Source organism: Longimicrobium sp., assembly GCA_036389135.1.
Taxonomy (GTDB): Bacteria; Gemmatimonadota; Gemmatimonadetes; order Longimicrobiales; family Longimicrobiaceae; genus Longimicrobium.
Genome location: DASVQP010000018.1, coordinates 1 through 55,203, shown reverse-complemented (window position 1 = coordinate 55,203; position 55,203 = coordinate 1). Strand labels below are relative to the sequence as shown.

Annotated in this window: 57 protein-coding genes (1 of these 57 only partly in view); 39 read left to right on the top strand and 18 right to left on the bottom strand. The window is 70.4% G+C overall.

Features of this window, described 5'->3' with window-relative positions; genetic code table 11:
* Positions 1-251, top strand: the end of a protein-coding gene (locus VF584_03300) for a type II secretion system protein GspK (protein ID HEX8209189.1). The gene continues 664 nt to the left of window position 1, outside the view; only the last 251 of its 915 coding nucleotides appear in the window; its start codon lies beyond the left edge, outside the window; the stop codon is at positions 249-251.
* A gap of 344 nt (positions 252-595) precedes the next feature.
* Positions 596-1,309, top strand: a complete 714-nt coding sequence (locus VF584_03295) for a hypothetical protein (protein ID HEX8209188.1) — start codon at positions 596-598, stop codon at positions 1,307-1,309.
* Positions 1,310-1,578: 269 nt separating this feature from the next.
* Here VF584_03295 and VF584_03290 read toward each other — a convergent pair whose 3' ends face one another.
* Positions 1,579-2,094 carry a hypothetical protein gene (locus VF584_03290; protein HEX8209187.1) on the bottom strand — a complete coding sequence of 172 codons (516 nt, stop codon included), beginning with the start codon at positions 2,092-2,094 and terminating at the stop codon, positions 1,579-1,581.
* 189 nt (positions 2,095-2,283) lie between these two features.
* Here VF584_03290 and uvrA point away from each other — a divergent pair, with 189 nt between their 5' ends.
* The 10 genes from uvrA (at position 2,284) to VF584_03240 (ending at position 12,098) form a co-directional block, all read left to right on the top strand.
* Positions 2,284-5,187 (top strand): excinuclease ABC subunit UvrA, encoded by a 2,904-nt coding sequence (gene uvrA, locus VF584_03285; protein ID HEX8209186.1) that lies wholly within the window; start codon positions 2,284-2,286, stop codon positions 5,185-5,187.
* A 556-nt stretch (positions 5,188-5,743) separates the two neighbouring features.
* Positions 5,744-6,472 (top strand): phospholipase D-like domain-containing protein, encoded by a 729-nt coding sequence (locus tag VF584_03280; GenBank protein ID HEX8209185.1) that lies wholly within the window; start codon positions 5,744-5,746, stop codon positions 6,470-6,472.
* A gap of 30 nt (positions 6,473-6,502) precedes the next feature.
* Complete coding sequence (locus VF584_03275) at positions 6,503-7,357, top strand: alpha/beta fold hydrolase (GenBank protein ID HEX8209184.1); 855 nt, start codon at positions 6,503-6,505, stop codon at positions 7,355-7,357.
* 1 nt (position 7,358) lies between these two features.
* Complete coding sequence (locus VF584_03270; protein HEX8209183.1) at positions 7,359-8,108, top strand: energy transducer TonB; 750 nt, start codon at positions 7,359-7,361, stop codon at positions 8,106-8,108.
* A 100-nt stretch (positions 8,109-8,208) separates the two neighbouring features.
* A complete protein-coding gene (locus tag VF584_03265) occupies positions 8,209-8,751 on the top strand; it encodes a DUF2939 domain-containing protein (GenBank protein HEX8209182.1) in 543 nt (180 codons plus the stop codon).
* 87 nt (positions 8,752-8,838) lie between these two features.
* A complete protein-coding gene (gene sdaAB, locus VF584_03260) occupies positions 8,839-9,504 on the top strand; it encodes an L-serine ammonia-lyase, iron-sulfur-dependent subunit beta (GenBank protein HEX8209181.1) in 666 nt (221 codons plus the stop codon).
* Between the two features lie 140 nt (positions 9,505-9,644).
* A complete protein-coding gene (gene sdaAA, locus VF584_03255) occupies positions 9,645-10,529 on the top strand; it encodes an L-serine ammonia-lyase, iron-sulfur-dependent, subunit alpha (protein HEX8209180.1) in 885 nt (294 codons plus the stop codon).
* A gap of 34 nt (positions 10,530-10,563) precedes the next feature.
* Complete coding sequence (locus tag VF584_03250) at positions 10,564-10,815, top strand: hypothetical protein (protein HEX8209179.1); 252 nt, start codon at positions 10,564-10,566, stop codon at positions 10,813-10,815.
* Entirely contained in the window at positions 10,815-11,201 is a 387-nt protein-coding gene (locus VF584_03245) for a YbjN domain-containing protein (protein ID HEX8209178.1), read from the top strand. The genes VF584_03250 and VF584_03245 overlap by 1 nt, the downstream gene beginning before the upstream one ends.
* A gap of 24 nt (positions 11,202-11,225) precedes the next feature.
* On the top strand, positions 11,226-12,098 hold the full coding sequence (locus tag VF584_03240; GenBank protein HEX8209177.1) for a PspA/IM30 family protein: 873 nt from the start codon (positions 11,226-11,228) through the stop codon (positions 12,096-12,098).
* A gap of 174 nt (positions 12,099-12,272) precedes the next feature.
* Here VF584_03240 and VF584_03235 read toward each other — a convergent pair whose 3' ends face one another.
* Together VF584_03235 and VF584_03230 are read right to left on the bottom strand one after the other, a co-directional pair.
* Entirely contained in the window at positions 12,273-13,628 is a 1,356-nt protein-coding gene (locus VF584_03235; GenBank protein HEX8209176.1) for a TldD/PmbA family protein, read from the bottom strand.
* A 3-nt stretch (positions 13,629-13,631) separates the two neighbouring features.
* Positions 13,632-15,236, bottom strand: coding sequence for a TldD/PmbA family protein (locus VF584_03230; GenBank protein HEX8209175.1), 1,605 nt, complete (start codon positions 15,234-15,236; stop codon positions 13,632-13,634).
* A 141-nt stretch (positions 15,237-15,377) separates the two neighbouring features.
* On the opposite strand from VF584_03230, the gene VF584_03225 reads away from it, so the two are divergent.
* The 4 genes from VF584_03225 to VF584_03210 all read left to right on the top strand — a co-directional run bounded on the left by VF584_03225 (position 15,378) and on the right by VF584_03210 (position 19,527).
* Complete coding sequence (locus VF584_03225) at positions 15,378-16,706, top strand: FAD-dependent oxidoreductase (GenBank protein HEX8209174.1); 1,329 nt, start codon at positions 15,378-15,380, stop codon at positions 16,704-16,706.
* 181 nt (positions 16,707-16,887) lie between these two features.
* Positions 16,888-17,583: a hypothetical protein gene (locus tag VF584_03220; GenBank protein ID HEX8209173.1), complete on the top strand. Its 696-nt coding sequence runs from the start codon at positions 16,888-16,890 to the stop codon at positions 17,581-17,583.
* 218 nt (positions 17,584-17,801) lie between these two features.
* The gene (gene tnpA / locus VF584_03215; GenBank protein HEX8209172.1) at positions 17,802-18,224 is read left to right on the top strand and encodes an IS200/IS605 family transposase; all 423 of its coding nucleotides are present in this window, start codon (positions 17,802-17,804) and stop codon (positions 18,222-18,224) included.
* A 118-nt stretch (positions 18,225-18,342) separates the two neighbouring features.
* Entirely contained in the window at positions 18,343-19,527 is a 1,185-nt protein-coding gene (locus tag VF584_03210) for a threonine synthase (GenBank protein ID HEX8209171.1), read from the top strand.
* 93 nt (positions 19,528-19,620) lie between these two features.
* Here VF584_03210 and VF584_03205 read toward each other — a convergent pair whose 3' ends face one another.
* Positions 19,621-20,097 carry a hypothetical protein gene (locus VF584_03205; protein HEX8209170.1) on the bottom strand — a complete coding sequence of 159 codons (477 nt, stop codon included), beginning with the start codon at positions 20,095-20,097 and terminating at the stop codon, positions 19,621-19,623.
* Positions 20,098-20,301: 204 nt separating this feature from the next.
* Here VF584_03205 and argF point away from each other — a divergent pair, with 204 nt between their 5' ends.
* The 3 genes from argF to VF584_03190 all read left to right on the top strand — a co-directional run bounded on the left by argF (position 20,302) and on the right by VF584_03190 (position 22,796).
* Positions 20,302-21,222: an ornithine carbamoyltransferase gene (gene argF, locus VF584_03200; protein HEX8209169.1), complete on the top strand. Its 921-nt coding sequence runs from the start codon at positions 20,302-20,304 to the stop codon at positions 21,220-21,222.
* Between the two features lie 77 nt (positions 21,223-21,299).
* Positions 21,300-21,725, top strand: coding sequence for an OsmC family peroxiredoxin (locus VF584_03195; protein ID HEX8209168.1), 426 nt, complete (start codon positions 21,300-21,302; stop codon positions 21,723-21,725).
* Positions 21,726-21,938: 213 nt separating this feature from the next.
* Positions 21,939-22,796, top strand: a complete 858-nt coding sequence (locus VF584_03190; GenBank protein HEX8209167.1) for a pentapeptide repeat-containing protein — start codon at positions 21,939-21,941, stop codon at positions 22,794-22,796.
* Between the two features lie 108 nt (positions 22,797-22,904).
* On the opposite strand, the gene apaG is transcribed toward VF584_03190, so the two are convergent.
* Positions 22,905-23,285 carry a Co2+/Mg2+ efflux protein ApaG gene (gene apaG, locus VF584_03185; GenBank protein ID HEX8209166.1) on the bottom strand — a complete coding sequence of 127 codons (381 nt, stop codon included), beginning with the start codon at positions 23,283-23,285 and terminating at the stop codon, positions 22,905-22,907.
* A gap of 119 nt (positions 23,286-23,404) precedes the next feature.
* Between apaG and VF584_03180 the strand changes: the two genes are divergently transcribed.
* Both VF584_03180 and VF584_03175 read left to right on the top strand, forming a co-directional pair.
* Positions 23,405-23,947 (top strand): adenine phosphoribosyltransferase, encoded by a 543-nt coding sequence (locus VF584_03180; protein ID HEX8209165.1) that lies wholly within the window; start codon positions 23,405-23,407, stop codon positions 23,945-23,947.
* Positions 23,948-24,197: 250 nt separating this feature from the next.
* Positions 24,198-24,788 carry a L,D-transpeptidase gene (locus VF584_03175; GenBank protein HEX8209164.1) on the top strand — a complete coding sequence of 197 codons (591 nt, stop codon included), beginning with the start codon at positions 24,198-24,200 and terminating at the stop codon, positions 24,786-24,788.
* A gap of 75 nt (positions 24,789-24,863) precedes the next feature.
* Here the strand turns inward: VF584_03175 and VF584_03170 are convergent, their stop codons facing one another.
* Together VF584_03170 and VF584_03165 are read right to left on the bottom strand one after the other, a co-directional pair.
* Positions 24,864-25,703, bottom strand: a complete 840-nt coding sequence (locus VF584_03170; GenBank protein ID HEX8209163.1) for a DUF4394 domain-containing protein — start codon at positions 25,701-25,703, stop codon at positions 24,864-24,866.
* A 121-nt stretch (positions 25,704-25,824) separates the two neighbouring features.
* The gene (locus tag VF584_03165) at positions 25,825-26,637 is read right to left on the bottom strand and encodes a DUF4394 domain-containing protein (protein ID HEX8209162.1); all 813 of its coding nucleotides are present in this window, start codon (positions 26,635-26,637) and stop codon (positions 25,825-25,827) included.
* A gap of 102 nt (positions 26,638-26,739) precedes the next feature.
* Between VF584_03165 and VF584_03160 the strand changes: the two genes are divergently transcribed.
* Positions 26,740-27,048 (top strand): hypothetical protein, encoded by a 309-nt coding sequence (locus VF584_03160; GenBank protein HEX8209161.1) that lies wholly within the window; start codon positions 26,740-26,742, stop codon positions 27,046-27,048.
* Positions 27,049-27,270: 222 nt separating this feature from the next.
* Here VF584_03160 and VF584_03155 read toward each other — a convergent pair whose 3' ends face one another.
* The 5 genes from VF584_03155 to VF584_03135 all read right to left on the bottom strand — a co-directional run bounded on the left by VF584_03155 (position 27,271) and on the right by VF584_03135 (position 30,841).
* A complete protein-coding gene (locus VF584_03155; protein HEX8209160.1) occupies positions 27,271-27,483 on the bottom strand; it encodes a cold-shock protein in 213 nt (70 codons plus the stop codon).
* Positions 27,484-27,558: 75 nt separating this feature from the next.
* Positions 27,559-27,765 (bottom strand): 30S ribosomal protein S21, encoded by a 207-nt coding sequence (gene rpsU, locus VF584_03150; protein HEX8209159.1) that lies wholly within the window; start codon positions 27,763-27,765, stop codon positions 27,559-27,561.
* A gap of 155 nt (positions 27,766-27,920) precedes the next feature.
* Positions 27,921-29,015, bottom strand: coding sequence for an AI-2E family transporter (locus VF584_03145; protein ID HEX8209158.1), 1,095 nt, complete (start codon positions 29,013-29,015; stop codon positions 27,921-27,923).
* A gap of 87 nt (positions 29,016-29,102) precedes the next feature.
* Positions 29,103-29,765: an HU family DNA-binding protein gene (locus VF584_03140; protein ID HEX8209157.1), complete on the bottom strand. Its 663-nt coding sequence runs from the start codon at positions 29,763-29,765 to the stop codon at positions 29,103-29,105.
* Between the two features lie 107 nt (positions 29,766-29,872).
* Positions 29,873-30,841, bottom strand: coding sequence for a M48 family metallopeptidase (locus VF584_03135; protein HEX8209156.1), 969 nt, complete (start codon positions 30,839-30,841; stop codon positions 29,873-29,875).
* Between the two features lie 268 nt (positions 30,842-31,109).
* Here VF584_03135 and VF584_03130 point away from each other — a divergent pair, with 268 nt between their 5' ends.
* Complete coding sequence (locus VF584_03130; protein HEX8209155.1) at positions 31,110-31,661, top strand: hypothetical protein; 552 nt, start codon at positions 31,110-31,112, stop codon at positions 31,659-31,661.
* Between the two features lie 152 nt (positions 31,662-31,813).
* On the opposite strand, the gene VF584_03125 is transcribed toward VF584_03130, so the two are convergent.
* The 3 genes from VF584_03125 to VF584_03115 all read right to left on the bottom strand — a co-directional run bounded on the left by VF584_03125 (position 31,814) and on the right by VF584_03115 (position 33,880).
* Positions 31,814-32,572: a PIG-L family deacetylase gene (locus VF584_03125; GenBank protein ID HEX8209154.1), complete on the bottom strand. Its 759-nt coding sequence runs from the start codon at positions 32,570-32,572 to the stop codon at positions 31,814-31,816.
* 130 nt (positions 32,573-32,702) lie between these two features.
* On the bottom strand, positions 32,703-33,491 hold the full coding sequence (locus VF584_03120) for a hypothetical protein (protein ID HEX8209153.1): 789 nt from the start codon (positions 33,489-33,491) through the stop codon (positions 32,703-32,705).
* A gap of 2 nt (positions 33,492-33,493) precedes the next feature.
* Entirely contained in the window at positions 33,494-33,880 is a 387-nt protein-coding gene (locus tag VF584_03115; protein ID HEX8209152.1) for a hypothetical protein, read from the bottom strand.
* A gap of 174 nt (positions 33,881-34,054) precedes the next feature.
* On the opposite strand from VF584_03115, the gene VF584_03110 reads away from it, so the two are divergent.
* From VF584_03110 to VF584_03100, 3 genes are all read left to right on the top strand, one after another.
* Positions 34,055-34,444 carry a DUF433 domain-containing protein gene (locus tag VF584_03110; protein HEX8209151.1) on the top strand — a complete coding sequence of 130 codons (390 nt, stop codon included), beginning with the start codon at positions 34,055-34,057 and terminating at the stop codon, positions 34,442-34,444.
* A gap of 111 nt (positions 34,445-34,555) precedes the next feature.
* Positions 34,556-35,980, top strand: coding sequence for an amidase family protein (locus tag VF584_03105; protein HEX8209150.1), 1,425 nt, complete (start codon positions 34,556-34,558; stop codon positions 35,978-35,980).
* Positions 35,977-36,279 carry a hypothetical protein gene (locus VF584_03100; GenBank protein ID HEX8209149.1) on the top strand — a complete coding sequence of 101 codons (303 nt, stop codon included), beginning with the start codon at positions 35,977-35,979 and terminating at the stop codon, positions 36,277-36,279. The genes VF584_03105 and VF584_03100 overlap by 4 nt, the downstream gene beginning before the upstream one ends.
* A 267-nt stretch (positions 36,280-36,546) precedes the next feature.
* Here VF584_03100 and VF584_03095 read toward each other — a convergent pair whose 3' ends face one another.
* A complete protein-coding gene (locus tag VF584_03095) occupies positions 36,547-38,040 on the bottom strand; it encodes an acyl-CoA synthetase (GenBank protein ID HEX8209148.1) in 1,494 nt (497 codons plus the stop codon).
* Between the two features lie 207 nt (positions 38,041-38,247).
* On the opposite strand from VF584_03095, the gene VF584_03090 reads away from it, so the two are divergent.
* The 7 genes from VF584_03090 to VF584_03060 are packed head-to-tail and all read left to right on the top strand — an operon-like array spanning position 38,248 to position 44,901.
* On the top strand, positions 38,248-38,730 hold the full coding sequence (locus VF584_03090; protein ID HEX8209147.1) for a (2Fe-2S)-binding protein: 483 nt from the start codon (positions 38,248-38,250) through the stop codon (positions 38,728-38,730).
* Complete coding sequence (locus VF584_03085; GenBank protein ID HEX8209146.1) at positions 38,727-41,096, top strand: xanthine dehydrogenase family protein molybdopterin-binding subunit; 2,370 nt, start codon at positions 38,727-38,729, stop codon at positions 41,094-41,096. Before VF584_03090 ends, VF584_03085 begins: the two co-directional genes overlap by 4 nt.
* On the top strand, positions 41,096-42,412 hold the full coding sequence (locus VF584_03080) for a serine hydrolase (protein HEX8209145.1): 1,317 nt from the start codon (positions 41,096-41,098) through the stop codon (positions 42,410-42,412). The genes VF584_03085 and VF584_03080 overlap by 1 nt, the downstream gene beginning before the upstream one ends.
* Positions 42,413-42,457: 45 nt before the next feature.
* Entirely contained in the window at positions 42,458-42,922 is a 465-nt protein-coding gene (locus VF584_03075) for a carbon monoxide dehydrogenase subunit G (GenBank protein HEX8209144.1), read from the top strand.
* A 17-nt stretch (positions 42,923-42,939) separates the two neighbouring features.
* Entirely contained in the window at positions 42,940-43,176 is a 237-nt protein-coding gene (locus tag VF584_03070) for a hypothetical protein (protein ID HEX8209143.1), read from the top strand.
* The gene (locus VF584_03065; protein HEX8209142.1) at positions 43,173-44,054 is read left to right on the top strand and encodes a xanthine dehydrogenase family protein subunit M; all 882 of its coding nucleotides are present in this window, start codon (positions 43,173-43,175) and stop codon (positions 44,052-44,054) included. Before VF584_03070 ends, VF584_03065 begins: the two co-directional genes overlap by 4 nt.
* A 43-nt stretch (positions 44,055-44,097) precedes the next feature.
* Positions 44,098-44,901: a cyclase family protein gene (locus tag VF584_03060; GenBank protein ID HEX8209141.1), complete on the top strand. Its 804-nt coding sequence runs from the start codon at positions 44,098-44,100 to the stop codon at positions 44,899-44,901.
* A gap of 210 nt (positions 44,902-45,111) precedes the next feature.
* Here VF584_03060 and VF584_03055 read toward each other — a convergent pair whose 3' ends face one another.
* Positions 45,112-46,128 carry a radical SAM protein gene (locus tag VF584_03055; protein ID HEX8209140.1) on the bottom strand — a complete coding sequence of 339 codons (1,017 nt, stop codon included), beginning with the start codon at positions 46,126-46,128 and terminating at the stop codon, positions 45,112-45,114.
* A 147-nt stretch (positions 46,129-46,275) separates the two neighbouring features.
* Here VF584_03055 and VF584_03050 point away from each other — a divergent pair, with 147 nt between their 5' ends.
* The 5 genes from VF584_03050 to VF584_03030 all read left to right on the top strand — a co-directional run bounded on the left by VF584_03050 (position 46,276) and on the right by VF584_03030 (position 52,396).
* Positions 46,276-46,734, top strand: coding sequence for an SRPBCC family protein (locus tag VF584_03050; GenBank protein ID HEX8209139.1), 459 nt, complete (start codon positions 46,276-46,278; stop codon positions 46,732-46,734).
* Positions 46,735-46,742: 8 nt separating this feature from the next.
* On the top strand, positions 46,743-47,879 hold the full coding sequence (locus tag VF584_03045; GenBank protein HEX8209138.1) for a PrsW family intramembrane metalloprotease: 1,137 nt from the start codon (positions 46,743-46,745) through the stop codon (positions 47,877-47,879).
* Positions 47,880-47,987: 108 nt separating this feature from the next.
* Positions 47,988-48,935 (top strand): Ig-like domain-containing protein, encoded by a 948-nt coding sequence (locus VF584_03040; GenBank protein ID HEX8209137.1) that lies wholly within the window; start codon positions 47,988-47,990, stop codon positions 48,933-48,935.
* Positions 48,932-49,432, top strand: coding sequence for a hypothetical protein (locus VF584_03035; GenBank protein HEX8209136.1), 501 nt, complete (start codon positions 48,932-48,934; stop codon positions 49,430-49,432). Before VF584_03040 ends, VF584_03035 begins: the two co-directional genes overlap by 4 nt.
* A gap of 327 nt (positions 49,433-49,759) precedes the next feature.
* Complete coding sequence (locus VF584_03030) at positions 49,760-52,396, top strand: LysM peptidoglycan-binding domain-containing protein (protein ID HEX8209135.1); 2,637 nt, start codon at positions 49,760-49,762, stop codon at positions 52,394-52,396.
* Between the two features lie 102 nt (positions 52,397-52,498).
* Here the strand turns inward: VF584_03030 and VF584_03025 are convergent, their stop codons facing one another.
* Positions 52,499-54,013 (bottom strand): S8 family serine peptidase, encoded by a 1,515-nt coding sequence (locus tag VF584_03025; GenBank protein HEX8209134.1) that lies wholly within the window; start codon positions 54,011-54,013, stop codon positions 52,499-52,501.
* A 486-nt stretch (positions 54,014-54,499) separates the two neighbouring features.
* Here VF584_03025 and VF584_03020 point away from each other — a divergent pair, with 486 nt between their 5' ends.
* Positions 54,500-54,853, top strand: coding sequence for a VOC family protein (locus tag VF584_03020; protein HEX8209133.1), 354 nt, complete (start codon positions 54,500-54,502; stop codon positions 54,851-54,853).
* Positions 54,854-55,203: the final 350 nt, after the last annotated feature.

The window sequence follows — 55,203 nt, the reverse complement described above, 5'->3', positions numbered from 1 at the left end:
TGGTGGCGCGGAGGAAGGCGGGGCCGATGCTCTCGTCCTTCGAGCTGCTGGGCGCCCTTCCGCCCGCGTCGCGGTTCGCGGCGCAGGAGCGGCTCACCGAGCTGCGCGAGCGCGCGGCGTTCCTCCCCCGCGCCGCCGAGGTGGAGGTGATCGCCGCCCCGGACGGATCTCCCCTGCGCGCCCGCCTCCGCGCCGTCGCCGTGCTGGCGGGCCGGAAGCGGGCGGCGATCGTCGCGGTGACTGAGCGCTGACGGGCGCCCCCTCGCCCGCCTGCGGGGGCGCAGGGCCGGGGAGGGGGAGAACTCCGCGCCAGTGCGCACACATCTGGTAGGGGCGCGATTCATCGCGCCCGTGTCTGGCGTCCGCGCCGGACCCAATGATCGTGCTGTGCCGCGGCCCGACGGCACCCGCCCCGCCACGCCAACCGTGCGCGTCGGCTCCGAGAACCGCACGCCATCCGTCGCTTTTCACCACGCTAGGAGAATCGCCCTCCCGCGCGCACTATTACGCGGTTGCTGGCACCCTCCGGCGTCCCCGCGCCGCCGCTCCACCCTCTGCCCAAAGGCCCCACATGCGCCATCGACTTTCCCCGCTGTTGATGATCCTTGCCCTCGCGGCATGCGGCGGCGCGTCCGCCGGCGGCGGTGCGGATGGTCCGCCGGCCGCCGAGATCGTGGGTGGCAAGCCGGTGGGGCTCTTCTTCATGACGCGTTTCTGGAGCTACACCAACTCGCTGGAGAAAGCCGTGTGGTACTTCGCGCCCGACGGCCGGGTCTACCACAACCTCGCCTCCGGCTTCTCGGCCGCGGAGCTGCAGGCGCACAAGGGCAATCAGGGGACGTACGAGGTGGCGGATGGCAAGCTCAAGGTGACCTGGGCCGACAACAAGGTGACCGAGGGCAGCTTCGCGCCGGATGGCGGCGCGTTCAACTGGGATGGCGGCATCTTCACCGCGGTCAAGCCCTTCGAGGAAGGCAAGTCGCTCGCGGGCACCTACGAGGGCGGGGAGTCGTTCAGCACCGGCGCCGGCAACGGCGCCTCCGCCTCCAACACCATCGAGTTGCGCCCCGACGGAACCTTTCGGCGCGTGGGCGTCGCGTCCATCCAGAGCACCACCAGCGAGTCCGTGGTCGACGCGGGGGCCCAGGGCGGCTCCGACGGCAAGTGGCAGATCGACGGCTACTCGCTCGTGCTGACCGGAGCGGACGGGAATGCGCAGCGCGCCATCGCCTTCCCGTACGACGACAAGGAAACCCCGGTGTACCCGGACCGCATGTACTTCGCCGGCACCATGTACAAGCGCCAGTAGGGGCGCGATTCATCGCGCCCGTGCCCGAAGCCGCTCCACCGAACAACGGAGAAAAGCCTCACACAGAGGCCACAGAAGGAACTGAAAGGTCACAGAGAAAACCTTTTGCGGTTCTCTCCGTGGCCTCTGTGTCTCTGTGTGAGCCATGCAGTTGCAGTTCTATCCCGCGTCTCTGCGCCTCTGCGTGAGATACACGGAGAGGAGGGGGGCGGGATCTGAGCGCTGGGATCCCGCCCCCGCACCATTTTCCTGAGCTGACCGGATCCGTGCTACGGGGCACGGAGGGCGTCGAACGCGCCCTCCAGCCGGATGCGGGTGGAGGGATCGCGCGGGTCCGCGCTCCCTTCCCACCAGAAGGTGCCCGCCACGCGCCGGTCGGTGGCTTCGGTCACGCGCAGCGTTCCGCGAAGAGCGAAATAGGGCCGCGCCTGGCTGTCAGGGTCATCCGAGAACATCGTGAACACGTCCGTGAGGAGCCCCAGCGCATGCTCGCCCCTCCGGAAGCGGAACGGCTGGAAGCTCGTTATCGTCTGGAAGCCCCCGCCGGCGAAAACGATCATCCGCTGCGTTCCCGCATCCCGGAGCTCTACCTCCATGCTCTCGCCGAGCGGCAGGAGGAGCTCCGCGTCTCCTTCCAGCGTCCCCCTCACCGCGCCGGTCGCTTCCGCGCGGAAGCGACCGCTGGCCACCTCCGCCACCGCGGCCGGGTTCCCGTCCCGGCACCCCAGCGCCAGCACGCCAGCCAGCGCGGTCCCCACCACACGCCGCAGAGCCGACCTGCACATTGCGCCTCCTCTCGCTGTGAGGAATGAAAAATGGCGGCGTCCGCCGGGGCGCGTGCCCGAACCCAACCGCCGGTTAACGCGACGCTAAATGAGTGTCGCCCGGCGCGCAAGACCGGCGTATTGGCGGGGTGCCCCGGCGCGTCGCGCGCGGGTGTTGAAAGTAGCGCCGGGGTGCGGTAAATTTTCGGGATGAACGAAGAATACCTGATCGTACGCGGCGCACGCGAGCACAACCTCAAGAACATCGACGTCCGCATTCCGCGCGACAAGCTGACCGTGGTCACGGGCTTGAGCGGGAGCGGCAAGTCGTCGCTGGCCTTCGACACCATCTACGCCGAGGGGCAGCGGCGCTACGTGGAGTCGCTCTCGGCGTACGCCCGGCAGTTCCTGGGGATGATGGAGAAGCCGGACGTCGACTCCATCGAGGGGCTCTCGCCGGCCATCTCCATCGAGCAGAAGACGGCGGGGCGCAACCCGCGCTCCACCGTCGGCACGGTCACGGAGGTGTACGACTACCTCCGCCTGCTGTGGGCGCGCGCGGGCACGCCGCACTGCCCCAACTGCGGCCGTCCGGTGCAGCGGCAGAGCGCCACGCAGATCGTCGACCGCATCATGGAGTCGCCCGCGGGCACCTGGGTGGAGGTGCTGGCCCCGGTGGTGCGCGGCCGAAAGGGCGAGTTCCGCGAGCTGTACGAGGAGCTGCGCAAGAAGGGCTTCAGCCACGCCCGCACCGACGGCGAAGTCCACCGCATGGAGGAGCCTCCCAAGCTCGCCCGGCGATCCAACCACGACATCTCCATCTACGTGGAGCGCAAGCTGGTGGTGCGCGAGGACAACCGGCAGCGCATCGCCGACTCGGTGGAGACGGCGCTCCGCGCGGCCGACGGCGTGGTGGAGGTGGTGGCGCACGCGGACGGCGCCGAGCCCGTCACCCACCTGCTTTCCGAGCACTACGCCTGCGCGTTGTGCGGCATCAACATCCCGGAGCTGGAGCCGCGGCAGTTCTCGTTCAACTCGCCGTACGGCGCGTGCACCGGGTGCGGCGGGCTTGGAACGCGCAGGGAGCCCAACCCCGAGCTGATCCTGGCGGACCACTCGCTCTCCATCCTGGAAGGCGTGGTGCTGCCGTGGGGCGTGCCGCGCGGTCACCTGCGCGGCACCATCCTGCAGGGGCTGGCCGATGCGCTGGAGTTCGACCTCAACACCCCCTGGGCGGATCTCCCCGAGAACGTGCGCGACCTGCTGCTCTTCGGCGCGTCGGTGAAGAACGGGGGGAAGAAGATGAAGTGGGCCGGCATCGTGGCCGACGTGGCGCAGCGCTACCAGGACTCCTCCAGCGACTCGCTTCGTGAGACGCTGGAGGAGTACATGAGTACCCTGCCGTGCAACACGTGCGGCGGCACGCGGCTCAAGCCCGAGTCGCTGGCGGTGACCGTCGGCGGGCGCTCCATCGGCTCGGTGGTGGCGCTGCCGGTAAGCGAGGCGCACGACTTCTTCCAGGGACTCAAGGACGACCCGCGCCTCTCGGCCGAGATCGCGCTCCCCATCCTCAAGGAGGTCACGGAGCGGCTCGGCTTCCTGGTGAACGTGGGCCTCGAGTACCTCACGCTGGGCCGCTCCGCAGAGACGCTCTCCGGCGGCGAGGCGCAGCGCATCCGCCTGGCCACGCAGATCGGCTCGCGGCTGGTGGGCGTCCTCTACATCCTGGACGAGCCCTCCATCGGCCTTCACCAGCGCGACAACCTGCGCCTGCTGGAGACGCTCCAGCAGCTGCGCGACCTGGGGAACACCGTGCTGGTGGTGGAGCACGACGAGGACACCATCCGCGCCGCCGACTACGTGCTGGACCTGGGCCCGCGCGCCGGCCGCCACGGCGGCGAGGTGGTGGCCGAGGGGACGGTGGACGACATCCTGGCGGCCGAGCGCTCGCTGACGGGCGCGTACCTGCGCGGCGAGCAGCGCATCGAGATCCCGCCCCAGCGCCGCGCTCCGCAGCCGGGGCGCGAGATCGTCATCCACAACGCGCGCGAGCACAACCTGCGCAACGTGGACGCCCGCATCCCGCTGGGGTGCTTCGTGGCGGTCACAGGCGTCTCGGGTTCCGGCAAGTCCACGCTGGTCAACGACATCCTGTGGAACGCGATGGGGCGCAAGTTCTACCGCGCCAAGAGCGTCCCCGGGGTGCACGACCGCATCACGGGGCTGGATCTGCTGGACAAGGTGGTGGACATCGACCAGTCCCCCATCGGCCGCACGCCGCGCTCCAATCCCGCCACCTACACCGGCCTCTTCACCGTCATCCGCGACCTCTTCGCCGAGCTGCCGGAGAGCAAGATGCGCGGCTACACGCCGGGCCGCTTCTCCTTCAACGTCAAGGGCGGGCGCTGCGAGGCATGCCAGGGCGACGGCCTGGTGAAGATCGAGATGCACTTCCTGCCGGACGTGTACGTGCCGTGCGAGGTGTGCCGCGGGAAGCGCTACAACCGCGAGACGCTGGAGGTGTTCTACAAGGGCCACTCCATCGCCGACGTGCTGGAGGCCACGGTGGACGACGCGCTGGAGCTGTTCGAGGCCGTCCCACGCCTCCGCCGCCACCTGCAGACGCTCTCCGACGTGGGGCTCGGCTACATCCACCTCGGCCAGTCCGCCACCACGCTCTCGGGCGGCGAGGCGCAGCGGGTGAAGCTGGCGACGGAGCTCTCAAAGGTTGCGACCGGCCAGACTTTTTACATCCTGGACGAGCCCACCACCGGCCTGCACTTCGAGGACGTGCGCATGCTGCTGGAGGTGCTGCACCGGCTGGTGGAGCGCGGCAACACGGTACTGGTGATCGAGCACAACCTGGACGTCATCAAGACCGCCGACTGGATCATCGACCTGGGCCCCGAAGGCGGCCCCCGTGGTGGGGAGATCGTTGCGGCGGGGACGCCGGAGGCTGTGGCGCGGGTGCCGCGGTCGTACACGGGGCAGTTCCTGGCGGGGATGCTGGGGGGGCGTGGGGTGTCCGGGCATGCGCCGGAGGTCGTGGCAGAGGCGGAGACCACGGCGCCGCCTAAGAAGCGGGGGCGGAAGGCGAAGGTGGTGCAGGGGTGAGGGCTGAGGCCGCTACCGGCAGTTGAAACCGCTGCAACAACGGCGGGAAGCCTGCCTTCGCAGGCTCCGATGGGCGGGGGCGGTGCGGGACGCCGTTATAGGCCGCCGCGGAACACCGGGATGCATCCGGCGCCCGAACCGGGGGCTGAAGCCCCCGGCTGGAACCACGGGAAGACGGCTGAAGCCGTCTCGCTGCGGCGGGGTGCGCAGCAGTCCCCCGTTTTTTGTCATCCTGAGTGACGCGCCTCTCCGTCATCTTCGTTGCACCGTCGTTTGGCGCGTAGCGAAGAGAACGGGCTCTACCCGTGAGGTGCGGCCGATCCCATGTTCCGTACCCAGCGCATGGCCGTCGAGTTTAGCGGCGCCAACGTCCCGCAGAGGCGACGTGCCAGGACTTCGCGCCGGCCCCACGTCCTGTCGCCCATGGACGCCCTCGGAACTCAGCCATTTCCTGGCGGCCACCCTGGAGGTGGCGATACGTTCATCGACCTTTTAACCCGCCAGGGAGGTGCTCCTCTCGTCGGGTTCTCTAAATCCCACCTATAAAGCTCCCATCGTGCCTGAATTTCTAACGGCGAAGCGGGCCATTGCTGAGATTGAAGAGGTAATCACCGAGGCCCGTAGCCGCCTCATCCTCGTGTCCGCGTATTTCAAGGTTTCCGACACCTTCATGAACCGGCTTCGCGGTGCCGTGCGGCAGAATGTCGAGATCACGTTTCTCGCCAGGGAGGGGGCCGCGACGCCGGCAGAAATCGAGAAACTCCTTGCGATCCCGAACCTGTCCTTCTTCACTCTCGAACATCTGCACGCAAAGTGCTATCTGAATGAGAACCGCCTAGTCATCACGTCTCTAAACCTGTACGAGGCTTCCGAGAAGAACTGGGAGATGGGCGTTTCTTTCACGGCGGATGAGCCGATCTACGGCAAAGCTGTCGCAGAGGTGAGCAACATGCTTAGCGAGGCAAAGCAGGTGTATGCCGCGCCGCGAGTCGCTTTACCCGTCTCCGCTCCGCCCGCGAGGCCCGCGTCTGCCTCCAAAGTTGCACCTGCCTCGGCGCATTCGCGCAAAGGTGCTTCGCCAAATGGTAAGGGCAGTTGTATCCGATGTGCGGATGAGATCCGCCTCAACCCCGAAGTTCCGCTCTGCCGCAGATGCTTTAGTAAGTGGGCGGAGTACAAGAACACCGAATTCACCGAGAAATATTGCCACGACTGCGGGAAGGAAGCGCGCACGAGTTTGAGCCGTCCGCTCTGTCGATCCTGCTTCGCCGGGGCGCGCGCATGATCGGTTGGAGTATGTTCATTTCCGCAGCCAGTGCACGCCCGGCGGCGCGCTGAGGGGGTGGCGGTGCCGGGGTGGGGGGCGGTGCTGCTGTACATGGCGGGCGTCCTCGTGGGGGTCTACCTCCTGCTGGGGGCGCTGGTGTGGTGGTATGCGGAGCGGCTGATCTTTCAGCCGCAGACGCCGCGATACACCGCGTCGGCCGGCGCTACGCTCGTGCCGGTGGGGGACGGGGACTCCATCGCGGTGGTGTGGCTGCCGAACCCGCGGGCGCGGTACACCATCCTGTTCAGCCACGGCAACGCCGAGGACCTGGGCGACCTGCGCTACTTCCTTCCGGACCTGCGCGATGCGGGGTTCTCGGTGCTGGCGTACGACTACCGCGGCTACGGGCTCAGTGGACGGCGCGCGCCCAGCGAGCGCAGCGCGTACCAGGACCTCGCCGCCGCGTACAAGCACCTCACCGGTGCCCTGGGCGTCCCGCCGGAGCGCGTGATCCTGCACGGAAGGTCCCTGGGGGGCGGGATCGCGTCGGAGCTGGCGAGCCGGCAACCGGTGGCGGGGCTCGTGCTGGAGAGCACCTTCGTGAGCGCCTTCCAGGTGGCCGTTCCGCGGCGGATCTTCCCGTTCGACCGCTTCGGCACGGAGCGCAGGCTGGGGGAGATCCGCGCGCCCGTGCTGGTGATCCATGGCACGCGCGACGAGGTCATCCCCTTCTGGCACGGCGCGCGGTTGCTGGAACGGGCGAATGCGCCCAAGCAGCACTTCTGGGTGGAGGGCGCAGGCCACAACGACCTGCAAATGGTCGCCGGGGAACGCTACTGGCGCGCGCTGGGCAGATTTGCGACACTTTTGGAAGAAAATGGGCGGGAACCCTCCAGCCGGTGAGATGATGATACGAACCCTCTCTTTCCTCGCACTTCTCTCGGTGCTGGGCGCGTGCGCCTCGACCGCACCGAGCGCCCGCCGGGCTCCCGCGGAGAAAGTGGTGCTGGTGCCAAGGCTTCCCGTGTCGGCGTTCATCGACTCGGCAGCGCTTCACCAGGCGCTGCTCGCCGCGCCTCCCGCACCTGCCGGGTTCCGGCTGAGGCCGCTTTTCAGGGTGGCGTACGACAGCACGGGGGCGCTGAAGGAGGTGGAGACGATCTCGCGGACTCACTTCCCGCAGGAGTACGGGCAGCAGATGGTGGAGCTGCTGCGGGCCCACGTCCGGCCGCGGATCACGACCGGCAAGGAAGAGTGGAACACGGTCTGGCTCCAGAGCGGGCGCTCACCGAAGATCGTGGCGATTCCCGCCGTTGTAACGGTGAGGCCGAGGGTCGCGAACACCGCCGTGGTCACGCGCGAGCTGACACGCGTGTCTCAGCGGCTTCAGCAGCTCAACTCCACACTGGCGGGACGGCAGTTCACGGCGGGAGTGTCGATGCTCGTTTCCGAAGAGGGGGTTCCAGAGGAGCCGAGGATCGAGCGGAGCACCGGAGACGTGCAGATCGACCGTGAGATCCTCAACGTCGCCCGGATGATGCGCTTCACGCCGGGGATGGTCGAGGAGTACCCGGTGAAGATCACCGTCCAGATCCCGATCAGCCTGGTCTTCCCGCTTCCGAGCGTGGCACCCAACGGTACGCCGCGGCCCTGAGGCCGGGTACCGCCACGAGCCGCGCGGTGCTAACTTTCCGGTCGCAAGTGCAGCAACCTCAGAGGCTTGCGGCCGTTCTTCCCTCCTGAACCGTCTCCCCATGCGCAAGAGCAGCTACTTCCGCCCCTTCGCCCTGCTGGCGCTGTGCGCCGCGGCGGTATGGCTTTACTTCACGCCGCACCTGGCGGTCAGGCGGCTGCAGCAAGCGGCCGAGGCCGGCGACCGCGAGGCATTGGCGCAGCTGGTGGACTTCCCCTCCGTCCGCGCGAGCGTCAAGGAAGAGGTGCGCCAGGCGATGGCAGAGCGGATCGACAAAGAGGCGGACGACAACCCGTTCGCGCGCTTCGGGGCGGCGCTGGCGGGGATGATGGTGGACCCGCTGGTGGACTCGTTCGTGACGCCCGGCGGCATCGCGGCGGCGGTGCGCGGCGAGAGGCCGTCGGTGGGGAAGGAGGGGCGCGACCGCGCGGAGAAGGCGGCGCGCGACGTGGAGGTGACGCGCGGGTACGAAGGGGTGGACACCTTTGTCCTCCGCTTCCGCGACAGGGACGGCGGCAAGGAGCGGATGGCGCTGGTGATGCACCGCGAGGGGCTGGCCGATTGGAAGCTCTCCGCCATCCGCCTCCCCGACGGGGCGGAGTAGAGCCGCCACGAGCGCCGCGCCCACAGCGCGGCGCTCGCCGCATTCGGGATGGTGGCCCGTCCGCCGCGCGCACCGTAGATTGGGCACATGGTCTCTCTCTTCGACATCCTGGGGCCCACCATGGTCGGCCCATCGTCATCGCACACCGCGGGCGCGTGCCGGCTGGGGCTGCTGGCGCGCGCCATCTTGGGCGGCACCCCGCAGCGGGCGCAGATCCAGCTCCACGGCTCCTTCGCCGCCACCGGCGAGGGGCACGGGACGCAGCGCGCCATCGTCGGCGGGCTGGCGGGGCTCGCGCCAGACGACCTGCGCCTGCGCCAGGCGTACGACGAGGGCGCGGCGGCGGGGATGGAGTGGAGCTTCGACACCATCGACCTGGGCGAGGACGCGCACCCCAACACCGCCGTCTTCCGCGTGGAGCGCGACGGCGAGACGGTGCAGCTGCGCGGCGCATCGCTGGGCGGCGGCCGCGTGGAAGTCACCGAGATCGACGGGTTCCCGGTCGCGCTCGGCGGCGACTACCACACGCTGGTGCTGCTGGCCCACGACGAGCCTGGCACCATCGCCGCGGTGGCCACGGTGCTGGCGGGGCACCACATCAACCTGGCCACCATGCGCGTGGACCGCACCGGCCGCCACAAGGACGCGCTGATGACCATCGAAGCGGATGAGCCCGTGGGCGAGGCCACGCTGGGCGCCATCCGTTCGTTCCCGTGGCTGCGCTGGGCCCGGGCGATACCGAAAATTTCTTAGGGATGGGGGATGGGGGATGGGGGATGGGGGAATGGGGGATGGGGGGCGAATCGGGACGGGAGCTCCGCCGCTTCCAGAGGTCCCGTAGTTGCAAGCGGTTACCCATTCCCGATTCCCGATTCCCCATTCCCCGCAGTTCCATGCACAAGTCCATCGAATCCCTGATCCGCGAGGCCGACGAGACCGGCCGCACCCTCGCCCAGGTGGTGCTCGACACCGAATCGGCGGAGAGCGGCAGGGCTCCCGAGGAGATCCGCGGACGGATCGCGAAGACGCTGCGGGTGATGCGCGGCGCCATTGACGAGGGGCTCAAGGGCGAGGTGCGCTCCGCCAGCGGCCTCACGGGAGGGCGCGCGCGGCGGCTGATGGAGAACGGGCCGCGGCTGCTGGGGGCCCGCCTCACCGAGACGCTCGCCCGCGCCATCTCCACTCTGGAGGTCAACGCGGCGATGGGGCTGATCGTGGCGGCGCCCACGGCCGGCGCGGCGGGCGTGCTCCCCGCCGTGCTCATCAGCATGGACGAGTTCCAGGAGCTGGGCGAGGAGCGGCTGATCGACGCCATGCTGGTGGCCGGCGGCGTGGGCGGGGTCATCGCCCACCGCGCGTCGCTCGCCGGCGCGGAGGGCGGGTGCCAGGCGGAGACGGGGACCGCGGCCGCCATGAGCAGCGCCGCCGTTTCGTACCTGCACGGGGGGACGCACGAGCAGATCTCCACCGCCGTCGCGCTCACGCTGCAGGGGATGCTGGGGCTGATCTGCGACCCCATCGGCGGGCTGGTGGAGATCCCCTGCATCTACCGCAACGCCTCCGCCGCCATGCAGGCCATCGCCGGCGCGGAGATGGCGCTGGCGGGGCTCGACTTCCCCGTCTCCGCCGACGAGGTGATCGACGTGATGGGCGATGTGGGGCGCCGCATGCCCCGCGCCTTCCGCGAGACGGCGGAAGGGGGGCTCGCCACCACCCCATCCGCGCGCAAGCTGGTGCAGCTGCGGCCCCGGGCGGGCGCCGTGGGGTCGGGGAACTGAAACTCCTTCCCACGGGCCGGCGTAGGCGCATACCATGTTCAGCGTACTCATCTTCATCGTAGTGCTCTCCATCGTGGGACGCTGGGTACACGGCTGGTCCACCGCCGGCCCGGCGCTCGCGCCGCACTACGAGGCCGAGATCGCGCGGCTTCGCGGCGAGGTGGACGAGCTGAACGCCCAGGTGGTGCGCCTGACCGACGAACAGCAGTTCATGATGCGGCTCCTGACGAGCGGCGAGAACCGCCCGGCCCCGGAGCTTCCCCCCGCCAACGAGGAGACGGCCTGATGGTGACGCGAGAGGATGTGGAGCGGTACCTGCTCAACTCGGAGCTGACCCACGAGGAAGTGCAGGATGGGATGTGGGTGGCCCACGCGGAAGGCGGGCCTTCGCTGGTGATCCATCACTCGCCGCCGGTGCTGGTCTTCCGCCTCAAGGTGATGGACGTGCCCAGCGACCAGACCCGCTGCGCCGATCTGTACAAGAGGCTCCTCCGCTTCAACGCGACGGACCTGGTGCACGCCGCGTACGGGCTGGAGGAGGAGGACGTGGTCCTCACCGAGACGCTGGAGCTGGAGAACCTCGACCAGAACGAATTCCAGGCGGTGATCGACTCGTTCCAGATGGCGATGGCGTCGCACCTGGAGCAGCTCGCGCCCTTTCGCGACTGCTGACCGCCCCGAACCGACTGATGCCCAATGGGACTCTTCGATAAGCTGTCACTGCTGATCCGGTCGAACATGAACGACCTGATCGCCCGGGCCGAAAACCCGGAAAAGATGCTGAACCAGGTCATCGACGACATGCGCAACCAGCTCGCGCGAGCGAGGCAGGAGGTTGCCCATGCGATGGCCGACGCGGCGAAGCTCAAGAAGCAGGTGGAGGACGAGCAGAAGCAGGCGCAGGAGTGGGAGCAGCGCGCCATGCTCGCCGTGCGCCAGGACCGCGACGACCTGGCCCGCCAGGCCCTGATGCGCCAGCAGGAGCACGCCTCCCGCGCGCAGCAGTACTACGACACCTGGGAGAAGCACGAGGCGGACACGCAGCGCCTGCGCGACGCACTGCGGCAGCTGAGCGACAAGATCCAGGAGGCGACGCGCAAGAAGAACCTCCTGATCGCGCAGCAGAAGCGCGCAGAGGCGCAGAAGCGCATCCACGAGACGATGTCCGGCCTGTCGGATGCGTCTGCCTTCGACGCCTTCGACCGGATGGCGGCGAAGATCGAGGACAACGAGCGCCAGGCCCTGGCCGCCGCAGCGGTGAGCGACGACCTGAGCGGCGACTCGCTGGAGCGCGAGTTCAAGGCGCTGCAGGCCGCGGGTGGCGACAGCGTGGACTTCAAGCTGCTGGAGATGAAGCAGCAGATGGGCCTTCTCCCCTCTGCCCCGGCCGCTTCGTCGACGCCGGCGCCCGCGCTCACCAACGGGCAGGCCTCGCTCCAGCTCGGCACCGGCGACCCTGCCGCCGCCGCCGCGCCCGCCTCCCCCGCCGCCGCGCAGGACAACGTCAGCGACGCCGAGCTCGTGGACGAGTTCGACGCGCTGGAAGCGAAGGAGCGGGGGACGGTGTAGGGCAGGGAACGGCAGCCTCACACAGAGAACACAGAGGTGACGACAAGACGCAGAGGAACGGAACCGAACCTCTTCTGTTCTTGTCGGTCCCCTCTGTGGCTCTGTGTGAGGCTTCAACGAAACGGGGCACCCAGCGCTATGCCGGGTGCCCCGTTCCGCGTCAGCCAGCCAGCGCTACACCGCGTCGGAGAGCGACGTGAAGGTGAAGTCGCGGGCTTTGATGGCGGGGACGGTGACCGCCGAGCCCGCCTCGCCCGACTCCGAGGCGCTCACACGCACCGGGGCAGACATCGCCTCGATGTTGTTGAGCATGAAGATCGGCGACTCGTTCCAGCGCAGGTTCTTGACCGCGCTGGTGATGCGGCCGTTCTCCACCAGAAAGGTGCCGTCGCGGGTGAGGCCCGTGTACAGGATCGTGCGCGGGTCCACCGGGCGGATGTACCACAGGCGCGTAACCAGCAGCCCGCGCTCCGTGGAGGCGATCATCTGGTCGATGGTCGCGTTGCCGCCCGACATGTAGAAGCCGTCCGCGAAGCCCGTCGGCTCGCGCCCCTGCTTCTGCGCCCAGAAGCGGCTGTACTGCAGGTTCCGCAGGACGCCGCTCTCCACCCACTGCATGCGGCGGTTGGGAAGCCCCTGGCCGTTGAACGCCGAGCTGAAGATCTGCGGGTCCGACGGGTCCGAGTAGATGGAGACGCGTGGGTCCAGGAACTTCTCCCCGATCTTGTTGCCTCCCCCCTGCTTCGAGAAGAAGGAGCGCCCCTCGTCCGCCGAGCGCGCGTCCATGGCGAACGTCATGAGCTGCACCAGGTTGGCGACGGCGGTCGGCTCCAGGATCACCGTCCACTTGCCGGGCTCAACCGCCTTGGCGTTCCTGGACAGCTCGGCCTTGCGGATCGCGCGGTCCGCGAGCTGCGCCGGGTCCACCTTGCTCCAGTCGTTCTGCCCTACGCCCGCCCAGCCTGACCCCGTGCCGTCCGGCGTGCGCACGGTGGTGGTCAGGTTCGTCTCCGTGCCGGCCTGGTAGGCGAAGAGCCCCTTCTTGGTGGCCACCGCCTGCGACCCCACCACCATGTCCAGGAAGCCGGTCGCCACCAGGTTGCGCGTCGCGGCCGGGCGCGTGATCGCGTTGACCGCGGCGGCGCGAGCCTCAGGGGTCAGGTTGGCGGTCGACTGGAAGAAGGGGGTGGCGTTCGGGTACTGCTGCGGCCCCAGCTCGCCCAGGTACTCCGGGTCCTCGGGCACCAGCCGCGCCAGCCGCTCACTGGTCTGCACCACCGCGCGCAGCGACTCGTCGTCGAAGCGGTTGGTGGTGGCGCTGGCCACCTTTTTACCAAAGGCGCTGGTGAAGGTCAGCGTGGCGTCGTAGACGTCGCCGCCGGTGGAGATCTGGTTCACGGCGAAGCGGGTGTTGCCGCGCACCCCGCTCTGGATGTTGACGCGCGCCTCGTCGGCCGTGGAGAAGCCCAGCGCCCGCTGCGCCAGGCGCTGCATCTCTTCGCGCGAGAAGTATTTGCTCTGCTGCGCCATGGCTTAGGCCTTCCGTCCGGTGTTGATCACGTTGACCTTGCGGAACCGAGCCGCGGGGGAGCCGTGCGACACGGCGTTGGACTGCGAGGGCTGCCCCTTGCCGTCGTTGAAGGCGCCGCCCAGGAAGTAGGTGCTGCGCCCGCCGATGGCGTCCATCCCGTTCCAGAACTCGGGGGTCCTCATCTGGTACGCCACGTCCTTGAGCGGGCCCGTGATCCTCCCGTTCTTGATCTCCTGGAAGGTCTGCCCGCCGAACTGCGCGTTGTAGCGCTGCTGGTCGATGGAGAACGAGCCGTCGCCGTCGATCAGGATGCCGTCCTGGATCCCCGACACCAGCTCCTCCACCGAGGTGTCCTTGACCGTGTCCGGCAGCAGGTTGACGTTGGGCATGCGCTGGAACTGCACGTCCGCCCAGCTCTGCGAGTACGAGTTGCCGTGGCTGCGCACCGGCTTCCCCTGCTGGCGGTACCAGTCGGCCAGCATCGGCGCCTGCTCGCGCGTGGTCTGCAGGTCGTTGATCACCCCGTTCTTGATGATCAGGTACTCGTCCGGCCGTATCCCCTCGTCGTCGTACGCCACCGTCGACAGCCCGCCCGGCGTGGAGCGCTCGCCCTGCACGTTCATGAACTCCGGCCCGTAGCGGAACTTGCCCAGGAAGTCCCGGATCGGGTAGATGAACGAGGTGCCGGCGTAGTTCGCCTCGAACCCCATGATGCGGTCCAGCTCGGTGGGGTGCGCGATCGACTCGTGGATCGTCAGCCAGAGGTGCGTGGGAAGGAGCACCAGGTCGTAGCGCCCCGGCTGCACCGCCTTGGCCGTGAGCTTCTTGACCGCGTCCTCGGCCCAGCGCGGCGCGTTCTCCACCAGGCGCGAGTTGCGCACGTGCTCGTAGCCCAGCCCCATGGGCGCGATGTCGCTGGAGCGCCGGCTCTGGAAGTCAGACATGTCGGGCGACACCGCCGTCACGTTCAGCTGCGGGAACGAGCGGTAGATCGTCTGCGCGATGTACGAGCCGTCCGTGTTGGCGAACGTCTTCTCTTCCTTGAGGAAGAACATCGACGAGTTCACGAAGCGGGCGCCCTGCACCTTGAGCGCGGCCTCGTTGGCGGCCAGCAGCAGCGCCACCTTTTCCTCGATGGGTACGTTGAACGGGTCGGTCTGCACCGGCGATGTCCAGGTGGCGTCCGGGTACCGCTCGCCCGGGGCCAGCTCCACCGGCCGCCGCTGGGCCGCGGCGCTGGCGCGCGCCTGCGACACGGCCTGCCGGGCGACGCGCTCCACCTCGTCCGCCGTCAGGTCGCGCGACGCGGCGAAGCCCCACGAGCCGTTGGCCAGCACGCGCACGCCGAACCCGTAGGTCTCGCCGTCGTTGAAGAAGGTGATCTGCCGCTCGCGGGTGCCCACGGCCTGCGTGCGGTTGCGGGAGATGCGCACGTCCGCGTAGCTGGCGCCGGCGCGGCGGGCGGCATCCACCGCGCGCATCGCCAGCTCCTTCACCTGCGGATCGTCCATCTCCAGCACCGGCGCATGCGCCCTGGCCAGCCCCGGCAGCAGGACCGAGCCCGCGGCCAGCGCGGTGCCCTGCACGAGGAAGTCTCTGCGTTTCATCAGAGTTCGCTTTGGGAGGTGTGTGGTAAGATCTTAGCAATATGGATCGGGCGTTCGAACGGAGCAAGTGTGCATGGGAAGTGCGTTCGTGCGTGAGTGCGTCAGTGCGTTTTTGGATGCGGCACTCCAACTTTCCGGGCGATGAAGATTGCGGTGATCGGTGGCGGCCCCGCCGGGATGTGCGCGGCGTGGCGGCTGGTGCGGGATGGGGCGTCGGTGGAGCTCTTTGAGGCGGAGGGTCGCATCGGGGGGCGCACCCGCACCGAGGTGGTGGACGGGTACCGCATCGACACGGGGGCGCAGCTGTTCGGCACCCTCTACCGCCGCGTCCTCGCGGTGCTCGCGGAGGTGGGGGCGGGGGAGCGGATGGTGCGCGCGCCGGGGCGGGACGCGCTCTGGCGCAAGGGGCGCGCACACGAGGTGGTGTACGGCTCGCCCACCAGCATGCTGGCGTCCGGGGCATTGCCGGTCGCGCTGAAGCTGCGGCTGGGCGCGCAGTACCTCCCCTTCCTCCAGCGCCACGGCCCCTCGCTCGACCTCGACGCCCTGGAGCGCGCCGCCGGTGTCGGGCTGGACGGCGAATCCGCGTCGGCCTGGGGCGCGCGCGAGCTGGGGCGCGACTTCGTGGATCTCCTCGTCCACCCCCTCCTCGCAACCCTCTACGGCACCGGGTCGGAGGAGGCGAGCGCCGGCTTCTACCACGCGCTTTCCAGGCAGGGGCTCACGCTGCAGGTGCTCGCCATGCGCGGCGGTGCGGGCGGCTTCTGCGATGCGGTTGCGGCGGCGGTGGAGCGGGGCGGGGGAGTGCTCCACACCGGCCGCGCCGTCCACTCCGTCGCGCGCGCGGGCGCGGGCGTGGAGCTGAGCGGCGATGGGTGGACCGACCGCTTCGATGCCGCCGTCGTAGCCGTCCCCGCGCCGGCCGCGCTGCGTCTGCTGGGCGATGCGCTTCCGAGGGCGGCGGAGTGGCTGGCCCGCGTGCGCGTGCGCCCGACGGCTACGGTGGCGCTCCTCCTGGACCGGCCGGTACCGGGGCGCTTCTTCGGCCTCTCCTTTCCGCGTGGCGAGACGCGCGTGGTCGCCGCCGCCTGCGCGGAGGAGAACAAGGGCGCGGACGTGGTGCCGGCCGGGCGCGGGCTCCTCCTGGTGATCCCCACCCCCGCCGCCGGCGAGGCGCTGCGCGGCGCAGCCCCCGAAGACGCCCTCCGCGCCGTCCTTCCCGAGCTGGAGGGGGCACTGCCCGGCCTGGCCCGCACCGTCCGCGACGCACGCGTCTACCCGTGGGAGCACGGGTGGACGCTCTTCTATCCCGGCTACCTCGCCCACCTCCGATCCGCCCGCGGCGGCGCGCTCGAGGAAAACGCCCCCATCGCCCTCGCCGGCGACTACCTGTACGCCCCCAACGTCGAGGGCGCCGTCGCCGCCGGCCTGGAAGCCGCCGAGCGTCTGCTGCGCCGCATTTCGCCGTAGGGGCGCGATCCATCGCGCCCACCCTCCCCCCCACCTTGACCCCCGCGCCCCGCAGAGGCACAGGCAGGGGCAGTTCCACGTGGCTGCCCGTGCCCTGGTCATGCGCCGTCGTTGGCGGGAAGTCCCGGCGCGGGATACATTTGCGCGCTCGATCCACCCACGCGCAACCGCCCGACTGACGATGTCGTATCCCGAGCTCCTCGATCCCGACCTCTGGTGCCCGCTCACCCCCGCGGAGCGCCGCGAGCTGCTGGCCGGCGCCCTCTTCGACGCGCTCCAGGACGCGCCGGGAGTGCAGGGAGCGCGCATCGAGATCGGGCCGGTGGACCGCCCCTTCGACTACACCGCCGTCGTCGAGACCGACGTCGGCGACCTGAAGACCGCCCTCTGGTCGCACGCCCGCTCCACCATCTTTTGCGACCCCTCGATCCACCCCGCCAATCGCCGCCAGCTCGCCCCCGGCCCCGAAGTGGAGCGCGCCGCCGAGCGGCTCCGGCGGCGGCTCTCGGCGTCGTACACCCTGGAAACGCGCGGCCTCACGATGAAGATGGAGCCCGAGCCGCAGGTGGAGCGCACCTGGACGGCGGAGCGCGCCCGCTTCCGCAACCGCACCGCCGTCACGCGCGAGGACGTGATCACCAACGCCGCGGAAGTGGACGTGCGCGACCTGCTTGCGCACTTCTACACCGGCCCCTCCCTGCGCGCAGTGGGCGAGGACGGCACCGCCTTCCTCCTCCCCGCCGCCACGGAAGAAGAGGGCCGCCTGGTCACGCTCTGCGCCGCCTGCTCCCGCTGGGAAGAGGGCTCCCACGACCGCTGCACCACCTGCGGCGGCCCGGCAGAATCGGTCCTGGCGTCGAGGCCCGCGCGGCGGTGAAGCGCCTGGAGCCGAACGTGTGGGAGCGAAGGTGGCGGTGTTGTGGCGATCGGGAGATGGGGGGCCGGAGGCGGGGTATTCGGGAGTGAGGCGGAGCAGCCGGGGGTGCCCCGGCTGCTGGGGCGAGTGAACTCGCGGCAACAACAGCACGAAGTCCGCCTTCGCGGACTCGGGGGAGAGATCCTCGCGAGCCGCGAAACCCGAGCCGGGAGGGGATCGTGAGGGCGCCGTATACGCAGCTTTACCTGCATCTGGTTTGGGCCACGTGGGACCGCCTACCGATGCTGACGCCGGTGGTGATGCCGCAGGTCTACGATTGCCTGCAGGCGGAGTGCACCCGCCTCCGGGTGGACCTGCTCGCCATTGGCGGCGTCGAGGACCACGTCCACCTTCTGGTGAGGACGCCGCCGACGATCTCGGTCTCGTACCTCGTCCAGCAGCTCAAGGGTGTGTCGTCTCACATGGCGAACCACGCGATCCCGAAGGACTTCGTGTTCAAGTGGCAGGGAGCGTACGGCGCCTTCGCGGTATCCAAGCGCCTCGTCCCGCAAGCGCGCGACTACATCGCCAACCAGGAACAGCGGCACCGCGCCGGCCAGGTACACCAAACCCTTGAGCTGGGCTCTAGCCAAGGCCCCTAACGCGAATCTCGAAGCCGAGTCCGCGCAGGCGGACTTTGTGCTGTTGTTGCCGCGAGTTCACTCGCCCGGGTCCAGGTGCCCAAGTTGCCTAACCAGCCTTCACCCCGAAACAACCCGCATGACCACCAACACCATCCCCGCCGGCGGCGCCACGCACCTGGAATGCACCCGCTGCGGCGCCGAGTACGCCAGCGAGGCGCACCACCGTCTCTCGCAATGCTGCGAGAAGCCGCTCTACCCGCGCTACGACCTGGAGGCGATCGGGGCGCGGCTGAAGCGCGAGGATCTGCGCGGCCGCCCCGCCGACCTGTGGCGCTACGCCGAGCTACTCCCCGTGCGCGACCCCGCCAACGCCGTGCGCCTCGGCGAGGGGTGGACCCCGCTCATCGAGACGCCGCGGCTGGCGGAGCGGCTGGGCGTGGGGCGCGTGTGGGTCAAGGACGAGGGCCAGAACCCCACCGCGTCGTTCAAGGCGCGCGGCCTGTGCATGGCCATATCGCGCGCCAGGGAGCTGGGGATCCGCGAAGTGGCGCTTCCCTCGGCGGGCAACGCGGGTAGCGCCACCGCCGCCTACGCCGCCGCCGCGGGGATGCGCGCCCACATCGTGGTGCCCCGCGACACGCCCGTCCCCATCATCCAGGAGATCCGCGCCCTGGGCGCCGACCTGGAGCTGCTGGACGGGCTCATCACCGACTGCGGCGTGCGCGTGGCGGAGGGCGCGCGGGAGCACGGCTGGTTCGACCTCTCGACCCTCAAGGAGCCGTACCGGGTGGAGGGGAAGAAGACGATGGGCTACGAGATCGCCGAGCAGTTCGGGTGGACGCTGCCGGACGTGATCGTCTACCCCACCGGCGGCGGCACCGGGCTGGTGGGGATGTGGAAGGCGTTCGACGAGATGGAGCGGCTCGGCTGGATCGGCTCGCACCGCCCGCGGATGATCACGGTGCAGGCCAGCGGCTGCGCACCCATCATCCGCGCATGGGAGGAGGGCGCCGCCCACGCCGAGCCCTGGCAGGGCGCGCACACCTACGCCTCGGGCCTGCGGGTGCCGCGCGCGGTGGGCGACTTCCTGATCCTGGACGCGGTCCGAGCCTCCGGCGGCGCGGGCGTCGCCGTTCCCGACGAGGAGATGCGCGAGTGGACGCCCATCATGGGCGCCCTCACCGGCATCTTTGCCGCGCCCGAGGGCGCCGCTACCGCCGCCGCCGTCGCGCGCCTCCGCCAGGACGGCACGCTCAGCGGCGACGAGAGCGTGGTGCTGTTCAACACCGGCAGCGGCCTCAAGTACGTCGACCTCGACTGAAAAGCATCACACAGAGGGCACAGAGAGGACAGCAAGGGCACAGAGAACCCCTTCAGCTTTTCTTTCGGTACACTCTGTGTCTCTGTGTGAGATTCAGTTTCGGACCACCCCGTACGTCTGCACGGTGACGGAGCCGGGGCCCTGCACCCAGACCTTCATGCCGGGGCGGAAGGCGGCGGGGGCGCCCTGCAGCCGAACGTTGCCGTTGCGGGTGCGGAGCTGGAGGGTGCCGTCGGTGGCGCGCTCCACCACGCCCATGAACACGGGGCGGCCGTTTACCGAGAGGACGTCGTAGTCGCTCGCCACCAGCGTGCGGTCTGCGGCGCGGCGGCCGCGCACCTCCACCCGGGCGCCGGAGAGGGAGCGGATCTCGGCGGCGAGCGGGCCGGTGACGTGCACGCTCTCCCCGCCCTCGGCGGCGACGACGGTGCGCACGTTCATCGGCGCCGAGCCCACCGACGCCGGGACTCCGATCACCCGCTCCTCCTGTGCAGCGCCATTCGCGGGTGGAACGGAGGCGGGACGAGTGCACCCCGCGAGCACGACGGCCATCAGCACGAGAGTACGCATCAGCGGGTCCTCAAAAGATGGTTGCGGAATGGTGCCGGGATCTCGTCCCGGGACCCGGTCGTACCCGCGCCGGGCGCTACTTGGTCCTCGTCAGGCAGAAGCCCCCCGCTGTGGTCGCCCTGGCGCGGGGGTGCTATCTTGCCGCTCCGACGCCCCCGGTGCGTTCCGCCGCGGCTCCGCATCCGTCTCAACGCCCCGCGCCCAATGACCGCTCCGGCAGCGCGCCACTTCCTCGCCATCCCCGACTTCACGCGCGAGGAGATCCTCCGCACGCTCGACCTTGCCGCGGAGATGAAGCGCGGCGAGTACCGCGAGCGGCCGCTGGCGGGAAAGACGCTCGCCATGATCTTCACCAAGAGCTCCACCCGCACCCGGGTGTCGTTCGAGGTGGGGACGTACCAGCTCGGCGGGCACGCGCTCTTCCTCTCATCGCGCGACATCCAGCTCGGCCGCGGCGAGCCGATCCGCGACACGGCGCGCGTCCTGTCGCGCTTCGTGGACGGAATCATGATCCGCACCTTCGACCACGGCGACCCGGAGGAGCTGGCGCGCTACGGCTCCGTTCCGGTCATCAACGGCCTCACCGACCTCCTTCACCCCTGCCAGATCATGGCGGACCTGATGACCGTCCGCGAGAACCTGGGCGACGACGTGTCCGGGCTCAAGGTGGCGTGGGTGGGCGATGGCAACAACATGGCGAACTCCTGGATCAACGCCGCGTACCGCCTGGGCTTCGAGCTGCGCCTCGCCTACCCGCCGGGATACGCGCCGGACACCTACATCCTGGACCGCGCGCGCGGCACCGCACGCATCATCGTGACCCACGACCCGCGCGAGGCGGTCGAAGGGGCGGACGTGGTGAACACGGACGTGTGGGCTTCGATGGGGCAGGAGGAGGAGTCCGCCCGGCGCGAGCGCGACTTCGCCGGCTTCCGGGTGGACGAGGCGCTGATGGAGTCCGCGTCCGAGCGCTCCATCTTCCTCCACTGCCTCCCCGCCCACCGCGGCGAAGAGGTCACCGAGGAGGTGCTGGAGGGCCCGCGCTCGCGCGTGTGGGACGAAGCCGAGAACCGCATGCACGTACAGAAGGCGATCATGGCCCGGCTGATGGGCGGCGTGGAGTAGCCGCTGGCGCCGAAAATGCTCAGCGGGCGCCGGTCCGCACGGGAGCGGAGCCGATCACGCAACGAGGAGAAGACTGGATGCCTACGAGGAAAGCGAACGCCACCTGGGAAGGCGGGCTGCAGAGCGGAAAGGGGAGCTTCGAGGGGGAGAGCGGCGCCATCAAGGGGAGCTACTCCTTCGGCTCCCGCTTCGGAGACACGGGCGGCACCAACCCCGAGGAGCTCCTGGCGGCAGCCGAGGCGGCGTGCTTCAGCATGGCGCTGGCAGGGGGGCTGGAGCAGAACGGGACCCCCGCCACGCGCGTGCACACCGACGCGTCGTGCACCATCACCAAGGAAGCGGAGGGCTTCCGCATCACCACGATGATGCTCCGCTGCCGCGCGCAGGTGCCCAACGTCGATGCGGACACCTTTGCGGGCATCGCCGCGGCCACCAAGGCGGGGTGCCCGGTGAGCAAGGCGCTCGCGGGGGTCGACATCCAGCTCGACGCCGCGCTCGAATAGCGCGCTCTTTTTGCGGCAGCATCGGCGGGCCGGCTTCCCAGACGGGGAGCCGGCCCGCCACGCGTTTCCGAGAACCGTGCGTGTGTTCCCCTACAGCTCTGTGGGGGATTGCCTTACGGCAGGAATCCTGCGTCGCTGTGCCACGACTGCCGAGTCCCACCGGCCGCCAGTGGAGCGGCCATCGGCCCTGCACTTCAGCCGCCGGAGGCTAGCATGGGGATCGTCAAGCGTGCTCTCGGATTCGTAAGCGGGTTGGGCTCCGGACGCGATGCGAACCTCCCCGCGAGCTGGCCTCCCGGCCACCAGCGGGACGAGGTGGAGCGCAGGCTGGCCTCGGGCGAGCGCTCCCTTTCGCGCCTGGACCTGACCGGGGCCGACCTCACGGGGCTGGACCTGGCCGGCGTGGACCTGAGCCACTCCAACCTGCGCGACGTGAAGCTGGCCGGATGCAACCTGGCCGGCGCGGACCTCACCGAGTGCTGCCTCTGCAACACGGACTTCACGGGCGCCAACCTGCGCGTCACCGTGCTGCGCGATGCCAGCTCCCTGCGCACGGGCGCCATGCGGCCCGTCGTGCTGGAGCGCGCCGACCTCAGCGGGGCGGACGCGCGCGGCATCGACCTGTCGCGCGGGCGGCTGGCGGGCGCCATCTTCGAGGGCGCGAACCTCACCGAGGCCTCGCTGCACAAGGCCGACCTGAGCGGCGCGCGGATGGCCAACGCCACCCTCAGCGGCGCGAACCTCCGCCACGCGCAGCTCGGCGACGCGGACCTGAGCGGCGCGATCCTGGAAGCCGCGGACATGGCCGGCGTCCGTGCACACGGCGCGCGCCTGACCGGTGCCCGCTGCCGCCGCGCCAACCTGGGTGATGCCATCCTCGAAGCCGCCGACCTCACCGCCGCGGACCTCTCGGACGCGGATCTGGGTGGCGCAAACCTGCGCGGGAGCCGCCTCCGTGGCGCTACCCTGCGCGGCGCCGACCTGGACAGCGTCATATTCGAAGCGGCCGAGCTGGACGGCGCGGACTTCTCTGGCGCCCATAACCACGTCGTCGTGGCGATCGCCCACTAAAAAGCTTCACACAGAGCCGCAGAGGGGCACGAAAAGGACACAGAGGCGTTTCGCGCCCCCCTCTTCCTTTCTTTCCGTTTCCTCTGCGGCTCTGTGTGAAACAGCAGTTCAAGCCTCGTATACCCGCAGCGAAAACCGGGGAATGGTAGCACGGAACTTCGTCCCCGCGGGCCGCTCGAACTCGTAGTACCCCTCCATGTGCCCCTCCGGGCCCTTGAGCACGCAGAAGCTCTGGTACTCGTGCACCCCGCCCGGCGGGATCAACGGCTGCTCGCCGATCACCCCCTCGCCCTCCACCTCGCTGTCGCCGGCGCCCTCGTCGTGGATGTACCAGTGGCGCCAGCGGAGCTGTGCCGGCTCGGTGCCCACGTTCTCGATGCGCATCTGGTAGGCGAAGACGTAGCGCGGCTCCTGCGGGTCCGAGTGGTCCGGGAGGAAGAAGGGCTGCGCGGTGATGCGGATCCCCTCGGTTATCGCATAGTAGAACATCGGTCTCCGCGGGCCTCGTGAATGGATCGGCGGTCAGGATAACCCGCGCTCCGATCCGGGTCAACGCGGCGCTGTCGCACCCCACGCTGGCGCCATAGATTCGCCCGCCTCACGCCTGCATGCGATCCATCCTCCTCCCGCGTTGTCCTGTGGAGCACCTCAAGCAGCTCATTCGCGACATCCCGGACTTCCCGCAGCCCGGCATCCTCTTCCGCGACATCACCCCCCTCCTCCGCCACCCCGCCGCCTTTCGCGAGGTGGTCGCCGCCTTCGCGGGGCGCTTCCGCGGCCGGGTGGACGCCGTCGCGGGGATCGAGTCGCGCGGCTTCATCTTCGGCGCCCCCCTGGCGCTGGAGCTGGACGTGCCGTTCGTCCCCATCCGCAAGGTCGGCAAGCTTCCGGGCGAGAAGCTCGCGCGGGAGTACGCGCTGGAGTACGGCACCGCCATCCTCGAGATCCACACCGACGCAGTCGGCGCGGGCCAGCGGGTCCTGGTGATCGACGACCTTCTCGCCACCGGCGGCACCGCTCGCGCCGCCGCCGGGCTCGTCGAGGCGGTCGGCGGCACGGTGGTGGGCATCGCGGTCGTGATCGAGCTCCTGTTCCTCGATGGTCGTCGGGCGTTGGAGGGGTACGAGGTGGATTCGCTGGTGCAGTACTGAGGGGTGGCGGCGCGGGGGCAGGCACGGGCGGCCACACGGGGCCGCCCCTACCACATCCGTACGGGTGGCGGGGGGCGAGGTGGGGCAGAGGACGGCAGACATGCAGGTCGCGTTTCGTGCTGTTCTCCCCCTCCCCCCACGCTCCCCCGCGTGCGGGGGAGGGGGCCGGGGGGTGGGGGCGCGGCGTGGCACGATGTTCGCTCTGGCAAACGAGCGTATCCAGAGCTAACCCGTTGCCTGAGGCTGGTTTATGAAATCAATGCTGGTGCGGTGGACTGCGGCGGCGGCCATTCTGGTGGGGGCTGCGGTACCCGCGGTGGCCGGTTCGGGGGACGGTGCGTCCGCCCGCGAGGACGCGGCGGCCTTCTCCCTCGCCATCGACCTTTCCGACCGCAAGCTGTACGTGATGGAAGGCGACGAGGTGGTGGACAGCTATTCGGTGGCGGTGGGGCAGCCGAGGCACCCCACGCCGCGCGGCACGTTCACGGCGCGCCGCATCGTCTGGAACCCGCGCTGGGTTCCGCCCAACGAGCGCTGGGCCCGCAACAAGCGCCCGCGTGCTCCCGGCGACCCGCGCAACCCCATGGGGCGTGTGAAGATCTTCTTCAGCGACCCGGACTACTACATCCACGGCACGCGCGACGTGGACTCGCTGGGCGAGGCGGAGTCGCACGGCTGCGTGCGGATGCGCAATTCGGAGGTCATCGCGCTGGCGAAGCGGGTGATGGAGCACGGCGGCGCGCGGCGCGATCCGGGCTGGTTCCGGCGCGTCCTCAACCGGGTCACCTCCACCCAGGAAGTGCGCCTCTCCACTCCGGTCACGGTGCGCGTCCGCGCCTGACCGGGGGAACGGGATGATGAACGGGGGCGCCGCGCGGTCTGCGCGGCGCCCCCGTTCTCTCTGCGGCCCCCGGTCTCACGGAGCGACGGCGATGCCCCGGATCGGGCTCGAAGTCCCGATCTGTCCCACGCGCGTCGCGGCGCCGGTCGTCAGGTTGATGGTGTACAGCTCGGAGCGCGATCCCACCGTCAGCGTGGCGTACACCTCCCGCGCCGCATCCGCGCCGAAGATGTCGAAGCCGACGTCGTCGCCCGTGTTCACGCCCAGCGCGCCGACCGTCGTCATCCGCCCGCCGTTGGGCGCGCCCACCAGCACCAGCACGTCGCGGTTGCTGTCGATGCCGAAGAGCTGCGTCGTGGTCGCGCCGGTCACGCTGTTGGTGTACGCCGTGCCCACGATGCGCGGCACGGTGCCGGCGCCGGGATCGCCCGCCAGGTAGGTGAGCGCCGTGTCGGTGGCGGCCACCGTCCCCAGGTCGGGGTGCAGCCTCAGGTTCTGCCCCGCGCTCCCGTGCGTGCGAATGCGGTCGACGGTCGGGTTGAAGTCGAAGCCGAAGGCCGTGCCGGCGAGCGCCGGGGTGAAGGACGTGCTCCCGACGACCGTCGCGGCGGCGGTGAGCGTGTCCACCCGGTAGATGCGGCTGGAGCTTCCCGCCGCGACCAGCATCCCGTTGCTGGGCCGGAAGTCGAGTCCCACCAGCGTCTCGCCCGCCTGCAGGCCGCTGAGCGCGGTGCTACGGACGCTCCCCGGGTTCTGGCTTCCAAAGGTGACCAGGTTCCCCGCGCCATCCAGCGCAAAGATGCGCCGCCCCTGCGGCTCGAACGACGAGCCCGTGGGATCGTCGCACGCCCCCAGGGTGAGTGCGAGCGCCGCGATGGCCAACAGCGGGCGGCGAAACGGTGTGGAACGAGGCATCGATTCTCCCTTTCGTGTGTACCTCCGGAGCGGCTCTGGTGTCCGGAGCCGTGTACAGGAGTACGCACGCGGAGCGGCCGCGGATCTCTCCGCGGCCGCCAGGGGAGGTGGCCGCTTGCGCTTACGGCCTTTCCGTCTCGTCGCCCTCCACCGCGATGGAGCGGATCGGCGTGCGGGTGGCGAGCCGTCCGACCAGCGTAGGCGTGCCGGTGGCGAGGTCGATGCGGTACAGCCTCGACACGCGCCCCTCCGAAAGCACCGCGAAGGCGATCGGACCGTCCCGCGTCACCGCGATGTCGAACCCGACGTCGTCCGAGGTGTTGAGCCCCAGCGGCCCCACCGTTCTCGCGACCCCCGCGTCCGGATTGGGGAAGGTGACCAGCACGTCACGGTTGCTGTCGATGCCGTACAGCAGCGTCGGAGAGCCGGTGGTGTAGGCGGTGCCCGCGATGCGCGGCGTGGTGATGGCGCCGGGATCGTTCGGCGCGTACGCCAGCCGCGGGTCGGTGGCGGAGACGGTGCCGGCGGGGTCCAGGCGAAGGTTCTGCCCGCCGCTCCCGTGCACGCGCAGCCGGTCCGCGCCGGGGTGAAAGTCGGTGCCGAACGCCTCCCCCTCCAGTGCCGGGACGAACGGGCCCGCGACCGGCCGGGCGACGTTGTCATCCGTGTCGATGACGTACAGCCGGCTCGTCGTCCCCACGGCGTAGAGGCTCGCGTTTCCGGCGCGATAGTCGATCCCCACCAGCACCTCACCCGGCTGCAGACCGGTGATCTCCCTGCGCCGCACCGCGTCCTCGCTGCGGCTTCCGAACTCCACCAGGTTGTTCGCCCCGTCCAGCCCGTAGATCCGCACCCCGTCCACGTCGAACGCGGTGGAGCTCTTACAGGCGGACACGAGCAGGAGCGCGCAGAGCGTTGCCTTCCAGCGGATCATGGTTCTCCCGAACGGTGCACGTGTGGACCCGGCCGGGTCCACTGATTGCCTCCCCCCACACGCGAGATGCACGCCCCGTGCTCCCGCACCCCGACGAGCCCCATGCACCTGGTCCAGATCCTCCTCCCCCTGCGCGACAACGACGATCGCCCCTTCCCGCGCGCCGCCTTCGACCGCGTGAACCAGGAGCTCACCGACCGCTTCGGCGGCGTCACGGCATACCTGCGCTCCCCCGCCTCCGGCGCGTGGCGCGAAGAAGGCGGCGAGGTCGCTCGCGACGACGTCGCCATCATAGAGGTCATGGACGAATCCCTGGACCGCGCCTGGTGGACCGCCTACCGCCACGACCTGGAGCACCGCTTCCGCCAGGACGAGGTCCTCATCCGTGCCAACGAGGTCGAGCGGTTGTAGGGCTGGGGCGGGCGAACTCGCTGCAACAACAGCACGAAGTCCGCCTCCGCGGACTCGGGGTCAATGCCGGCGCTTCTCGAGCCGGCTTCAGCCGCCTTCCCGTCGTTCCAGCCGGGAGCTTTAGCCCCCGGTGGGATTCATCCCCCGGTCAACCACCACCCCCAAACGCAAAGAAGGGCGCTCCCGGCCGGGAGCGCCCCTCCATTCACCTCGCCTGTGGCCTCAGGCGCCGACGCGGATGACGTTCTCCGCGGCCGGGCCCTTCTGGCCCTGCACCATGTCGAACTCCACCCGCTCGCCCTCGGCAAGCGTGCGGAAGCCCTTGGTCTGGATGGCCGAGTGGTGCACGAAGCAGTCCTTTTCGCCGTTCTCCGGGGTGATGAACCCGAAGCCCTTGGCGTCGTTGAACCACTTCACGGTGCCGGTGGTGCGCATTCTCCCGTACTCCTGGATGGTGTTGTCCGCCGGTATCCGGAAGTCCGTGCCACCGACGGGTGATTACGCGGGGATTTAATCCCGCCCGCGACGGGCGTTGCGGCGGTCCTTGGCACGGCGGCGCTGCGCGGCCTTCGACTTGGCCTTACGAGCCTCGCTGGGCTTCTCGTAGAAGCGCTTCCGGCGCATGTCCTTGAACAGTCCCGAGCGGATCATCCGGCGGCGGAACTGCTTGAGCGCCCAGTCCAGGCGATCGTTTTCACCAAGCTGAATCTCGACCACGCAAGCCCTCCAAGAGGAATTCAGGGTTGAAACAGAAAAGGACCCGACCGTCGTGCGACCGAGTCCCTGTACGCGTTCTTGAACACTCGGCCGCGGCGGTGGGTTGTCGCAGCCCGCAGTATACACGCGCGCCGCGCAAGTGTCAACACCCCGCCTCACCCCTGCGGCTCGGGGCTCCCCACCTCGGGCTCCATGGGAGCCAGCCCCTCGCGGCGGTCCCACTGCTGCCGCTCCTCCTTGGGCTCCAGGTAGAGGATCCTCACCGCCACCACCAGCACCGCCAGCAGCGGCGTCGCCACGAAGAGCGCCAGCACGCCGAAGCCGATCGTGAGCATGAGCTGCCACACCAGCAGCGCGGCGGGGGGGATGTTGACCGCCCGCTTCTCCACCAGCGGAACCGTGATGGCGTTCTGCACCTGCTGGAGGAGGAAGTAGAAGGCGGCCACGTACAGCGCCGTGATGGGCTTCACCGTGAACCCCGCCGCCACCGCGGGGATCGCCGCGATGGTGGGGCCGAAGTTGGGGATGAACTCCATCAGCGCCGCGAAGCCGCCCAGCGCCAGCGCCCCCGGCACCTTGAGCAGCGTCAGCCCCAGGTAGGTCACGATCCCGATCCCCGCCATGGTGCACGCCTTCCCGATGACCCACGCGCGCAGGTTGGTCCCCGCCTCCTCGTACAGCCGCTCCCAGCGCGGACGCGACTCGGGGGAGACGAGCCCCAGCACCAGGTTGCGGTACACGTGGGGCTGCGCGGCCAGGAAGGCGGCCAGCACGATGATGGCGAACGATCCCAGCACCGTGCTGATGGCGTTGAAGGCCAGCGGAAGAAATCGCGCGGTGAACTGGCTGATCTGGCGGTTCACCGACTCCGCCATCTCGGGGCTCGGCGGCTGCCCCGTGCGCGCCTTGTACCACGTCGCCGCCTGGTCCAGCGTGTTGGGCAGCGCCGTGGCCAGCTCCGTCCCCTGCGTGACGATCTGCGGGATCATCTTGAAGAGGAGGAAGACGATGCCGCCGATGAACGATACGAGCACCAGCGGGAATGCGACCTTGAACGGGACCCACCGCGACAGGTACTTGGCGGGGACGTGGATGATGATGGCGATCAGCACCGCCAGCAGCGCCAGGAAGAGCGCCGAGTGCACCATCCAGAAGAACCGCCAGAAGAACAGGAAGAGCACGCCGATCCCAAAGGTCCGCACGATGTCGGCGGACCTCCAGGTTACCCGGCGTACGGACGAGTCAGGCATTCGCGAGCGCGCTGTGCGGAAATGAAAGAGCGGGGCCGCACCCTTGCGGACGCGGCCCCGCTCCAGCGTTGGAAAACCGGCTCAGCTCTACTTGCTGCCCGACGACTTCGCGCCCGTGCTCTTCTTGGCGCCGGTCGACGAACCGCCGCTCGAGCTGCCGCCACCCGAGCCGCCGCTGCTCTTCTTGGCTGCGCCGCCACCGGAGCTGCTGCCGCCCCCGCTACCCGAACTGTTCTTCGCGCCCGACGACGAGCCGCCGCTGCTCTTCTTGGCGGCGCCTCCCGAGCTGCTGCCCGTATCCGAAGACGATGATCGCGACGAGGTGCTCTTCTTGGCGCCGCCCGACGAACCGCTCGAGCTCTTCTTGGCGCCGGTGGAGCGCTTGCTGGTCGTGCTGGCCGCCGCCGTGGCGGCACCGGCGACCGCGCCCACCGCCGCACCCGTCGCCGCGGCCTTGCGGCGCGAGGTGCTGGTCCCCGTCTTCAGCCCCTTTCCCGCCGTGAACGACACGGTGGCCCGCTCCGGGATTGCGATCTCCTTGCCCGTGCGCGGGTTGCGGCCGGTGCGGGCCGCGCGGGTCTTGCGGGTGAACTTGCCGAAACCGGGAATCGAGAACGAGCCTGCCGCGTGAACCGCCTCCGAGATCGCCCCCGACGCGGTGTCGAAGATCGCGTCGACGGCGCGGGCCGCCGCGGCCCGGGTCAGATCCGCACTCTCGGCCACCCTGTCGATGAACTCGGCCTTGTTCATGAGTCGCTCTCCGCTTTGCGGTGAACCTCCGCGGCGCGGCTCGTCCGCGCCGTCCACACTGCATGCAATCTCGTTGCCACCAGCTTTTTCCAGGGGTCGAGAGGGGTTCAGCGCCCGAATCCGGAGCGGAATGAGTCCACCACACGGCGCGCCGCGTCGCCGGCCTGCCCAAAGGTCTGTTTGGCCGACTCACGATAGGCCTGGGCTGCCTGCGACAGGTCTTCCCGGTACGGCGCACCGGGCTCGCCGCGCCGGTGGTATTCCCCCGCAATGATGCGCTCGTATGCACCGCTCTCGAACCATGCCCGCATCTCCGCCACGCGGATCACGGGAAACGGATGCGTGGAGCCCAGCACGTTGAGCACCTTGTAGACCTGGTCCGCCAGCGCGCCCTCTTCGCGGTACTCGTCGCTCTGCCGTATGAACTCCGCCAGGTTGGCGTCGCCCGACGCGCCGCCCGCGAACTTGAGCATCACGCGCAGCCCGGGCTCGGGGTCCTGCACGCCCAGGATGCCGGCGCGGTCGCAGGAGAGCTCCGCCTTGCGGTACCACTCCAGCAGCGCCACCAGCACGGCGCGCGCGGCCAGCCCCACGATGGGAAAGCCCATCCCGGCGAGCATCGTCAGCAGCCGCATCATGGTGGTGTACAGCACGTGGCCGCTCATGATGTGCCCCAGCTCGTGCGCCAGGATGAAGCGCAGCTCTTCGTCGTCGAACCGCTCCTCCAGCGCCGAGTTGACCACGATGAACGGCTTCTCCATTCCGTACGCGGCGGCGTTGAAGTGCGGGTCCTGCGTCACGTAGACGGGGTAGTCGCCCGGCGCGTCCAGCGTGCGCGCCACCTCGCCGTAGATGCGGTGCACGCGGGCGAACTGCGTGGGCGAGGTGCGCACGGCGTTGGCCAGGAAGGCCAGCCGCACGGCCCGCTCGCCAAAGTAGCCGAAGAGCGCCCTCAGCACTTCGTCGAAGCCGGGGATCCTGCGCAGCGCGTTGAGGGTGGCGCGGTCGGCCGGGTGCTCCCAGCTCCGCGAGTCGATCTGGGTGAGGATGCGCGTGGCGCGCGTGGGCTCGAGCATGGCGTCTTGTGGGTCGGGAGGATGGAGCGGGCGGGGCTCGCCGCGCCCGTCACGGTGCGGGGGTACGCCGCCGGACTGCGCGGTGTTTCAGCGGCGGGTGGGAACACCGGGGCGGGGGCGCGGGGTACATGGTGGAAACGAACGTCCGATCCCACTTCTTCCGCCGGGCCGCGCGCCGCCTTACATTGCGCGCAACGCCGGCGGCCCGCAGCCGGGCGCCTCCCGCGGCCTGCCGCCATCCGCACCCACGCATCCTGGAGGTCCACACATGCGCCGTCAACGCACCCGTATTCTTCCGCTCCTGGTACTTCTCGCCGCGCTGCTGCCCTCCGCGGTCACCGCGCAGGCCGCCACGCTGCGTGGCAACTGGAACATCAACCGCCAGCAGAGCGACAACCTGGAGTCCGCCATCAACCGCGCCGTCGCGCGGATGAACCTGGTGGTCCGCCAGATCGCGCGTCCGCGGCTGCGCAGCACGAACACGGCGTATCCCAGCATCACGATGTCGTACGACCAGAGCTCGGTGCGCGTGGAGATGGCGGGCCGTCCCACGGTCTCCAGCCCCGCCAACGGCCAGCCGGTCCTGTGGCAGCGCCAGACGGGCGGCACCTGCCGCGAGATGAAGGGCGACTGCGTGCGCGTGAGCGCCGAGTGGGATGGCGGCAACCTGAAGCACACCTTCCAGGCCGAGGACGGCCGCCGCGTGAACGTGTACTCGGTGAGCCCGGATGGCAAGACGATGACGATGAACGTCACGGTCACTTCGCCGCGCCTTCCGCAGCCGCTGACCTACAAGCTCGTCTACAACCGCGCCACCTGAGCGTTTTTCAGGCGGCGACGTGCGGGGCCGGCCGGGAGCGATTCCGGCCGGCCCCGCTCTTCTTCATGCTTTGACAGAAAGCCTCACGCGGAGACGCGGAGACGCAGAGAGAACTTCGCGTGCTTCTCTGCGTCTCCGCGTGAGACTGCGGTTTAGACCGGCGGCGTGATCTCGCCTTTGCGGTCCGGGTGGATGTGTTCCCCGTTCGTGAGCCCCGCCGGCAGCAGCGACGGCACGATGCCGGGCGCGGACTCCCACGCATCGAAGACCTCGGCGTAGCGCAGCCCGAACGGCGCGCCCGCCGTGCGCAGCCGCTCCTCGATCCACGACCGCTCGCCGAAGCCGATCCGTTTCAGGTAGAACTCGCCCAGCGCGAATATCCCGTCCAGGTACGGCTCCACGTCCACCGCGACGGCGGGGAGGACGGAGTGCGCGCCGCGGTAGGTGAAGACCGGTGCGGCGGCGCGGTGTGGCGTGCGCGGCGCCACCACCTTGGCGATCCGCGCCAGCGTCACGGCGTCGCGAAAGATGCGGCCGGTGGCCTGGTGGTCCGGGTGGCGCATTCCGCGCGCCCATGCGTCGCCCCAGGTGAGGACGCCGTCCGGGCGAATCTCGGTGATCAGCTCGGCCACGCGCCGCGCGATCTCCGGTGTGGATTCCACGGCGCAGTCGGGGAGGTCAAGGAAGCGCGTCTCGCACCCCAGGATCTCGCCGGCCAGCCGCCCGTGCTCTTCACGGATCGCCGCCACCCGGTCCTGCGCGATGCCGCCGAACGCCTCGGTCATCTCGCCGCGCGTCAGCCACACCAGCACCACGCGGTCGCCGCGCGCGCGCTGCGCCAGGATCGTCCCCGCCGCCCCCACCTCGTCGTCCGGGTGCGCCAGCCCCACCAGCAGCGTCCGTTCCCCCATCCGCGCCTGCTCTCCTTCTTCCGTGTCATCGTGTCCGCGAGTCGCACAATCTCGCACCCGCCCGCGGCCCGGCAAAGCCCGCGCCCGCCCCGATGCGTGGGTGTAAAGCGGCGAATCGAGAACGATCCTATCAGTCGCGGGCCTGTTTGCGGACGATCTCTTCCGGGAGAGCTTCACGTGGCTTCCTGATCTCCAGGTGCACGGCGTCGCCGTCATCGAGGAAGAGTTGAAGAGAGGTCTTCTTGCCGCTCTTCGGCAGGGCGGAAGCACGGACAATGGTCCGGCCGGTCAGCCGCTCCAGCTCGTGGAGCACGGCCAGGTCGCGGAACGCGTACGCCTCGCTGATTTTGTAGCGCAGCTCGAAGATCGACTCTGCGGCCAGCGAAGCGACCTTGCCGTGCTGAGGAAGCAGTTGGACGGACACAGTGGAGAGCTGCCCGAGATCGACGAAGTAGTCTCCGCCATCCCGCGGGAGCTGGAGGATCGGGTAATAGCCGATTCGCTGGCCGTTCAGTACGCCGGCGTGACGCTTCGCGGGTAGGTCGCTGAAGGGGAGAAGGGGCGCGATGACCGCAAAGGGGTCGAGCGTGGGATCGCCCTCCGCCGCCGCGACTGCTTCCTCCTCTGAACTGCCCTCCGCCATTAGCTCCAGCACGCGCTCGTTGAAGTCCTTCTCCAGATCGCAATCGTGGCTCACGACCAGGATTGGACTGAAGCGTGCGGCCGCTGAGACGTCCGGCGACAGGGTGCTCGGATCACCTTCCCAGAGGGCGAGCCGCTGCACATCACCCAACCGTCCGGGTCCCCGCCGCGGAGCGCTCAGGTCGCGCTCCTCCGGCGGCAGGAGCATCACGGAAAGCGCGACGATGATGTCGCCCTGGCGGAGCGTGGGATGCGGGACTGCTTCGTACGCGGTCACGACTATGCGCGCGGCCGCGTCCGGCGGAACTCCGGCGCACGCGCGTCTCGGGCTCCAAGCCGGATGCGGTCCTCACGGGTCAGCGCCGACTCCGTCGCGAGTTCTGGCAGTACCCGCCGGGCGCGCGCATCAGCCCCGCGAACGGCAAGCTCCCCGGTCACGAGCGCATCCTGCAGGCCAGCGAACGCCCCCGGCTCGGTTTTCTCCCGCAGAAGATTGGTAAGCCGCTCCTCCACCTCGCGCAGGCGGGCCGCCATTCGCCGAACCTGCTCCGTGGCGATGAGGGTCACGTCGTCACTTCGGTTAGGACCGAACGTGATCTGCTCCCCCCGGTACGTGGCGCGCTTCACCAGGTCAGAGAGCTGCTCCCGTACATCCTTCATCGCCATACCCATAGTGCCTCCCATGCGCGTGTGTATACCGATATTACAAGTATACACATTCGCGTGACGCGGGCAAGGGTTTTTACCCTCAGGATCCGATGATGTGCATCATGTCCGTAACTCGCACATGTCTCACCCACTCGGGCGCGCCCGGCCCGATGCATGCACGAGCGCCTAACTATGAGCACGCACTTCGACCGCATCACGATCAACCCGGCAATCAGCCACGGCGAGCCGTCCGTGCGCGGACTGTGCTATCCTGTCGATATGATCCGAGAACTGCTGTTCGCGGGGATGTCGCACGACCAGATCCTCGCCGAGTATCCGGACCTGGTGTGCGAAGGACATACTCGCGGTTGGCGAGCACACGCAACGCACCCCACGATGAGCGATCCTCTTCCGCCCGACTCGCTCGACCAGCGTTCTATCGCGATGATCTGGAGGAAAGCGCGTACTGGCGCACGCGCACTCCCGCCGAACGCCTCCGCCACGTCGAAGTTCTCCGGCGGATCAAATACGGGTCGCGAGCTACCGAAAAGATGGAGAAAGTCTTTGAGGTGGTTCGGGTGACGTGGCGATAGGTTTCTGCTGAACCTGCCGCTGAACGGCTGTAGACCGCGGGAGGCGCCGGCGCTACTCATTCCCGCGTCCTTAAACCCGATCCCCTTCGCACACTCGATGATGCCTGACGATTCTCTCGCGGTGCTCTCCGCCGCCGAAACCGCACGGCGGGTGCGCGCGCGGGAGGTCTCGCCCGTGGAGGTGCTGGAGGCGTGCATGGCGCGCGTGGAGCGCTTCAACCCCGAGCTCAACGCCGTGGTGACGCTCAACCCGCGGGCTCGCGAGGAGGCGCAGTCGCTGGAGGCGCGCATCGCGCGCGGCGAGGACCCGGGGCCGCTGGCGGGCGTGACGGTGGGGATCAAGGACGTCACCGAGGTGGCGGGGGTGCGCACCACCTACGGCTCGCCCCTTTTCGCCGACCACGTGCCCGAGCACGACGCGCAGGTGGTGGAGCGGCTGCGCGCGGCCGGGGCGATCGTCGTGGGGAAGACGAACACGCCCGAGTTCGCGGCCGGCGGCAACACTTTCAACCCCGTCTTCGGCCGCACGCGCAACCCCTGGAACGCGGAGCGCAGCGCGGGCGGCTCCACGGGCGGCGGCGCCGTGGGGCTGGCGACGGGGATGTTCGCGCTGGCGCAGGGGACGGATCTGGGGGGCTCGCTGCGCATCCCCGCGTCGTTCTGCGGCGTGGTGGGGCTGCGGCCGTCGGTGGGGCTGGTGCCCACCTGGCCGCAGGACTACATGTGGGACACGATGCAGGTGACCGGCGTCATGGGCCGCGCAGCCGAGGATGTGGCGCTCGGGCTCCAGGCCATCGCCGGCGCGAGCGACCGCGCGCCGCTGGCCCAGCCCGTAGAGGGCCGCGACTTCGCCGCCGCCGTTCGCGGGGCGGATGCGCGCGGGCTGCGCATCGCCTACTGCCGCGACATCGCGGGGATCGGCATCGACGCGGGGGTGGAGCGCGTATGCCGGGAAGGCGCGCTGTCGCTGCGCGAGGCGGGGGCGACGGTGGACGAGATCGAGCTGGACCTGTCGTACGGACGTGAGGCGTTCCTGGCGCTGCGCGGCCTCTGGTTCGTATCGCAGCTCCACCCGCACCTGGACAAGCTGGAGCACTTCGGCCCCAACGTGGCCAACAACGTGCGCGCCGGCCTGGCCACCTCGGTGGAGGCGCTGGGCGCGGCCGAGGGCGCGCGGCGGCGCACCTGGGAGCAGTTCCGGGCCTTCTTCCGCGAGTACGACCTTCTGCTGACTCCCACCATGGCCGTCCCGCCCTTCTCGATCGAGGAGAACTTCCCGCGCACGGTGGGCGGGCGGGAGATGGCGACGTACGTGGACTGGATCGCGCCCACCTTCGTCCTGAGCCTCACGGGGCTCCCCGTTGCGTCGGTGCCGGCGGGGTTCGATGCGGAGGGGATGCCGGTTGGGCTGCAGATCGTCGCGCCGCCGCGGGGGGAGGAGCGGGCGCTGGCGGCGGCATCGGTAGTGCAACGGCTCCGTCCGGTCGGGATGCCGCCGCGCTTTCTCACTCCGGAGCCACGATGAACGACGAGGGATCGGATCCGCATTCCATCTTCACCGGCTCGCAGGCGACCGCCAACCTGGTCGGCTGGATCGACGGCGTGCTGATGGAGCTCCGCGAGGGGCGCATCAACGATGCGCGCGCGGCGCTGGAGGGGGAGACGTGGCGCACGGCGCGCGTGGACGGCGGCATCCCGCGCCCCATCCTGGAGCAGGCGCGCGAAAGCCTCTCACAGGCCGCGGAGGCGCTCGCCCTGGAGGCGGTGGCGGAGGCGGAGGCGGCGCTGCTGCAGGCGCGGTCGCGGTTCATGCCGGGGGCGTGAGGGGGCCCTCACCCGGATGGGCCCTCACCCGGCAGCTTACAGCTGCCACCCTCTCCCACAAACAGCCGTGGGAGAGGGGGCTTGGGGGCCGGCGGGTGCGGCGGGCGGCGGTGCGGGGTTGGGCACAGGCGGCCACGTGGGGCCGCCCGTACGGTGGCAATCTGGACCACCCACGGTGTGCACCCTTTCCCCCGCTTGCGGGGGAGAGGGCCGGGGAGAGGGGGAGCCCGGCGTTCCCCGACGCCTGCCGCTGCGCCGATACCCGTTTCACCCGAACAGCTTCGCCACCTCCGGCTTCACCACCTTGCCCATCGCGTTGCGCGGGAGCGCGTCCACGCAGCGGAGGTCGCGCGGGAGCTTGTAGGGGGCGAGGCGCTGGCGGGCCCAGGCCTGGAGCTCGGGGAGGGGCGGCAGCGGGCCCGCGGCTTCCACGGCCAGGCAGACGCGCTCGCCCCACTCCTCGTCTTCGATCCCTACGACGGCGCACTCGGCGATGGCGGGGTGCTCGCGCAGGACCTCCTCGATCTCCAGGGCGGAGACCTTGAAGCCGCCCGTCTTGATGATGTCCACGCTGCGGCGGCCGAGAAGGCGGTAGTAGCCGTCCTCCACCACGGCCACGTCGCCCGTGCGGAACCAGCCGTCGCGGAACGCCTCGGCGGTGGCGTCGGGGCGGCGCCAGTACTCGCGGAAGACGGCGGGGCCGCGGATCTCCAGGTCGCCGGGGGTGCCGGGATCGACCGGCTGCCCTTCGTCGTCCACCACGCGCGCTTCGACGGCGGGGAGGGGGACGCCGACGGAGCCGGGGCGCCGCTCGCCGTGCAGCGGGTTGGAGAGCGCCATCCCGATCTCCGTCATCCCGTAGCGCTCCAGCAGGGTGTGGCCGCTGATCTCGCGCCACCGCTCCAGCATCTGCACCGGGAGCGCGGCGGAGCCCGAGACCATCAGCCGCATCCGCCGGCACCCCTCCACCATGCGCGCGCGCCGCTCCTCGTCCGCTTCTTCGACGGCCACGATCAGGCGGCGGTAGACGGTGGGGACGGCCATGAAGAGCGTCAGCCGGCCGCTCTCGATCGCGCGCCACGTCTCGTCCGCGTCGAAGCGGGGGAGGATCTCGCAGACGGCGCCGGACCAGAGCGCACAGGATAGCACGTTGACGATGCCGTGGACGTGGTGCAGCGGCAGGACGAGGAGCGTGCGGTCGTCCGCGGTCCATCCCCACGCCTCCACCAGCGCGGTGACCTGGGCGCGCAGGTTGGCGTGCGTGGTCACGACGCCCTTGGGCTTGCCCGTGGTGCCGCTGGTGTAGACGATCATCGCCGGGCGGTCTTCTGCGACCTCCGGCAGCGCGGACGGCTCGGCGGAGAGCGCGTCCTCGATCGACAGGATGCGGCGGCCGTTGCGATCCGCCACGCGCCGCAGCACCTCCGCGAAGTCCGCGTGGGCGATGACGGCCTCGGCGTCTGCGTCCTGCACCACGTACTCCAGCTCGGCCTCGGGATGCGAGACGGCCAGGGGGACGGCGATGCCGCCCGCGCGCCAGACGCCCCACTGCACGGCCACGTACTCCCACCCCGGCGGCACCAGGAAGGCCACGCGCGCGCCGTCCAGGTCGGCGCGCCCGGCCAGCAGCGCGGCGGCCACGCGTGCGGAGGCGTCCAGCAGCTCCGCGTAGGTGGGCGTGCGCGACTCGGTGACCACTGCGGTGCGGCCGGCGTGGGCCACCGCGCGGGCGACGATGGGCGGCGAGGAAGGGGCGAGCATCGGCGTCGGGGTGGAGGGGGAGCGCGGGTGCGGATCACAAGGTAGGCGCGCGTCCCGCGGAGCGCACGGGGGACGCCCGTTTCCCGCGCGCTCTTGCGACGCCGCCGCGCGGGCTCTATCTGTTCCAGGCACGCCTTTGCGCCACTCGCCCGCGGCTCGCCTTCCCGCCGCCGGCCGCGTGGAGCTCCATCCCCGTCCCGAGCACCGATGCCCCAACCGGTGGAGATCTCCCTTTCCGTGAACGGCGTTCCGCACCGGCGCGAGGTGGAGCCGCGGCTGCTGCTGAGCGACTTCCTGCGCCACGAGCTGCGGCTGACGGGCACCCACGTAGGCTGCGAGCACGGCGTCTGCGGCGCGTGCACGGTGCTGATGGACGGGGAGGCGGTGCGATCCTGCCTCGTCTTCGCGGTGCAGGCGGACGGCGCGGAGGTGGGTACGGTGGAGGGGCTGGCCTCGCCCGACGGCACGCTGCACCCGCTGCAGGAGGCGTTTCGCGACGCGCACGGCCTGCAGTGCGGCTTCTGCACGCCGGGGATCCTGATGTCGATGATCCCCTTTCTGCGCGACCAGCCCACGCCGGACGAGCACACCATCCGCGAGGCGCTCTCCGGCAACCTCTGCCGCTGTACGGGCTACCAGAACATCGTAGAGGCCGTGCAGCTCGCGGCCCAGCGCGGAGCGGCCGGATGAGCCGCGGGCACGTCGGCTCGTCGCCGGTGCGCAACGAGGACCGCCGGCTGCTCACCGGCGCCGCCCTCTTCGTGGACGACGTGCATCTCGATGGGATGCTGCACGTCGCGTTCGTGCGCAGCGACCACGCGCACGCGCTGATCAACTCGGTGGATACCACCGCCGCGCTCGAGCGCCCCGGCGTCGTCGCCATCATCACGGCCGACATGCTGGGCGACTACTGGCAGCCGGGGCCGCTGCTGGTGCCGCCGCCGCCGGTGGAGGGGCTCGTCTTCAACCAGGCCTCGCAGGTGCCGCTGGCCAAGGATCGCGTGCGCCACGTGGGCGAGGCGATCGCGATGGTGGTCGCCGAGAGCCGCTACCTGGCGGAGGATGCGGCGGCGGACGTGATGGTGGACTACGAGCCGCTGGAGCCCGTCGTGGACCTGGAGGCCGCGCTCACGCCCGAGGCGCCGGTCATCCACCCGCAGTTCGGCACCAACCTGGCCGCCCACGTGGCGCAGCGGCACGGCGACTACGAGGAGGCGAAGACGCACGCGGACCTCGTCATCCAGCGGCGCTTCCACTACGACCGCGGCGCGGCGGCGGCGATGGAGAACCGGGCCGTGGTGGCGCGCTGGGACGCGCGCTCGGAAGAGCTCACCATCTGGGATACGACGCAGGCGCCCATCCCCATCCGCAACGGGCTGGCGCGGATGCTGGGGCTGCTGGAGTCGCAGGTGCGGGTGGTGGCGCCGTACGTGGGCGGCGGCTTCGGGCCCAAGATCATGATGTTCTATCCGGAGGAGGTGCTCGTCCCCTGGGCCGCAATCCGGCTGGGGCGCCCGGTGAAGTGGGCGGAGGACCGCCAGGAGAACTTCTTCGCCACCACGCAGGAGCGCTCGCAGATCCACGACGCGGAGATGGCGCTGTCGAGGGACGGAAAGATCCTGGGGGTGCGCGACTTCTTCTTCCACGACACGGGCGCGTACGATCCCTACGGCCTGACGGTGCCCATCAACAGCCAGTGCACGCTGCTGGGCCCGTACGACGTGCCGGCGTACCACAGCGAGTTCAGCGCCGTCTTCACCAACACCGTCACCGTGACGCCGGTGCGCGGGGCGGGGCGGCAGCACGGCGTCTTCGTGATGGAGCGGCTGCTGGACATCGCCGCGCGCGAGCTGGGGCTGACGCCGGACGAGATCCGCCGCCGCAACTACCTGCGCTCCGACGTCTTTCCGCACACCTTTCAGATCCTCTTCCAAGACTTCGCGCCCCTCTACTACGACAGCGGCAACTACGCCCCCGCCCTGGAAGCCGCGCTCGACATCGTTGGCCGCGAGACCTTCCGGCAGGAGCAGGCGCGGCTGCGGGCGGAGGGGCGCTTCATCGGGATGGGGATCGTGTCGTACGTGGAGGGGACGGGGATCGGGCCGTATGAGGGCGCGCGCGTCACCGTGGAGCCCAGCGGCCGCGTGCGTGTGGCGACGGGCCTCGGCACGCAGGGTCAGGGGCACTACACCGCCTTCGCGCAGATCGTGGCAGACGTGCTGGACGTGGAGGTGGACAACGTCAACGTGGTGACCGGCGACACGCGCGAGTTCGGCTGGGGCACGGGCACATTCGCCAGCCGCGGTGCCGTCGTCGCGGGGAGCGCCTGCCACGAGGCCGCCCTCTCCGTGCGCCGCAAGGTGCTGGACGTGGGCGCGCGCGTGCTGGGCGTGGGGAGCGAAGAAGTGGAGCTGTCGTACGGCACCGTGCGTGTGATCGCCGACCCATCGCGCTCGATCACCTTCGGCCAGCTCGCGGGGCACGCCAACCCCCTGCGCGGCGCCGTGGTGCCGGGGACAGAGCCGGGGCTGGAGTCGACCGCCTACTTCGGCCCCGACCACGGGAGCACGGCCAGCGGTGTGCACGCCATCGTGGTCGAGGTGGACCCGGAGACGGCGATGGTGCGCATCGACCGCTACATCGTCGTGCACGACTGCGGCAAGCTGATCAACCCGATGATCGTCGCGGGCCAGGTGCAGGGCGGAGTGGCGCACGGCATCGGCAACGCCTTCTACGAGAAGCTCGTGTACGACGAAGGCGGCCAGCTTATGAACGCATCGTTCGCGGACTACCTCCTCCCCACCGCGCTGGACGTGCCACGGGTGGAGATGGCGCACCGCGAGACCACGGCGCCGCTGAACCCGCTGGGGCTCAAGGGCGTGGGCGAGGCGGGGTGCATTCCCACCGGCGCCGTCTTCGCGCAGGCCATCGAGGACGCGCTCCCGCACCTGGCGCTGGAGATCCGCGAGATCCCGCTGAGCCCCAGCCGCCTCTTTGAGCTCCTGCAGGCGGCGGAGCCGGTGCGCCTGTCCGACACCGCACTGGCGGCGGACTGATGGCGCATCCACTCCCGTTGCGCCCGCTTCTCGCGCGCCTGCTGCCCCTCTGCGCCGCCTTCGGCTCGACCGCGCTCGCCGCGCAGTCACCGGATCCTATGGCGCTCAACCGCGTCGGGCGCTGGGCCGAGGCCGCGGAGGTCTCCCGCGGCATCCTTGCGAAGCCCGCCGCCACGCCTACGAGCCACTGCGAGGCGAGGACGCACCTGGTCTCCGCGCTCTCACGGCTCGGCCGCGCGGACGAAGCCGGGGTGGAGATCGCCGGATTCGAGCGTGCGTGCACCGGGCTCCCCGCGGGCCATTGGGCTCGGGGGGAGATCGCCCGCGCACGGGACGCTCTCGCGAGCGGAGGGGCGCGCGCCCGCGGAAGCTCCCCAGCCGGCCCGGCATTCGTCCGGCCCGCCGCGGACGACTGGCCCGTCGCCAGCCCCACCGCGTTGCGCATGGATACGGCGGCGCTCGCCGCACACCGGCGTCTCTGCAGCGCGTCAGGTGCGGACGCGTGTGTGGTCGTGCACAGGGGGTCGCTGGTCGACGAATGGTACGGCCCGCGCTACGCCGAGCCCATCGGTGCGATGTCCAGCACCAAGTCCGTCACGGGGCTGCTCGCGGGGATGCTGGTGGGAGACGGCAAGCTGTCGACCGACCATCCGGTGTCGCGCTACATCCCGGAATGGCGGGCGGGAGCCGCGGGGGGCGTCACGGTGCGCCACCTGCTCAGCATGACGTCCGGTCTCCCCGATTTCCCGCCCGGCGTGCGCGAGGTGGGATCGGCGTCGGACAAGGAAGCGTTCACGTTCGGACTGGGGCTCGTGGCCCGGCCCGGCGCCTCGTGGGCGTACTCCAACGACGGCGCGTTCCTGCTGTCGCCGCTGCTGGACCGCGCGGCGGGGGAGCCGATCGAGGACTACGCGCGCCGCCGCCTCTTCGGGCCGCTTGGTATGCGCACCACCCGCCTGTACGTCTACCCCGAGGGGCAGGCGTGGACGCATGCGGACATGCAGACCACCGCGCGCGACCTGGCCCGCGTGGGACAGCTGATGCTGAACGGCGGGCGCTGGGGCGGTGTGCAGATCGTCCCGGAGGAGTGGGTGCGCGAGTCGGTTCGCCCCTCGCAGCCGCACAACCCCCGGTACGGGCTCCTCTGGTGGATCGTGCCGGACGGATATGCGGCGTTCGGCTACCTGGATACCAACGTGTACGTGTTTCCCGAGCGGGACCTCGTCGTCGTGCGCATGCAGTCGAAACTCGTCGAGGGCGCCACGCGTTACGAGCCGGCCGCATACGACCTGTTCGCGCGCATGACGCGGAAGTGATGGCGCCGTGCACACCCGCATGACTTCCTCCAACCGGGTTTCCCGATGATCCTTGACGGCGAGCACACCTTTCCAGGCCCGCGCGAAACCGTGTGGGGGCTGCTGCAGGACCCCGAGGTGCTGGCCAAGGCCATGCCCGGCGCGCGGCGCCTGACCCTGACGGGGCCCGGCGCGTACCAGGGCGTGATCCGCATCGGCGTGGGGCCGGTCACGGCGGCGGAGTGGTCGCTGAACGTGACGCTCGCCGACCAGGTGCCCCCGGAGAGCTACGTGATGATCGTGGACAGCAAGGGCGCGCTCGGCTTCACCCGAGGCCAGGCCACCGTCAACCTGGACGAGGTGGACGGCGGCACGCGGATGCGCTACCACGCCGACCTCTCCGTCGGCGGCAAGGTGGCGGGGGTGGGGCAGCGTCTGCTGGACCAGGTCGCGCGGATGCTGACCAAGCAGGGGCTGGACGCGCTCAACAAGGAGCTGGAAGCGCGCCTCGCCGCGGGCCGTTCCACCTGACTCGCGGGAGGCGCGCCGTGCGTATCGCCCTTGGAATCCTGCTGCTTGCCGCCGCGTTCCTGCTGGCCATGCTCGAGATCATCGCGCTGGTCGATCCCGCGGGTACGAGCCTCGCGAACGATGCCGACCCGTTCGGGCCGGCGCCATCGTGGTACGTACACGCCTTCTGGATCGCGACGATCGCGGCGATGAGCTGGGCGTCATTCCGGCTGCTGCGGCCGCGCGACGCACCTCCCAGACACGGATTTCGATGAAGCCCGCCCCATTCGCGTACCATCGTCCGGACACGGTGGAAGCCGCGCTCGCCCTCCTTGCCGAGCACGGCTACGACGCCAAGCTCCTGGCCGGCGGGCAGAGCCTGGTGCCGGCAATGAACTTCCGCCTCGCCGCGCCCGCCGTGCTCATCGACCTCAACCGCATCCCCGGCCTCGACGCGATCGCCGAGGCGGAGGGCGGCGTGAGGATCGGCGCGATGGTGCGGCAGCGGGCGGCGGAGCGCAGCGCCTTGCTGGCCGAGCGCGCGCCCCTCATCGCGGAAACGCTTCCGTACGTGGCGCACGCGCAGATCCGCAACCGCGGCACGATGGGCGGCAGCATCGCCCACGCCGATCCCGCCGCCGAGCTGCCGGCTGTGATGCTGGCGCTCGGCGCCCGCTTTCACCTGCGGGGGCCCAATGGCACGCGCACGGTGACGGCGGAGGACTTCTTCACCGGCCTCTTCGGCACTGCGCTGGAGCCGGAGGAGATGCTGGTGGAGATCGAGATCCCCCGCGCCGCGCCGGGCACCGGCTTCGCCTTCGACGAGATCTCGCGCCGCCACGGCGACTTCGCGCTGGCGGGCGTCGCGGCATCGGTGCAGGTGGATGCGGATGGGCGCTGCACGTCCGCCCGCGTCGCGCTGCTGAGCGTGGGCGACGGACCGGTGCTCGCCGCCCAGGCCGCCGCCGCGCTCGACGGCCAATCGCCCACCGACGACGCCATCCGCGCCGCCGCCCACGCCGCGGCGCATCAGGACATCGATCCACCCGGCGACATCCACGCCACGCCCGCGTACCGCCGCCAGCTCGCGGAGGTGCTGGTGCGGCGCGTGCTTCCGCGCGCCTTCGAGCGTGCGCGCGGCGCCATCGCATGACCCACACACCGTCCGCCCCAACCCACGACATCCCGGAGATCCGATGAAAGTGTACGACCTGTCGCAGCCGCTGAACGAGCAGGCCCCCTTCTGGCCGTACTACCCGCCTTTCGAGGTGAAGTACATCAAGCGCAAGGCGGAGCACGGGGTGAACGCGCAGTACATCCAGACGTCCAACCACATGGGGACGCACCTGGACGCGCCGCGCCACTTCGTGACCAACGGGATGACCATCGACCAGATCCCGATGGAGTGGCTGTGCGGCCCCGGCGTCATCGTGAACCTGAGCGACGAGATGGACGAGCTGGCGGTGTACACGCCGGAGATGATCGAGTCGCGCGTGGAGGTGCGGAAAGGTGACATCCTGCTGCTGCACACCGGCTGGCACCGCTACGCGCAGTGGGGCGACAAGGCAGACGAGGAGAAGTACATCCACATGCACCCGGGCGCGCACCCGGACATGGTGCCGTGGCTGCTGGAGAAGGAGATTCACATCTGGGGCGTGGACGTGGTCTCCACCGACCACCCGATGGACCTGCCGATCGGGCGCTTCCTGGGCAAGGGGCTGCACAACCACTGCGACCGCGTGCGCGCCGCCGCCGAGAAGAAGTTCGGTGGCCCCGAAGCCGTCGCGCGCCTCTTCCCCGACGAGGACTACCAGCTCACGCACAACAAGCTGTTCGACAAGAACTGCATGCACATCGAGAACCTGGGCGGCGACATCAGCGCCCCGGAGCTCCAGAACCGCCGCCTGATCCTGGGCGTCTTCCCCTGGAAGTTCCAGGGCGGCGAGGCGGCGTTCGCCCGCGTGGTGGCGTTCGACGGGGAGTGGCCGGCGAATCCGTGAGGGGTGGCTGGCAAACCGGGCGAGTGAACTCGCTGCAACAACGGCACAAAGTCCGCCTTCGCGGACTCGGGGTCGGATGCCGCGCTTCTCGAGCCGGCTTCAGCCGCCTTCCCGTGGTTCCAGCCGGGGGCTTTAGCCCTCGGCGATCCGGGGACCCATTCCGCCCCCCCAACCTGCGAGGGCAGGTTTCCCGCGGTTGTTGCAGCGGATTCAACCGCCGGCCCCGCCCTCGAACAACGCCAGCTGCGGCGCCTCCGCCACATCCGGCTTCATCGTCGGAAACGCGCCGCGGTTGAATCCGAATCGGGCGCGCGCCTGCTCGATGCGCGCGTCGAGCCTCTCGCGGTAGCGCGTGCGGCGGGGGGAGCGGCGGCGGATGATCTCCTCGTAGGCGTCCACCAGGTCGGGGCGCAACGCGCGCAGGGCGGGGAGGAAGCGGCGCCACGACACCTCCGAAAGCCGCACCCCGCCCGCCACCACGTAGCACGCATCCGCGTCGCGGGCGGCGGCGAAGAGGGCGTCGATGCTCTCCTGGGTGTCGGTGAGGCCGGGGAGGAGGGGCATGGCGAAGAGCCCGGCGCGGACCCCCCGCTCGCGCAGGCGGCGGAGCGCGTCCAGGCGGCGCGCGGGGGTGGGGGAGCGCGGCTCGACGGCGCGCAGCAGGCGTGCGTCGGTGGAGATCAGCGACACGTGCACGTCCACCCGGCCGCCGCGCGCGCGGATGCGCTCCAGCAGGTCCAGATCGCGCAGGACGAGCGGGCTCTTGGTGGTGATGGAGACGCGCACCCCCCGCATCCCCGCCAGCGTCTCCAGCACGCCGCGCGTGATCCCGAAGCGCCGCTCCGCCGGCTGGTAGGGATCGGTCGCGGTGCCCAGGGCGACGAGGGCGGCCGGGGCGCGGCGCACGGCCCCGGCCACGCTCTGGCCGGCGCGCTTCACGAAGATGGCGCGGTCGAAGGCGGTCGGCGTGCCGGGGTCGCGCAGCAGGCGGCCGGTCTCGCCCAGGCGCTCCATCAGCCAGCCGTGCGCGTACGGGGCGTAGCAGTAGGCGCACGAAAACTCGCAGCCGACGTACGGGTTCACCGTCAGCGTGCCGCGCATCACCCCCGTGCCGGGCGCGGCGAGGCGCGCGCCGTCCAGCGCGTAAAAGAGCGCGTCTCCCCGCCGCTCCAGCACCGGGAGCGCGCGCGCGCCCCCGCCCGCGAACAGCTCCGCCTGCTCCGCCATCCACACCTCCGTCGTTCCGCGCCTCTCCCCCGCAGGGAGGATGCCGCACAAAAACCGAAAGCGCAAGGGTGACGCACGATTGTCCCGAACGGCCAACTCGTGTACGTTTGGCGCGCTGGCTGGCGAGCCCCGAGCGCGGAATTGCGGATGAAGGTGCACAGGATGGAGACGGTGCAGCGGGTGCCGGTGCCGGTGGAGGAGGCGTGGCGCTTCTTCTCCGACCCGCGCAACCTGGCCAAGATCACCCCGCCGAGCCTCGGCTTCCAGGTGACCTCGCCGCTGCCGGACAAGGTGTACGCGGGGCTCATCATCACCTACAAGGTGCGGCCGCTCTTTGGCGTGGCGGTCAACTGGGTGACGGAGATCACGCACGTGGACGAGCCCCACCGGTTCGTGGACGAGCAGCGCTTCGGCCCGTACCGCTTCTGGCACCACCAGCACCTCTTTCGCCCGGTGGAGGGCGGCGTGGAGATGACGGACATCGTGCACTACGCGCTTCCGCCGGGCGGCGGGCTGGCGCGCGGGCTCCTGGTGGCGCCGCGCCTCAAGGAGATCTTCGACTACCGCCGCGGGGTGCTGGAGCGCACCTACGGCACGCTACCCTGATCTGGCCGATGGACTCCGCGACCTCCATCCAACCCCCGCTTCCCGCCCCGCGGCGCGCGCAGCCGCACCGCGTCCTCACCTGGGGCGCGGCGACCTGCGGCGTGCTCAGCCTCCTGCTGATCGCGGCGGAGCTCGGGCCCGCCGCGTTCGCGCTGGGCGTGGCGATCGCGGTGGTGCCGGTGCCCGTGTACGTGGTGCTCGCGCTCTGGCTCGATCGCTTCGAGCCCGAGCCGGCGTGGACGCTGGCGCAGACCTTTGCGTGGGGCGCCACGGTGGCGGTGTTCCTGGCGCTGATGGTCAACGGCCTCCTCCAGATCGTGCTCGACGGCGCGTGGGGCGTGGAGGTCGGTGAGGTGATCGGCTCCGTCTTCACCGCGCCCATCGTGGAGGAGCTGGCCAAGGGGTTCGCGCTCCTCTTTCTCTTCTCCGAGCTGCGCGACGAGTTCGACGGGGTGGTGGACGGCGTGGTGTACGCGTCGATGGTGGGGCTGGGCTTCGCCATGGTGGAGAACGTCCAGTACTACGGCCAGGCGGTGGCGGAAGGGACGGAGAGCTCCGTCCTAACCTTCGTGCTGCGCGGGCTGATGGCGCCGTTCGCCCACCCGCTCTTCACCAGCATGTTCGGGATCGGGTTGGGGATGGTGCGCGAGGGGCACAGCAAGGCGCGCGGGTGGCTGGTGGCCGCGTTCGGCCTGGCGGCGGCGATGGGGCTGCACGCGCTCTGGAACCTGTCCGCCTCCTTCGACGGGTGGTTCCTGGTGCTCTACCTGCTGGTGATGGTCCCCGCCTTCGTGGCCGTGCTCTGGGTGGTGCGCACGTCGCTGCGCCGCGAGGGGCGGGTGATCCGCGAACACCTGCAGCACCTGGTGGAGATCGGCGCGCTCCCCGCGGGCGAGCTGGACTGCCTGTGCGGCGTCCGCACCCGGCTTGGGGCCACCGCGACGGCGTTTCGCAAGGGAGGGCTGAGGCGCTGGCGGGCGCGGCGCGAGCTTCACACCATCGCGAGCGAGCTGGCGTTCCACCGCTGGCGCACGGCGCGCGGCCTGTCGATGGGAGCGGAGGCGGATGCGGCGCGAGAGGCGGAGTACATGCAGCGCTTTTCCGAGATCTGCAGGATGCTGGAGGTGCAGGGCAAAGTGGAGTGACGGGGGAGACGCCGGCGCGTTGACGCTCGCAAACAAATGATTTATCGTCCACGCGCAAAGTCGTTCTCCGTTCCCTGAGAGCGCATCCCTTTCCGCCGCGTGAATCCGATGAAATCGCTGAAGCTCGCCGTCTTCTTTGCCTGCGCCGTACTTACCGCCGCCTGCCAGGACGACCCGGTCGGTGGGGGGCGCGATCAACTGACGCTTTCCGCCGATACCAGCTACATCGCCACGCGGGAGACGGTGCAGCTCACGGCCTCGGTGGGGAACGCCGCGGCGAGCGGGACTGCGTACAGGAGCCTCAACGAGGTGGTTGCCACCGTTGATGCCGCCGGGCTCGTCACCGGCCGGTCGGTGGGTGTGGCGGCGATCGTCGCGGAGAGGGGGATGCTCACGGATACCCTCCAGATCCACGTCACGCCGTCCCCGCGCGACGCGCTGGCGACGGGGGCGATGCACAGCTGTGTTCTCGACGTCGATGGGAAGGCGCACTGCTGGGGCACCGGCACGAACGGGCAGCTCGGCAACGGAACGACCGCCAGCAGCGCGGCGCCCGTGGCGGTGGCGGGGGGACGGACCTTTGCGATGGTGGAGGCGGGGGACAGCACCACCTGCGCGGTGACTCCGGAGGGCGACGGGTATTGCTGGGGCAGTGGAAGGCTGGGGCAGCTCGGCAACGGAAGCCTCGAGGCCAGCGCGGTCCCGGTGCGGGTATCCGTGCCGCAGCCGCTGGCGAGTATCGCGGTGGGCTTTCGCGTCGCCTGCGCCCTGGCACGCGACGGCACCGCCTACTGCTGGGGCCGCAACACCTTCGGCAACGTGGGGAACGGGAACCGGGCGATGGTCACCACGCCCACGGCCGTCAGCACCTCGCTGAAGTTCAGGCAGATCAGCGTCGGCCTGGCGCAGAGCTGTGGCCTCACGGCCGACGGCGCCGCGTACTGCTGGGGCCAGAACGTCTTCCGCACGCTCGGCACCGGAGACATCGCCGAGCGGCTGACCCCCGCCCCGGTGAGCGGCGGGCTGCGTTCGCGACGCTCAGCGCCGGGTCGGTGACCACCTGCGGCATCACCGGCGCGGGGGAAACCTATTGCTGGGGAACGAACTACTTCGGCGGCCTGGGTTTGGGCCACCAGGGCATCGTCGGCGCGGAGGGGATGGTCCCTGCCCGCGTGGTCGGCACCCAGCTCTTCAGCCAGGTGTCGGCGGGCGAGGAGAACAATTCGACCGCTCCAACCTGTCTCCTCACCGCTGAGGGGCAGGCGTTCTGCATGGGCGCGAACCAGTCCGGGCAGCTCGGCACCGCCGTGACGACCGAGACGTGCCGGTTTACGTCCACGAGCCCCCTCTTCGGATGTGCGAGCCGCCCGCTGCCGGTGCTGGGCGCGCCCTTCTTCGAGACGGTCGATGCGGGACAGGAATTCGTTTGCGCGCTCTCGTACTTCGGAGACGTGTACTGCTGGGGCGCCAACGACTCGCTGCAGCTCGGCACGTTCAGCGGACCGTCGACCTCCACGCCCGTGCAGGTCGCCGCGAATCTTCGCCTTCCCTGAACGGATTGCCTCACAACGAGAACACAGAGGAAGCGGGAATCGTTTCCTCCGTGTTCTCCGTTGTTCCCTTCGTGTCTTCCCTTTCCGCACAGCGGGGTGGCGTCGGATACCGTTTGTAACATTGTAATCTGTTGGCTTACAGAAGACACGGCGTTGTACCGCAACGACTTAGCCGTGGTGCGCCTGTTTCCGCGGGCGAGTCTTCGGCTCAGCTTCGGTACCGCGGCCCACCGGCGGGGATTATCTTCGGCCATCCACCACGTTCCGCTCGCGCCCCGACTCCCTCCCGGCGGCGCTTCTGATCTCCAGATAAATACGATGTATCCCATGCTCCGAACGCTCCCGTTCGTGCTTCTGCTGGGGACGGCCGCCTGTGCCTCCGGGCGCGCGGCACCTGCCCCCGCGCCCCCGGCCCCCCTGCCGCTTCCCGCGCAGCCCGTGCAGGCTCCCGAGCCGATCCGCGAGAACTTCGAGCTCGCGGGCGCGCCGGGAAAGGCGCGCGCCAACGTCCTGGGGGACGCGCGCTACGATCTGCCGGTGGAGGCCAACCGCTGGGTGGAGATGGAACTGGACTTCCTGGTCAACCAGCGGCGCGCGGTGATCGGGCAGTGGCTCTCGCGGGCGGACAAGTACCGCGACTTCGTGCAGGAGATCTTTGCCTCGTACGGCATCCCGCGCGACCTGCACCACCTGGCGATGGTGGAGAGCGGCTACTCGCCCACGGCGCGCAGCCACGCGGGCGCGGTGGGGATGTGGCAGTTCATGTCCGCCACGGGTCGGGGGATGGGGCTGCGCATCGACGACGTGGTGGACGAGCGGATGGACCCCGTGCGCTCCACCCACGCCGCGGCGCGCCACCTGCGCGACCTGCACCGCGACTTCCGCGGCGACTGGGCGCTGGCGGCGGCGGCGTACAACGCGGGCTCGGGGCGGATCAACCGGGGGCTGGGCCGCTTCAACGTCACCAACTTCTGGGACCTCGCCGAGCGCGGCGACCTGGCGCAGGAGACGCGGCACTACGTCCCCCGCCTCTACGCCGTCACCATCATCGGGCGCGATCCGGCGCGTTTCGGCTACCCCGCTCCCGCCAACGTCCTTCCCCGCTTCCGGCCAGACAGCGTGCGGGTGGACATCGAGACGCCGGTGGCCGAGCTGGCGAAGATCGCGAACCTGAACGCCAGCGAGCTCGCCACGCTCAACCCGCACCTGGTGCGCGGCACGGCGCCGGCGGGCTACAAGGTGTGGACGCCTGCGGGGAGCGGCGCCGCCATCCAGACCGCCTTCGACACCTCCGCCTACCGCCGCAGCGGCGGCTACGCCTGGTACACGCTGCGCCGCGGCGAGGACGTGGCGCAGCTCGCGGCCGCCGGCGGGATCCCGGTGGAGCGCATCCGCGAGCTGAACCTGAGCACCGCGCTGGACCGGATGGGGACGGGCGACCGCGTGCGCCTTCCCGCGCCCACGGTCCGCACGCTGAACGCGCGCCCGGTGGAGCGCCAGCGCCTGGCCTCCGTATCCGACGAGCCGCGCGGCCCCAGCTCGCCGGAGCTGGACGCCGCACGCGCCGAGGCCCGCCGCCTCCGCGCCGCGCGCCGCGAGGAGGAGCGCGCCCGCGATGCCCAGCGCGAGCAGGAGCGCGAAGCCGCCCGCATCGCCGATCGCGCCCGCGCCGCGCGCCGCGCCGAAGAGCGCGAGGCCACCCGCGCCGACGAACGCGCCGCGAACGCCCGCCGCCTGGCCGCCCGCGCCGAGGCCGCCAAGGACGACGAGGACACCCCCCGCCGCCGCGGTTCCGACAGCGCGGAGACCAGGGTGGCCGCCGCGGACGAGGCGCGCTCCGCCCGCCGCTCCACCGACAGCGCCGCCGCCCGCCGCACGAGCGATGGCGAGCGCGTGGCGAGCCGCTCGGCGTCTTCGGACGAAGAGCGCCCCTCCGCCAGCCGGCCCCGCCGCACCGAGCGCGCGGACAGCTCCGCCCGCGCGCGCCGCACTTCCGACGGCGAGGAGCGCCCGCGCACGCACACCGTCGAGCGCGGCGAGACGCTGCGCGGGCTGGCCGAGAAGTACAACGTGACGGCCGCGCAGCTTCGTGCTGCCAACGACATCGCCGCCGGCAAGGGCGTGGAGCTGGGCATGCGCCTGCGTCTGCCGCGCGCCGCGAGCTCCTCCGCCTCGCTCTCCGCCGCCTCCGAACGCGCCGCCCGCACCCGCTCGTCGGACGACGACCGTCCGAGCACGGCGTCGCGCTCGTCCACGTCGGTGCGCACCGGCACGCCCGAGCGCCGCACCACCCGCTCCGACTCCTCCACGCGGCGCGCATCCAGCGACGATGATGCTCCGCGCAGCCGCACAGGGTCGGAACGCCGCGCATCCAGCGACGAGACTCCGCGGGCCCGCACGGCCTCGGAACGCCGCGCGTCTAGCGACGACGAGACGCCGCGCACGCGCACGGCCACCGAGCGCCGCGATTCGTCCGCCACGCGCCGAACCGCCACGGCATCGCGCGACACCGCGTCGAAGACCCGCAACACCTCCACGAGCCGCGCCGCTTCCGCGTCGCGTGACTCGTCGGCATCGAGGACTCGCAGCGCCGCCAGCCGCGACTCCTCCGCATCCAGGAGCCGCAACGCCTTCACCCGCGACTCCTCGGCATCGCGCAGCCGCGGAGGGAGCTCGGCAGCGGGGACGCGCGCATCGTCGGCGAGCCGCGACTCAGCCGCGAGCCGCTCACGCGGTTCATCCAGCGAGACGAAGCCCCGCGCCGCTGCGGAGGGGAGCACGCGCCCGCGCGCATCCGCCAGCGAGACCTCGCGCCCGTCGCAGCATACGGTCAAGAGCGGGGAGACGCTCTTTGGGGTCGCGCGCCAGTACGGCGTCACCGTACCGGCGCTGCGGGCGGCGAACGACATGGACGGGGGCGCCACCATCCAGCCCGGGCAGAAGCTGCGCATCCCGCGAAGCTGAGCCGGCGGGGCGAGTCAGGCGAAAAACGGAGGGCTCCGCGAGCAGAATCGCCCGCGGAGCCCTCCTGTCATGCTGCCGGTTCAGCCGCTGGCCTGCGAGACCTCAGGGGCAGAGGGTGCGGTAGCCGCACTCATTGTACTCGGGCTCCTTGTACACGAAGAACGACGGCGTCGTGTAGCTGGTCCCGTTGGACGTCACGATCACGCGCAGGTAGAACGATCCGGCCCTCGTCCCCACGCTGCGGGTGTAGGTGGCGCTGTTCGTCCCCACGTTGGTCCACGTGCTCCCGCCCGCCGAGTACTGCCACTGGTAGCTGTAGGTGCCGTTGCCGCCGCTGGCCACCGCCTGCCACGTCCACGTTCCGGTGTAGATGTAGTCGGGGCCGCTGATGTAGGCGGACACCGGGTTGGTGGGATTGGTGCCGCCGCCGCTGCCGGTTCCCGTGAACAGCAGCAGGTTCGGGGAGCCGGCGCCCAGGTTGTAGAGCTTGTACTGCGAGGCGTTCGACAGGATCGCGTTGTTCACCGTCGCAGGCGCGGCCCACGGGTTCGACTGCAGGTACAGCGCCGCCGCGCCGGCCACGTGCGGCGACGCCATCGAGGTGCCGTCGAGCGTGGCCGTGCCGCCGTACAGCCAGGCCGAAGTGATCCCCTCGCCCGGCGCGTACAGGTCCACGCAGCTCCCGTAGTTGCTGAACCAGGCCTGCTGGTCGGACGAGTTGCTGGCGCCCACGGTGAGGGCGGAGGGCGCGCGGGCGGGCGAGTAGTAGCAGGCGTCGTAGCTGTCGTTGGCGGCCGCGACCGCCACCGTCACCCCGGAGGCGACCAGGTTCTCGATGGCGTCGTCCATGGCCTGCATGGCGCCGCCGGCCAGCGACAGGTTGGCGACGCTGGGGGTGGCGTGGTAGTAGCGAACCCAGTCCACGCCCGCGATCACGCCGCTCCACGTGCCGTAGCCGCCGCAGTCCAGCACCCGCACGGACACCAGGCTCGCCGACTTCGCCACGCCGTAGTACGCGCCGCCCACGGTGCCCGCCACGTGGGTGCCGTGGCCGTGGCAGTCCTGCCCGTTGTACCCGTCGCCGATCGCGTCGTACCCCACCGAGGCCCGGCCGCCGAAGTCCCAGTGCGAGGTCTCGATCCCCGTGTCGATGACGTACACGGTGACGCCCGACCCCGTGGTGCTGGCCGAGTAGCTGCCGTTCAGCGGGAGGTCACGCTGGTCCACGCGGTCCAGCCCCCAGCTCCCCACCACGGCGCTCACCCGCTGGTCCTGCTCCACGTACGCCACGTTCGGGTTGCGGCGCAGCGCCGCTACGGCTCCATCGGAGAGGGAGGCCGCGAAGCCCTTGATGGCGTGCTGGTAGGTGTGGTGCACCGTTCCGCCGTGCGCGGCCGCGAGCTGCCGCGCCAGCCCGGGCGCATCGCTCACCTCGCGCTTGAACACCACCACGTAGCGCCCGGGGATCGGCTGTCCGCCCTTCCCGGTCTGCCGCACCGACCGCGCCTCCGCCGGGGCGTCGGCCGGCACCGCGGGCCCGGTGGGCGCGTCCGAACACGCCGCCAGCCCAATGGAAACCGCCATGGCCGCAAACAACTGCTTGCACTTCATGGACATCTTCCCGTCCTCCTGCGGGTACTCCGGGTGAAGCACGGCCCCGCCGCCTCCCGGAGTGGCGTGCGTGTCGGGGCCCGGACGGCAGGAGAGCCGTCCCCGGCGCAGCGGTGCACCGCACCGCGACAAGGTCAGTGTGTTCGGCGTGCGCTTCTATCGGGCCTGGGCGTGTGAGATGATGTCTGCCAAACATCAAACACCACGCAGCCCTTTAGCGCCTGTTGCCAACCATTATAGCAGATCAGATTTGCGCCTCCTCCAAGAGAAGGACCTGGACGGTGTGTTCTTCCGGCAGCGGTGAAGGTGCTGCCCCGCCCGCATCCAGTCCCCGGGAGGCGTAACCGGGCATACTCTGTTTACGCCTACAATATGCAAATAATTTGCCACGGGCGAAGCCGGTCAGGGCCCTGTTCCCGACCTCGTGGCGTGCCGCTACATTGCGCAGCTTCGCCACGTGTGCAGGGAACCCCACCAGGAGAGACCGGCGCCATGAAAGCCTCGCTTCGCTCCATCACGGCCATGATCCCCGCGGGTGGCAGCCTGGACGAGGCGATCCGGTTCTACACGGAAGAGCTGGGCTTCTCGGTGACGTGGCAGGCGGGGAACATGGCGGGCGTCGCGCGCGACGATGTCGGCTTCAACCTGGTCGTCAACACCAACCGGGCGTGGGCGGAGAACGCCAGCTTCAGCATCGCCGTCTCGGACGTGGATGCGCTTTATGCCGAATACGGCCAGACCTCGGCGCGGGTCGGGCCGCTGGAGGAGAAGCCGTGGGGCCGCCGCGAGTTCCACATGATCGTGCCCTCCGGCGTCTGCCTGCAGTTCTACCAGGCCGGTACCTGAGGCGCGACGCCGACGACGGTCCGGCGGCGGGCACGGGCAGCCACGTGGGGCGGCCCCTACGAGGTTGCGGTGCGTGGGGCGAGGGATGGAGCGGGGGCAGGGGCGGGCAGACACGCCGCGCGCGAAGCGGGGGGCGGAGCAGCCCGTGACACGGGCGCGATGAATCGCGCCCCTACCGGGCATCCGCGCAGCGCGCGGAGTTCTCCCCCTCGCCCGCCCTGCGCCCCCGCAGGCGGGGGAGGGGGCAGGGGGGAGGGGGCCCTCTGCGTAGCCCGACGCCTCCGAACGGCACCCACCTCCGCCCCCTCTCTCGATAACGGCGAGGGCGCAGCCCTCTCCTGTTATCGGGA

Bases quoted from the DNA above. Each gene is read 5' to 3' on its own strand.
- VF584_03290 (HEX8209187.1), bottom strand. From the start codon at position 2,094: ATGTGCAGGTCGGCTCTGCGGCGTGTGGTGGGGACCGCGCTGGCTGGC.
- uvrA (HEX8209186.1), top strand. From the start codon at position 2,284: ATGAACGAAGAATACCTGATCGTACGCGGCGCACGCGAGCACAACCTC.
- VF584_03270 (HEX8209183.1), top strand. From the start codon at position 7,359: ATGATGATACGAACCCTCTCTTTCCTCGCACTTCTCTCGGTGCTGGGC.
- VF584_03265 (HEX8209182.1), top strand. From the start codon at position 8,209: ATGCGCAAGAGCAGCTACTTCCGCCCCTTCGCCCTGCTGGCGCTGTGC.
- sdaAB (HEX8209181.1), top strand. From the start codon at position 8,839: ATGGTCTCTCTCTTCGACATCCTGGGGCCCACCATGGTCGGCCCATCG.
- sdaAA (HEX8209180.1), top strand. From the start codon at position 9,645: ATGCACAAGTCCATCGAATCCCTGATCCGCGAGGCCGACGAGACCGGC.
- VF584_03250 (HEX8209179.1), top strand. From the start codon at position 10,564: ATGTTCAGCGTACTCATCTTCATCGTAGTGCTCTCCATCGTGGGACGC.
- VF584_03245 (HEX8209178.1), top strand. From the start codon at position 10,815: ATGGTGACGCGAGAGGATGTGGAGCGGTACCTGCTCAACTCGGAGCTG.
- VF584_03240 (HEX8209177.1), top strand. From the start codon at position 11,226: ATGGGACTCTTCGATAAGCTGTCACTGCTGATCCGGTCGAACATGAAC.
- VF584_03235 (HEX8209176.1), bottom strand. From the start codon at position 13,628: ATGGCGCAGCAGAGCAAATACTTCTCGCGCGAAGAGATGCAGCGCCTG.
- VF584_03230 (HEX8209175.1), bottom strand. From the start codon at position 15,236: ATGAAACGCAGAGACTTCCTCGTGCAGGGCACCGCGCTGGCCGCGGGC.
- VF584_03225 (HEX8209174.1), top strand. From the start codon at position 15,378: ATGAAGATTGCGGTGATCGGTGGCGGCCCCGCCGGGATGTGCGCGGCG.
- VF584_03220 (HEX8209173.1), top strand. From the start codon at position 16,888: ATGTCGTATCCCGAGCTCCTCGATCCCGACCTCTGGTGCCCGCTCACC.
- VF584_03210 (HEX8209171.1), top strand. From the start codon at position 18,343: ATGACCACCAACACCATCCCCGCCGGCGGCGCCACGCACCTGGAATGC.
- VF584_03205 (HEX8209170.1), bottom strand. From the start codon at position 20,097: ATGCGTACTCTCGTGCTGATGGCCGTCGTGCTCGCGGGGTGCACTCGT.
- argF (HEX8209169.1), top strand. From the start codon at position 20,302: ATGACCGCTCCGGCAGCGCGCCACTTCCTCGCCATCCCCGACTTCACG.
- VF584_03195 (HEX8209168.1), top strand. From the start codon at position 21,300: ATGCCTACGAGGAAAGCGAACGCCACCTGGGAAGGCGGGCTGCAGAGC.
- VF584_03190 (HEX8209167.1), top strand. From the start codon at position 21,939: ATGGGGATCGTCAAGCGTGCTCTCGGATTCGTAAGCGGGTTGGGCTCC.
- apaG (HEX8209166.1), bottom strand. From the start codon at position 23,285: ATGTTCTACTATGCGATAACCGAGGGGATCCGCATCACCGCGCAGCCC.
- VF584_03180 (HEX8209165.1), top strand. From the start codon at position 23,405: ATGCGATCCATCCTCCTCCCGCGTTGTCCTGTGGAGCACCTCAAGCAG.
- VF584_03175 (HEX8209164.1), top strand. From the start codon at position 24,198: ATGAAATCAATGCTGGTGCGGTGGACTGCGGCGGCGGCCATTCTGGTG.
- VF584_03170 (HEX8209163.1), bottom strand. From the start codon at position 25,703: ATGCCTCGTTCCACACCGTTTCGCCGCCCGCTGTTGGCCATCGCGGCG.
- VF584_03165 (HEX8209162.1), bottom strand. From the start codon at position 26,637: ATGATCCGCTGGAAGGCAACGCTCTGCGCGCTCCTGCTCGTGTCCGCC.
- VF584_03160 (HEX8209161.1), top strand. From the start codon at position 26,740: ATGCACCTGGTCCAGATCCTCCTCCCCCTGCGCGACAACGACGATCGC.
- VF584_03155 (HEX8209160.1), bottom strand. From the start codon at position 27,483: ATGCGCACCACCGGCACCGTGAAGTGGTTCAACGACGCCAAGGGCTTC.
- VF584_03145 (HEX8209158.1), bottom strand. From the start codon at position 29,015: ATGCCTGACTCGTCCGTACGCCGGGTAACCTGGAGGTCCGCCGACATC.
- VF584_03140 (HEX8209157.1), bottom strand. From the start codon at position 29,765: ATGAACAAGGCCGAGTTCATCGACAGGGTGGCCGAGAGTGCGGATCTG.
- VF584_03135 (HEX8209156.1), bottom strand. From the start codon at position 30,841: ATGCTCGAGCCCACGCGCGCCACGCGCATCCTCACCCAGATCGACTCG.
- VF584_03130 (HEX8209155.1), top strand. From the start codon at position 31,110: ATGCGCCGTCAACGCACCCGTATTCTTCCGCTCCTGGTACTTCTCGCC.
- VF584_03125 (HEX8209154.1), bottom strand. From the start codon at position 32,572: ATGGGGGAACGGACGCTGCTGGTGGGGCTGGCGCACCCGGACGACGAG.
- VF584_03115 (HEX8209152.1), bottom strand. From the start codon at position 33,880: ATGGCGATGAAGGATGTACGGGAGCAGCTCTCTGACCTGGTGAAGCGC.
- VF584_03110 (HEX8209151.1), top strand. From the start codon at position 34,055: ATGAGCACGCACTTCGACCGCATCACGATCAACCCGGCAATCAGCCAC.
- VF584_03105 (HEX8209150.1), top strand. From the start codon at position 34,556: ATGCCTGACGATTCTCTCGCGGTGCTCTCCGCCGCCGAAACCGCACGG.
- VF584_03100 (HEX8209149.1), top strand. From the start codon at position 35,977: ATGAACGACGAGGGATCGGATCCGCATTCCATCTTCACCGGCTCGCAG.
- VF584_03095 (HEX8209148.1), bottom strand. From the start codon at position 38,040: ATGCTCGCCCCTTCCTCGCCGCCCATCGTCGCCCGCGCGGTGGCCCAC.
- VF584_03090 (HEX8209147.1), top strand. From the start codon at position 38,248: ATGCCCCAACCGGTGGAGATCTCCCTTTCCGTGAACGGCGTTCCGCAC.
- VF584_03085 (HEX8209146.1), top strand. From the start codon at position 38,727: ATGAGCCGCGGGCACGTCGGCTCGTCGCCGGTGCGCAACGAGGACCGC.
- VF584_03080 (HEX8209145.1), top strand. From the start codon at position 41,096: ATGGCGCATCCACTCCCGTTGCGCCCGCTTCTCGCGCGCCTGCTGCCC.
- VF584_03075 (HEX8209144.1), top strand. From the start codon at position 42,458: ATGATCCTTGACGGCGAGCACACCTTTCCAGGCCCGCGCGAAACCGTG.
- VF584_03065 (HEX8209142.1), top strand. From the start codon at position 43,173: ATGAAGCCCGCCCCATTCGCGTACCATCGTCCGGACACGGTGGAAGCC.
- VF584_03060 (HEX8209141.1), top strand. From the start codon at position 44,098: ATGAAAGTGTACGACCTGTCGCAGCCGCTGAACGAGCAGGCCCCCTTC.
- VF584_03055 (HEX8209140.1), bottom strand. From the start codon at position 46,128: ATGGCGGAGCAGGCGGAGCTGTTCGCGGGCGGGGGCGCGCGCGCGCTC.
- VF584_03050 (HEX8209139.1), top strand. From the start codon at position 46,276: ATGAAGGTGCACAGGATGGAGACGGTGCAGCGGGTGCCGGTGCCGGTG.
- VF584_03045 (HEX8209138.1), top strand. From the start codon at position 46,743: ATGGACTCCGCGACCTCCATCCAACCCCCGCTTCCCGCCCCGCGGCGC.
- VF584_03040 (HEX8209137.1), top strand. From the start codon at position 47,988: ATGAAATCGCTGAAGCTCGCCGTCTTCTTTGCCTGCGCCGTACTTACC.
- VF584_03030 (HEX8209135.1), top strand. From the start codon at position 49,760: ATGCTCCGAACGCTCCCGTTCGTGCTTCTGCTGGGGACGGCCGCCTGT.
- VF584_03025 (HEX8209134.1), bottom strand. From the start codon at position 54,013: ATGTCCATGAAGTGCAAGCAGTTGTTTGCGGCCATGGCGGTTTCCATT.
- VF584_03020 (HEX8209133.1), top strand. From the start codon at position 54,500: ATGAAAGCCTCGCTTCGCTCCATCACGGCCATGATCCCCGCGGGTGGC.